The following is a 43064-nucleotide window of genomic DNA, read 5'->3' as shown; positions in this document are numbered from 1 at the left end:
GATGCCTTTCGCCAGTTCGGCAGCGAGTGCCTTAAGTTTCTTTTCGTCCATAATTTGCCTGTCTCCTCAGTTGGAGTGAACATATCAAAAACAGGCAATTACACAATTTTAATTACAGGCTCTTTATAGTAAGGTCGATATACGCAGTTTTTTGCGCAATACACTATTTTGACATTCGCCAGATGTTTTGATAATGATCCCTTCTTTACGAAGGGATCATATTTTCCATTTAAAGGACTCAAGTTAAAAAGCTTAAATCAGTTCCAATTCTGCCAGTCTTCAAAAAATACCTCCTGGGCTTTCTCTTCATCGTATAGAAGCGGTTCCACACCTGTCCGAATAACACAATCGCTTTGGGGATACGCTGAACATGTTGATATGAATTTTATTTTTTGCTTATCGTCTAGAAATGAGCTGTCATCTTCAACTTGGCCAGTAATTAGTAGCGCAATACATGAAGAACATGCTCCTGCACGACATGAGTAAGGTAAATCAACACCAGCCTCCTCGAATGCATCTAAAATGCATTCGTCATCAGAAACTAAAAGTTCTACACCAGAGGTTAAATCTCTAATTTTATAGTTATAAGTTGCCATTATTATATCCTTTTATTTTAACAATTTAATTGTGTTTCATCGTGCACAAAAACACTTCGCACGATTGCACCCAAACCGTCTTTTATTTGAGTCATCGGCGCGATTCTCTTTATCAACGACCTCCTCTTTTTTATTAATACCTTCTAAATCATGTTCATTTTTCAAACGTTCATTGCTTTCTTTTTCCATTTTTCCCTCTTTATTAAGTTTATTCATGATCATGGTGGGAATTTCCGCTCAGCCGATGACAGCAGGCACAGCACGAGAGATATATTACGTTTAATGTCTATTTAATTATTTTAAATTACTTTACTAACCAGTTTATTTCTGGTCAGTACTGAATACGACTCAGCTTGCATTACCGGGCGAGTAAGCGGCAGCAGAAATGAACGATAGCCTTCAATGGCAAGGCCAAGGCAACAGCGTTTAGAACGTAGCGTGGTTAGTCGATGGCTTGTTGCATAGATTTTTTATATTCATATCAAAACAAATAATTTCACATATAATTATTTTAATGATTAGAGATAGAGCTTTTAAATATATCAATCACTGACAAAACACATAAAATCCATTATTTTGTTTTTTGATATACTTTCACTTTATTCATATAAAGAGAATAGTATTCTGTCTTGCCAAATAAAATTAAATAACCTAGTCTCATTTTACTGCCTGTAAATATATTAACAGGGCAACACAGCGATATATTATCAATCAAATTAAATGAGGTGAAATAATGTCAGATCAACTTGCTGGTGGATGGACTGCTTTCCGTGATTTGAATGATGCTGATAAATCACTTTTTAAATCTACCGTACATTTACTGGGTGTAGCTTATACGCCGCTATTTGTTGCAACACAGGTGGTATCGGGCACGAACTACTCGTTCCTGACCAAAGGTACGGTAACGACACCAGAGGCACCACTAAAAATTGTCAAAATTCATATTTATAAGCCGCTGAGCGGCGATGCGCACATTACTAAAATTGAAGAAGTCCTGCCGCAATAGCGCAATAAATAACGCTACAGCTAGTGGATTTAACTCACAAGCTGTAGCGTGGTTATATATCTCCTACTTCCCTGCTTTGCCAGAGCCACCTCCTGCCTTACCTGAATTGCCACCTGAAGATGAAGGAGCGTTACCTCTATTGCCACCCGATGGATTTCCGGTTGTGCTAGGCCAGTTCCCTCCCTGTTGAGGGTGACTTGACGATGCTCCTCTTGATGCACCTTTACTCATGATATCTTCCTCTCTTGTTTGAACACTCCTCTATCAGGATAGTAATAAGCGACACCGTTGCCAAAAATGGCTTCATGTCACGATTACAGCCAAACAGCATGCAGGTTGTGCTTTTCTGTTATCCCTGTGAAAAAGTGAGTAAAAGTAGCAACGTCCCTTCACCTACGGGGTAATTCTGGAACACCGCTGTAAAACGATCTGGCATTCGTCGCCGTAATCCGTACCATACACGCCATGATCGTGCAGACCGTGTTAGCGTCTGCGCTGAACCGTTTTCCATCCGCAACGCCTTTTGCAACGAGCACAGATAAAAATGTCAGAAAATCAACAAATTAATCAGAAACAACAATACAATTTGAACAAATTGCAAAAGCGCCTGCGGCGTAACGTCGGCGAAGCTATCGCTGATTTCAATATGATCGAAGATGGCGACCGCATTATGGTGTGCCTGTCCGGCGGGAAAGATAGCTTCACCATGCTGGAAATTCTGCGCAATCTGCAACAGAGCGCGCCGATTAACTTTTCTCTGGTTGCGGTGAATCTGGATCAGAAGCAGCCGGGGTTCCCGGAGCACGTTCTGCCGCAATACCTCGATAGCATCGGCGTGGAGTACAAGATCGTCGAAGAAAATACCTACGGAATTGTGAAAGACAAGATTCCAGAAGGGAAAACCACCTGCTCACTATGTTCACGTCTGCGCCGCGGGATTCTGTATCGTACCGCGACGGAGCTCGGCGCAACAAAAATCGCCCTTGGTCACCACCGCGACGATATCCTGCAAACGCTGTTCCTGAACATGTTCTACGGCGGGAAGCTGAAAGGCATGCCGCCGAAGCTGATGAGCGACGACGGTAAGCATATCGTCATCCGCCCTCTCGCCTACTGCCGTGAAAAAGATATCGAACGCTTTGCTGAAGCCCGTCAATATCCGATTATTCCGTGCAACCTATGCGGGTCGCAGCCAAATCTGCAACGTCAGGTGATTAAAGACATGCTGCGTGACTGGGACAAACGCTATCCTGGCCGTATTGAGACCATGTTCAGCGCCATGCAGAACGTTGTGCCTTCTCATCTTGCCGATCATGCGCTGTTCGATTTTAAAGGCATTCGTCACGGTAGCGACGTGGTGGATGGTGGCGATCTGGCTTTTGACCGTGAAGAACTGCCGTTGCAGCCCGTTGGCTGGCAGCCGGAAGATGACGATGACGCGCCATCCGTGACCCGCCTTGACGTGCTGGAAATAAAATAAGCGCGACATTCCGGTGCAGGAATGGCATTACCCTAAAGAATAGAGACACGGTGGCAAGAAGTAGTGGTTGCTGTTTCACCACCGTGTTTTTTATTGCCATTTTCTGCCGCGTAGAGCGCCGCTATCGGGCTTGCGATGGTTCAGTGACAGGTTCGTGTTCCGGCCCTGTTGGCGGCGGATCAGGAATGGGCGGTAGATCGGGAAGCGGACGAGGTGTCGGATCGTTCGGTATAATGGGAATCGGTTCAACCGGAACTGTGTCAGCTTGCAGATAATCCGTCGCGTCTTGAGCGAGCATATTTTCCTCCTCGGTGTTGGATAATGTTAAGGCAAATCCAGCTACTGAAGCAGTACAGACATGCGTTACGGCTGGTCAAACAACGCCAGCGCGTCCCTTTAAGCGTAGTAAGCTAATGAATAAAATGCCAAAGGCATTTTACAACGTCGCTTGCGACGGCCCGAAGGGTGTGGCGCGTTAGCCCACTATAATAAAATGCCAAAGGCATTTTACAACGTCGCTTGCGACGGCCCGAAGGGTGTGGCGCGTTAGCCCACTATAATAAAATGCCAAAGGCATTTTACAACGTCGCTTGCGACGGCCCGAAGGGTGTGGCGCGTAGCCCACCATAATAAAATGCCAAAGGCATTTTATAACGTCGCTTGAAGGGTGACGGAAAAGGTCAGGATCGAGGGGCAAAAAAAAGCCGACAAAACTGTCGGCATGGTGTGAATCAATTGTGCTATGCAGTAATTCAAAAAAGGAAGTAAGACAATATGGAGCGCAACGCCCATCGCTTGACGTTGCATTCACCTGCGGGAATGATAGTGCCGCACAACAGGGTAAAAAATGTTGATATTGCTCAATTTACGCGTGGTTTTTTAGCCGTTCGCCACAGTTTGTGATTATCTGTGCATCCACTCGCCGCAAGTCGTTATAGCCATTTACTGCGTTTTAACCACCATGCAACGCCACCCACCAATATCACCAACATCAGGCAGAACGTGAAAAAACCAAACGGTGCATCACCGCCGGGAATTCCCCCCAAGTTGACGCCAAATAAGCCGGTTAAGAACGTCGTCGGCAGGAAAACCATCGCCAAAAGCGACATCGTATAGGTACGGCGGTTCATCGCTTCGGTCATCAGCGCAGTGATTTCATCTGACAGCACCGTGGTGCGCGCAATACTGGCATCCAAATCCTCCAGTCCACGCCCTAATCGATCGGCAATTTCCTGCATTCTGCGGCGATCGTCATCCTGCATCCAAGGCAGTTTCTCGCCGGAAATACGCGAAAATACATCACGCTGTGGCGTCATATAGCGGCGTAACACGATAAGCTGTTTGCGAATCAGCGCCAGCTCACCGCGCGGCGGAATTTTTTGCTCCAGCAAATCCTCTTCCAGATCGATGATTTTCTCATGCAAATCATCAATAAACTCGCTGGTATGATCGGTCAACGATTCCGCAATGGAGACCAGCCAGTTGCCGCTGTCCGTCGGGCCGTTACCTTCCTTCAGGTCGGTGAGAATCTCGTCGATAGCCAGAACTTTACGGCGTCGGGTAGAAATAATCAGTTTGTCGGTAATGAATACCCGAACGGCCACCAGTTGATCAGGCCGCGCATTGGCATTTAGATTAATGCTGCGTAGCGTGATCAGTGTACCTTCACCCAAACGCGTCACTCTTGGACGGGCGCTTTCCCCCGCCAGCGCATTGCGTACGCTATCTGGCACCAGCATCGTTTTATTCAACCAGCGCACGCTGGCAGGCAAGGTTGAATCCAGGTGTAGCCAGCAGGGTTTCTCGCTGTTAACCACATCCTGCTCGCCAATCGGAGTCACGCCCCCCTTTCCATCCAACTGATACGCATGAACCGCACCGCTGTGTTGCAACTCTTTTCCTGCCAAGGATTCCACGTCTTGCCTCCAACGGTTTTTGCTATCAGTTCTTTTGCTATCAGTGTTGTACTCTGCCAGCCGGAGCGACCATCACGATCGCTCCGGCTTTATTACTACATCATTCAATGTATGACTACGGTACTTAATGCTTTTCGATGTAAAGCATGTGGCTGTATGCCACGTCTTCCGGGTTAGTAATCGGATAGCCCTTCACCCATGGTTTGATCAAGCGTCCGTTGGTGTATTGATAGATCGGCGCAATCGGTGCTTCATCCATCAAAATCTGCTCTGCCCGGTTGTAGTCCGCATTCAACGCCTGCGGGTTAGTCTGATTACCCGCTTCATCCAGGACGCGATCGTAATTCGCATTTTTAAAGCGCGCGATATTCCCGCTGTGGTGTGAGGCAAGCAACGAAAGGAATGTCGATGGTTCGTTGTAGTCGCCAACCCAGGACGCTCGCACGACATCAAAATTACCGCTATTACGGCTGTCGATATAGGTTTGCCACTCTTGGTTGGACAAACGCACGTCTACCCCCAGCGTTTTCTTCCACATCGATGCCACGGCAATCGCGATCTTCTGGTGGCTTTCCGACGTGTTGTACAGCAGCGATAACTTCAGAGGATTGTTTGGACCATAGCCCGCCGCTGCCATCAGCGCTTTGGCCTGCGCGTCCAGCTCATCCTGAGAATACTGCTGCAACAGACTTTCCGTCGGTTTGAAGCCCGCGGTAACGTCCGGCGTAAAGTGCCAGGCCGGCTTTTCCCCCGTGCCCAATACTTTTTCCGCAATCACTTTACGATCGATGGCGTAAGACAGCGCTTTTCGCACTCGTACGTCATTGGTCGGCGCACGCTGCGTGTTAAACGCGTAATAATAGGTGCCAAGCTGATCTGGCGTATAAACCTGGCCGGGCAAGTCTTTCAGCAGTTTCTGATACAAATTTTTAGGAAACGACTCGGTGATATCGATATCACCGGACAGATAGCGCTTCGTCGCGTTCGATTCCTGATTGATCGGAACAAAGGTCACCTTTGTCAGGCGCGTGTGGGCGTTATCCCAATAATATGGATTCTGCGTGAGCACCAGCTTCTCATTGACGACGCGCTGATCCAGCTTAAACGCGCCATTGCCAATCAGATTGTCCGGTTTCGTCCAGTCGTTCCCGAATTTTTCTATCGTGGCCTGGTGCACCGGAAACAGGCTGAAATTCGCCGTTAAGCTGACAAAGTAAGGCACAGGCTTGCTGAGCTGCACTTTCAGCGTGTGATCATTGACGGCCGTCACGCCAAGCTGATCGACGGGCAGTTTGCCCGCGAGAATCTGCTCGGCGTTCTGAATTCCCGCCAGTCGAGCAAACCAGGCGAACGGCGAGCTGTTTTCAGGGGTGACCAGACGACGCCAGCTGTAAACAAAATCCTTTGCCGTAACGGGTTCACCGTTAGACCAGCGGGCATTATCACGCAGGGTAAAGATAAACGTGCGGTTATCGGTCGTCTGCCAGCGCAGCGCTACACCCGGGACCAGGTTCCCTTTCGCATCCTGATTAACCAGCCCTTCAAACAGATCGCGCGCCACCTGAGCTTCGGGCAACCCCACCGCTTTTATCGGATCGAGAGATGCGGGCTCATCTTTAATATGGCGGACGATTTCTTGCTTCTCAGCCAGAACCGTTCCCGCCGGAACCTGCGCCGCGACGGCATTGCCCGTCATGGCCGCCATCAACGCGGCATAAAATGCAGAATATCCATAGTGCATGATGATTTGACCTGAAAGCGTAATGAATTGATTGAAGAATATAATAGTCAGAAATCAGCGCTATCATCCAGCGATACCCCCGCAATTTGTCAGCCCGCATCGCCGTTTGCGTCTCTGGGCCGATTTTTTTATGATGAAACGCATAGGTAACCACAGGGCAACAACATGGAAAATCCGATCATTCCTCTTCAGGCGCGCCAGCAACGAGGCAATTTACCTTCGCTGGGCGAACCGTATGGGAAATCGCTGCTGGGCGCGCCGCTGCTGTATTTCCCCGCCGAATTAGCCCCCTCAGAGAGCGGGCTGATTATTGCCGGAACACACGGCGATGAAACCGCAGCAGTCGTGGCGCTTTCCTGCGCGCTGCGCACCCTCTTTTCAGGCCAGCGCCGCCATCACGTGATTCTTGCGGTGAACCCGGATGGCTGTCAGTTGGGCCTGCGAGCCAACGCTAACGGTGTCGATCTCAATCGCAATTTTCCGGCCAGTAACTGGCAACCGGGGAAGACGGTCTACCGCTGGAATAGCACCGCAGATGAACGCGATGTCGAGCTATCCACGGGCGAAACGGCAGGTTCAGAGCCAGAAACAAAAGCCCTTTGCACGCTGATTGAGAAACTTAATCCTCACTGGGTTGTCTCTTTTCATGAGCCACTCGCGTGTATTGAAGATCCACATCATTCCGAACTCGGTCGCTGGTTGGCACTGCGGTGCGAACTGCCATTAGTATCGAGTATCGGTTACGACACACCAGGCTCTTTTGGAAGTTGGTGCGCCGACCGTTCGCTTCATTGCATTACCGCTGAGCTTCCGCCAATCTCGGCAGATGCCGCCAGCGAATGCTACCTGAAAGCGATGGTCGCGCTGCTAAGCCAGCAATTTTAATCGTAATTTTTATACCAATGTTGCTAATGTTGCCCTAAACTGAGCAGCGTGTTAATCACCTGTAATTAAGGACGCAAACATGTCACAGAACGTACATTTTCAAGGCAATCCTGTGCCAGTAGCAGGGTCATTCCCAGCCAAAGGAAGCAAAGCCCCGGCATTTACTCTGGTGGCTAAAGATCTGTCCGATACCCCGCTGAGCAACTATGCTGGCAAGCGCAAAATCCTGAACATTTTCCCAAGCATCGATACCGGTGTTTGTGCCACGTCCGTGCGCAAATTCAACCAACTGGGTTCTGAGCTGGATAACACCGTTGTTCTGTGTATCTCTTCCGATCTGCCGTTCGCGCAGTCCCGTTTTTGCGGCGCGGAAGGTCTGAACAACGTCGTTGTACTGTCTACCCTGCGTGGCGGTGAGTTCAAAGAAAGCTATGGCGTTGCTATCGCCGATGGCGCGCTGAAAGGTCTGACTGCTCGTGCGGTTGTTGTACTGGATGAAAACGACAACGTGCTGCACAGCGAACTGGTGAACGAAATCACCACTGAACCAGACTACGACGCAGCACTGGCTGTTCTGAAATAAGCTAAGCTACGCTGAAATTACGTAAAAACGGTTGCTCGCGCAGCCGTTTTTTTAATTTATATCCATCTATTAACCATAACTATAATTGGGTTATTCTGTTAATTATTCTATCTCATTCAATGATGAATTTTTATTAATGTTTCTTGCATCATTATCATGATATGAATATATCGATTATGCGATAGCCCTTCTATTTCATATAGACTTCCTCGTCAAACTTTAATGTCTCGCACCACCGCTATCGCGCTACCAATAATAGACACTGTATTTTGTATGGAATAATGATTAGTGAAGACAGAATGCAGTGCTGACATGGCTGACACTGACATGTGATGACTATTCAAAGGAGTGATGACTGTTGAGAATATTATTACTTCCCCTTCAAATAACCATTTTATTTTCTGGACTGGCTTTTAGCCAGAGCAGTGAAGCGTCATTCACGTTTGATCCACAAAAGTGCCACGTCCCCGACCCTGAGGGCAAAGCCTATGTAGCCCTACGTGATACGGTATTCCATATCTCTATCGATCAACTCAGTATCCTGCACGACCCTGTTTTACGCGATGGAGAAACCCTGCCACTCCCACCCGATCCTAGCGAACCTCTCGGGTGTAAAGGCAATCCGCTAAGCCAACAAAGTTTATTGTTCAGTCGCAATTTCAACGGAAAGCTGGGAGACCGTCCTGACTGGCCCAAAGCCTGGCCGTTACGAAAATTTCAGCTATTCAGTTCAACGCCGAGTCATTGGGGACTTCATCTAGACGAGCGCCATGACAAGATGTGTGAAAATCGCTTAAAACAGACAGGTCTGGTTCCCAACATGACGGCCTGTTTATTTGAGAAGAACCCTGCACGCCCGGATCGATATGACGTGGAGGAGGCAGGAAGTTGGCTGATTGATCCTGAGGTATATTCTGCTCCGTTTAATAAGAGACTCGCTATTTTTTGTATGTTTGCCATTTCAGGAGGAACCGACTGCGAAGTCGGCTATAAAATTTTCCCTACGGTGAACCTTAGTTATGAATTTAACCCCAAGGAATTTCCGCTGACTGAGATTATTAACTTTGATAAATATCTGAGAACCGAACTAGAACAGGCCGTGGTTAAAGATTACCCCTGGAAGAAGATGTGAATAAACCGTTCTACCATCAATGACACTGACATGTGATGACAATTCAAAGGAGTGATGACTATTGAGAATATTATTATTTCCCCTACAAATAGCTATTTTATTTTCAGGCCTTGTTTTTAACCAGAGCAGCGAAGCGTCATTCACGTTTGATCCACAAAAGTGCCACGTCCCCGACCCTGAGGGCAAAGCCTATGTAGCCCTACGTGATACGGTATTCCATATCTCTATCGATCAACTCAGTATCCTGCACGACCCTGTTTTACGCGATGGAGAAACCCTGCCACTCCCGCCCGACCCTAGCGAGCCTCTCGGGTGTAAAGGTAATCCGCTAAGCCAGCAAAGTTTATTGTTCAGCCGCAATTTCAACGGAAAGCTGGGAGACCGTCCTGACTGGCCCAAAGCCTGGCCGTTACGGAAATTTCAGCTATTCAGCTCAACGCCGGATCATTGGGGGGTTCAGCTAGATAATCGCCATGACAAGATGTGTGAAATACGACCAAAACAAACAGGTCTAGTACCCCACATGACAGCCTGTTTATATGAGAAAAACCCTGCACGCCCGGATCGATATGACGTGGAGGAGGCTGGAAGCTGGCTGATTGATCCTGAGGTATATTCCGCCCCTTTTAATCAGAGACTCGCTATTTTTTGTATGTTTTCCATTTCTGGAGGAACCGACTGCAAAGTAGGCTATAAAATTTTTCCGACGGTGAACCTTCGTTATGAATTTAAACCCAAGGAATTTCCGCTTACAGAGGTTATTAACTTTGATAAACATCTGAGAGCAGAACTAGAACAGGCCGTGGTTAAAGATTACCCCTGGAAGAAAAGCCCCCCTAATTGAACCTTATATAATATGGAGATGGATATATGGCAATTACCTATGAATATCATTACGGAAATGGCGGATTTATTCTATCTGATCCACAACAGAAAGAGCTTAGAACATTACTTGATAAACAGCTAACTCAATCTGGCACAGGAGCGACATCGCTCGCTGTTCCGCTATATGATAAAATCCTCAGTTATCTTCCTGTACCTAGCATAAATGTAGGTGAATATTTCAAAGTCTATACGTGGTTACAGGGCGCGCGTGAAGTCAATAACGACTCAAGCGTATATTCCATTTTCATTAGGAATTATACCAAGATACAGTATGAATTACGTTATGGAGAACTGAACGAACTCGAATTAAGCATACTTAACAATAAAATTAATGAGGCATCAAACAATATAGGGTTTGAATTGGTTAGAAATATACTTAACCACAATGGCTTACTTCCCGGATTAGAAGGGCTAGGTGTCTTAGACGGTGGTGAAGCAGCCAGAAAAGTATTTCAAGGTGACATTTATCCAGAAGGTGACTTTACAGGCTGGGCCGGTACAATGCTTTTCCCTTTCTTAGGCTATGATCGATTTTATGAAGAGTGGTTATTAACCACAGAAGAAATTAACGCAGAAATCCGCACGGGGAGCGGTATTGTCGATCGCATAATAAAAGAGCATAGTGGGACTTATGATTTGATTGCAGCATTACAAGCGAACCAGCAGACCATTGATAGTTATAACTTGTTAGAGTCTATTTACGCTGTTATTCGCAGCTTTGAAAACGCCGATAAATCACAGCAAGAAATTATTGAACAAACCAATAGTTTTATTAGCACAACCTACGCGCTGCCAGCCGATCATCCGTTTTTAGCTGGCAATAAATTACCTTATGATAAAGTCTTATTTCAAACTACAAATTTAGGATTCTCGTCTGGTAGTCAAGGCGACGATGATTATAAGGACTTTTGGATAGGTGACAGAGCAAACTATCTTAATTACATCGTGCATGCAGGTATAGGAAATGACAATATCCTTGGCGTCCCTACAACCTATTTGGGCCTTATCCCTGGCAGTGCGCTTATTGATGGTGGGCCTGGCTACGATTCGTTATCCTATCACACTACTCGGGATGGCGGTGATAACGTAGTCCCCCTTAAACTCAGCATTAGTTTTGAAAAAATAGATAGCCCTTTGTATAACTGGAGATTCTCTATCGATAAATCGCCATCTGAAGGATATAGTGTTTATAAAGGGCATGATTATGCTTATAGCATAGAGAAGCTCGAAGGGACAAATAACTCTGACACCTTTATTATAAAGGAACTCCCTATATCTAATGAAAACATCATCGTGGACTTATTAGACTCTAAGACTGGATATGGCGATACGATTGATCTTTCCCATCTTAACTATGGCGTAGAACTTTCATTAGTCGGTAATGAAGTTGTCTTTCCCTTTGAAGATGAAGGTTCTCTGACAATCAGAAATATGGAGAACATCATTGGCACATCATTTGATGATATATTATACGGAAACAGTAAAGATAATATTATCATTGGAGGAAGAGGCGATAATACTATTTACGGGAATGGGGGTGCAGATAAATTCGTTATCACCCAAGGTGTAAATACCATCAAAGATGCCGATAGTAATGATAAACTGTACATCAATCTCTCTTCTGTAAATCAGTTAACTAATCAAAGAGACCTCGGTATAGAATTAAAAGGTGGATTTATTATTCGTAGTAGCTCCCCCAATCCAGGAGGTGATGTTTTACTTCAAGACGGTGATACCGCTGTGTTTTATCCTGCGATCCCTAATCCGATGAATTTTTCACCGGCGCTTGGAGGAAGTAGAAATATGATTGATGACACGTTGGGCGATCAATTCATTGTCCGCTATACGTTGTCAGGAACGACACTCTTCGTATCGGCTTCTTTTGCTAAGTTGGATCCCGCAGAAGCCATTATCGAAAACTATGATGCTGGCGATCTGGGACTGAAATTTAAATCGCTTGTTGTTCCTAACTATTCTAATGCGGCAGCTTCACATGCCGGTAATATGGATCAGTTAGTTGACCAATACGTTCAATTACACTCAGAGATGATTACAGATCGTTTCACTCTCCCTACATCTTCTGATTTGTGGTACGCCTGAGACTACTATCCTCATCATCATGCCAAAACGGCTGCGCAAGCAGCCGTTTTGTTATTTACTCTTCGTCGTCCCCCGCCGATTTGCGTTGGCTGAGTCCATACTCCCGCAGTTTGTTGGCTATCGCCGTGTGCGATACGCCTAACCGTTTCGCCAGTTTGCGTGTGCTTGGATAAGATTGATAAAGGCGGGTCAGCACGGAACGCTCGAAACGTTTGTTGATGTCATCCAGCGAACCATCAAGCAAGGTTTCATCTTGCGGCGCATCAATCGAAAACGCTGGGAGATCGATGTCCTGCATATGCAGTTCGTTGCCTTCCAACTGCGTCAGTGCGCGATAAATAGTATTTCGCAACTGCCTAACGTTACCCGGCCAGCCATACTGCGGCAAGAAATGCTCCACATCTGCGGCCAGTTTAGGGCGAGGAATCCCCTGTTCGTCGGCAAAGCGCGCCACGAACAGCTCGGCCAGCGGCATAATATCCGCTGGGCGCTCACGCAGCGGCGGTAACGTCAGCGAGAGTACATTGAGGCGATAATAAAGATCCTCCCGGAACTCACCGCGCTGCACCAGCTCCAACAGGTTTTTCTTAGTCGCGCAAATCACCCGCACGTCGACATGGACTTCATGATCTTCACCGACGCGGCGGAATGTCCCGTCATTCAGGAAACGCAGCAATTTGGTCTGCATCTGCGCCGACATTTCACCGACTTCATCCAGCAGAACCGAACCGCCGTTTGCCTGTTCGAAGAAACCTTTTTTGCCTTCCTGCGCGTTGAGATACGCGCCGGGCGCATGGCCGAACAGCTCGCTCTCCATCACATCATCGGGTAAGGCCGCACAGTTCAGCGCCAGGAAAGGGTTCTTGCCGCGCGGCCCGCGCAGGTGGCAGGCTCGCGCCAGCATATCCTTACCCGTCCCTGTATCGCCCACGATCAGCAATGGCGCGTCCAGCATCGCTAATTTGCGCGCCTGCTCCACCACCTGACGCATTTTCGGGCTAACAGCCACGATATGATCGAACTCATTTTCATCATTCACGGCGAGGTTCTGCAACTGGCGACCCATGCGAGCGGCCGATTTCAGCATCACCAGCGCGCCCGCCGTTGCCACTTTACCCGCATCATCTTCCAGACGGACGGGCGTCATTTCCAGCAGGAAATCCTGACCACGGATCACCACACGCTCCGCCACGACGGCGCTGCTCTTCTCCAGCCAACTGGCGAAATTGAAACCGGGGATCATGCTGCCAATCGTCAAGTCGCTGATGGTCTCTGCCGATTGTTCAAACAGCACCAGCGCCGCGGGGTTAAACAACTCCAGCTTTCCTTTCATATCCAGCGAGAAGACGGGTTCAGGCATCGACTCCAACAGCGCATTCAATGCCCGATGTTCACGTTCAGACGGCATGAACGCCACGGTACGCACATCGCTGACACTGTCAATACGGCGGATTTCCGTCATCAGCAGACGGAAATCATCAAAATCGAGGGTGGCAAAATTGAGGTAGATACGACCAATAGACGCAATTTCAATGCCGCGTAAATCAATATTGCGTGACGCAAGTAGATCTAACAATTCACGGACCATACCAATGCGGTCTTCACAAATCACTTCCAGATGCATCAACGGCTACCTTCTTCAAGAGACACGATATGGCTATTGCTACTGATAATACCCTTTCGTTTGCACCGGATGAAGTAAGGTGGCAGCAAAAGTTGACACATCTGTACGTTTTTTCCACGTCAATGACGAAACGGGGTTAAGACAGCGGCGTCGTCGCCATCGCCACAATGGTTCGAATACCTTCCAGATAGTTACCGAGGCGTAAATTCTCATCAAAACTATGCTGATTATTGTCGGCATTCACCAGAGGAACGATGACGTAAGGCACTTTCAATACGCTGACCGCGCCGCTCATCGGCAGCGTCCCGCCCATCATACGATTCTTCTCCGGTGCGATGCCGCGCGGTGCGGTTGTAGTCGCAACCGCCCAGTGCCCCAGCGGGGAATCGATCTCGGTTCTGGCCGCATAGGCGCTGCTCGGATAGGCCGTCAGGCTAAGGGAAATCAGATGCGGATACTGTTCGCGTTCGGCCTGCGTAGGCGCTTCACCGGCAATGATATGAAAGCCTTTGCTGGCGATATACTGGCGTAACAGCGCATACATATCATCCGGCGGCGTCTCCGGCACGGTGCGAATATTCACGCTGGCCGTCGCGGTTGACGGAATGGCGTTCGAAGCCTTTTTGCCCGTGTCGCCCGCTTTAATGCCGAGAATATCCAGCGAAGGATATTGCACCGCTTCTGCCGCATTGCTGGCGACCTTCTCTAACTGAGCAACACCAAAGCGTTTCTCCAGCGAACCCTCGGGCGGCGCGGTCTCTGCGACTTGTTTTTTATCGCTCTCGCTAAGCGTGACGCGGTCATAGTAACCGGGGATCGTGACCTTACCGTCCGCATCTTTCATGCTAGCCAACAGCGTGGCCAAATTTTGCACCGGATTGGGAATGACATTGCCATAACCGCCGCTGTGCGCCGCCGCGTTCGCACCGAAAACCGTCATATCGATCTGGATTGACCCACGATTACCAAAGTTGATGCCAGGACGATTGCTGGACGGCATCGCCCCGTCATAAATCACCATACCGTCACTTTTCAGCAGCGTCAGATTGTCGGCCATGACCTTTGTCAGGCCGGGCGAACCTTTTTCCTCTTCAGAATCCAGCAGCACTTTGATGTTGACCGCAGGCTCAACGCCTTTATCTTTCATGGCGTCCATGGCGGCGAGAAACATCACGATCGGCCCTTTATCATCGGCCGATGCCCGGGCAAAGAGGCGCCATTCTGGATTGATATCCCCTTTCAGAAGACGTGACTCAGGCAGCGTCTGCCATTTGCCCGCAGCGTCTTTTTCTTTCAGCACGGGCTGCCACGGTGGCGTTTGCCACTCGGACGGATTAACGGGCTGTCCGTCAAAATGCATATAGAACAAGATGGTTTTACGATCGGCTTTTGGCGTTCCCAGCTCAGCATACACCAGCGGCTTATCACCATTTGTCAGCTGTTGCGTGGTGAAGCCACGCTTCTGAAAAGCCTTTTCCAGCCAGTCGGCATTACGCTGGATATCCGCAGGCACGGCAGCATCATTTGGCAACGTGAGTAATTCAAGATATTCAGGGAAGCTGTGTTGCGCGTAACGTTCCGCATCGGCGGGTGCCAGTACCAGCTGTGCGCTGGCAGGTAAACAGAGAATGGCTGCCGACAGCGACAGTGCTGCCAGCGTCAATTTTTTACCGGGAATCATAAAAACGTCCTGTTATACAGAAATGAGGAGTTTTTATCCTACACACGATTTTGTAACAAGGGTACTGTCTGCCAAAATAGCACGCGGCTTGTACTGCATTTCATTGTTAAGCCACGATAAAACAACGATGGCACATTGCCTGTACCATCGTCTTCACCCCTAACGCCCTTTTTGCAGCGTTTCTTTTACCTGACCAATCAGTTCGCGGCGGAAATCGCCGAGGCGCGGTTTGTCATCCAGCCACGGCAGTGGACGGCATAATTCCATCGCTTTGATACCCAGGCGCGCGGTCAGCAGCCCTGCGCCAATGCCCTGTGCAGCGCGAGTTGATAGCCGCGCGGCCAGATCCTGTGACATCCAATCCATGCCAATTTCCCGCACCAGCTCCGAAGCACCGGCAAACGCAATATTGACCAGCACCAGCCGGAACAGGCGAATGCGGCTGAAATAGCCGAGTTCGATGCCGTACAGCGCAGCAATACGGTTAATCAGGCGCAGGTTGCGCCAGGCGATAAAGGCCATATCCACCAGCGCCAGCGGGCTGACGGCGATCATCAAGGTGGATTCCGCCGCCGAGCGGCTGATTTCACGCCGCGCCTGCGTATCCAGTACGGGCTGAACCAGACGCGCATAAAGCTCCAGCACTTCGCGGTCATTGTGGGTTTCATGGAGCGAAGCCTGCCAGCGCTGTATCGCCGGATGGCCGCTATCCAGCCCTGCCTGACGTGCCAACTTTTCACAGAATTCGCGCCCGCGCCCCACGCCGTGGCTATGTAACAGATCGCGAGCCACGTCGCGCTCTTCCGCCCGTTCCCGCAAGCGGTAGAGCCGTCGCCACTCGACGGCCAGCGAACCGACGCCCGCCGCCACAATCAGACTACCCGCGGTAATGCCACCCAATGCGATCCAATCCTGTTGCACCCAGGCGTTATGTAGCGACTGCACGCCCTGCGCCAGCGCGCTGACGCCAAACAGCCCTATTCCCGCCATCACCATACGCCGCCACAGGCTGCGCTTCGGCCGCAGCGCCGCGCTGATCGCCTCTTCCGCAGCCCCTTCTTCCGGCACTTCCTCTTCGCGACTGATGGGGGAAAATGGCGTACCGCTCTGCTCGTCAAATGCTAACCCGGCACGCAACTGCGGTTGCGGCTCTTGCGGTAAAGCATCATCGAACGTGACACGGGGTTTCAGTGGCTCGTTCATCGCAATTTATCCTTTAACAAAAAGTCCATGACCGTATCCAGCCGGATATGCGGCAACGGCGTGTCTACCGTCATTTCTCGCGGACGAAATTGATCGAAGTGGAAGCCCTGCGTTTGCCAGAATGCCGCTCCCGGTAAACGCGCAGGCACTTCACCGGGATAGACCGTCAACGGCTGACCGTCACTGAGCCGATGCCCTTTCAGCGCCGGAATTTTCTGTCCCTGATGATCGACCACCCCGCTCTGCGTTGACTGGATCGACGCAATGCCTTCGCAGCGCATGTCGATGCCTTCAAACGCCGCGTTCTGCCACGCTTCCTGCACCAGTTGCTGAAGCAACGACACCAGATTGGCGTGCTGGTCGGCAGTAATGTGATCCGCTTTACTCGCCGCAAACATCAGTTTGTCGATGCAGGGTGAGAACAAACGCCGGAACAGCGTACGCTTCCCGTAATGAAAACTTTGCATCAGTTGGGTGAGCGCCAGCCGCATATCGTTAAACGCATGAATGCCGCTATTGAGCGGTTGCAGGCAATCGACCAGAACAATCTGCCGGTCGAAGCGTACGAAGTGATCCTTATAAAATCCTTTGACGACCGACTGACAGTAATAGTCAAAACGCTTGCGCAGCATGCCGATGTTGGTTTTCTCATCCGCCTGCGCCAGCTTAGCTTCACCGATCTGATTCACCTGCGGCCACGGGAAGAATTGCAGCACCGGCGCACCCGCCAGATCGCCCGGCAATACAAATCGTCCCGGTTGAATAAAGTGCAGTCCTTCCTGTTTGCAGCGATGCAGATAGTCGGTGTAAGCCTGCGCCACCTCGGCAAGCTGGTTCTCATCCGCCGGGGCCAGCGGATCAACTTTCTCACACAGCGCCAGCCAGGGTTTCGCCCACTCGGTGCGTCCCCCTTGCAGCAAACCGCCCATCTGCTGCGACCAGCTCAAATAGGTTTGCTCCAGCAGCGGCAGATCCAGCAACCATTCGCCGGGGTAATCGACAATTTCCAGATAGAGCGTCGAGGTGTCTTTGAAATGACGCAGCAACGAATCCTTAGAGCGATAGCGCAGCGCCAGACGAATCTCACTCACTCCGCGCGTCGGCGTTGGCCAAGCCGGCGGCGAGCCATACAGCGCAGCCATGCCTTCATCATAAGCAAAACGCGGCACGCCCAAATCGCGCTGCGGCACACGTTTCACCCCCAGCAAACGCTCTTCGCGCACGGGAGAAAACATCGGCAAATGCGCACCGCTGTGGGTATTCAATAATTGATTGACGAACGCGGTGATAAACGCGGTTTTGCCACTGCGGCTCAACCCAGTGACGGCAATCCGCAGGTGGCGATCCACGCCGCGATTGACCAGAGAGTTAATTTCGTTCTGTAGTCGACTCATCGAATGAACCATTACTCCTTTGGTTGAGAGATATATCGTATCAATATAATAAAATCAGACAAACGCCTCACGCTCACGCCGATATAAGTTCAACTCCGCTCACCTATCTCATACCGTATTTTTACCGCCAAAATGTAAAGAAACGATATTTTTAAGACAACTCTTAGCAAGCAATAAGACAACTCTTAGCCAACAAATTGTTAACGTATATAACCTGAAATTGTACCAAGTAACCAATTGTTTCTTGAAACGAATAGTGTCCCAATAACAATTAATAATTCAGGTTAATTAATTATGCTACGGAATGCGTCATTCACTGACGGGTATCAACCTGCGCGTCTCAGCCCGCTTGCGCTATTTATTTTATTGACCACCTCAGCAAGCAGCTGGGCGGCAGATAATAATTTTACGCCTCTTGCCGCACCGAACTGGGTGGATGAACAGCTAAATATCAACCAGCAGGATCGCCAGCGTGCGATGCAGCAGCAATTAGCGCCGCAAACGCCTGATGTGCGTTTGCAGCCCCCTTCTTCATTCTTTACTAAATTGCAATTTCCGCAGGAGCAACAGTGCTTTACGCTGTATCACATCATACTGACCGGCAAAGACGATTTCCCCTCCTGGCTGCGTATCCCGCTGCAACAGCTGGCCGATCAGGGTAAAGGTCAGTGCCTGGGCGCTCAGGGTGTCAACCTGCTGATGAGCGCACTGCAAAACCGTTTGATCGACCATGGCTACGTCACCGCGCGCGTAATGGCGCCGCCGCAAAACCTGAAAACTGGCACCCTGCATATCACCCTGATTCCGGGCAAAACGCGCCAAATCAAACTGACCAAAGAGAGCGATCGCTACGTGAGCCTCTGGAGCGCCCTGCCGGCGCGTGAAGGCGAACTGCTGGATTTGCGTGACATTGAGCAGGGACTGGAAAACCTGCAGCGCGTGCCCACCGTACAGGCAGAGATGGCGATTGTGCCGGGCGAACAGCCCGGTGAAAGCGACATTGACGTCACCTGGAAACAGGAAAAAATGTGGCGTCTCGGCGCGACACTCGATGATTCAGGCACCGAAACCACCGGTCGTTATCAGGGCGGCCTGACGCTGTATATCGATAATCCCTTCGCACTCAGCGACCTGTTCTACATTTCTGGCAACCATGACCTTGAATCCGGCAGCGAAAAAGGCAGCAAGAACTACATGCTGCACTATTCCGTACCGTTCGGTTACTGGATGGCGGGCGTCACCGCAAGCGGCTACGACTACAACCAGAATGTGGCGGGCGCGTATGAAGACTACAACTACAGCGGCAACAGCAAAAACCTTAACTTCCAACTGAGCCGGGTGCTGCACCGCAGCGGCAGTCAGAAAACTTCAATGAGCTATGAAATTCTGACGCGCGAATCGCAGAACTTCGTCAACGATACCGAAGTGGATGTGCAGCGGCGTAAAACCAGCGCCTGGCGTCTGGGTCTGCAGCATCGCCACTACTTCGGCGCTACCACCCTTGATGCCGCAGTGAGCTACCAGCGCGGCACCCGCTGGTTCGGCGCTATTCCGGCGCAGGAAGAGTATTTCGATGAAGGCACCGCGCTGGCGAAAATTATCCAGTTGAATGCACAACTCGATATGCCGTTTACGCTGGGCAATCAGACCTTCCGCTACAACGTGCAGTATCTGCGCCAGATCAACCATACCAAACTGACGCCACAGGATCAGCTGTCGATTGGTAACCGCTGGACCGTGCGCGGCTTTGATGGTGAACGCACCCTGACGGCCGACAACGGCTGGTTCGTGCGCAACGATCTGGCCTGGCGCACCCCGCTCCCTAATCAGGAACTGTATCTCGGCGCTGACTACGGCGAAGTAGACGGCACGCGTGATTACCTCGCCGGAAAACATCTGGCGGGCGGCGTGCTTGGTCTGCGCGGTAACGCCTTTAACACCGGCTACGACCTGTTTGTCGGTGTGCCGTTCTCCAAACCGGAAGGTTTCCACACCAGCCCGGTCACCCTCGGTTTCAACCTCAGTTGGCAGTACTAAGGAGGCGCGTGATGAAGATTCCTGTTAATGGCTATCAGTTAACCGCCCCGCTGCTCGGCGGTCAGTTCAGCGAAGCGGAAGCGCTTGGCGCGGCAGTCTGGCTGTGGATGCATTCGGAACAGCACCGAGATATTCCGCTCAGTGTGCTGCCGACGCTGCTGCTGCCTGCCATCAAACATCAGCAGTTTGTTATTGCCAGCCGCGATGACAAACCCCTGTTTTTCCTCAGTTGGGCGTGGATGGACGAAGAAGCGGAACAGCGCTACCTCACCGGCCCCGGCATCCTGGTGCAGCCGCAGGACTGGACCAGCGGCAACCGCCTGTGGTTCCGCGACTGGGTCGCGCCCTTCGGCGATCAGCAGGCATTTCGTCGCATCGTTGGCGGCACGCTGTTTCCCCACTTATGTGGCCGTGCGCTGTACCACAAAGGGGCGGAACGCGGACAGCGGGTACTGCAATTCCGTGGCGATGACGTCACCCAACAACAATTCAGACTCTGGCAGCAGAACACGCCGCTGGTTGCTTAACATCACTTTTAGCAGGGATAACTTTTCGTGAATAAGAACCTCTATCGCATCATTTTCAATAAGGCTCGCGGCCTGTTAATGGTGGTATCAGAAATCAACCGCGGCCAGGGTAAAAGCGGTGCCAACGGCGTCGGCCATACGCTGAGCCAGCTGATTGGCCGCATGAAGCCCACCGCCTTCCTGACCATGACCGCACTCGGTCTGGTCACGCTCGCGCCACAGGCGCTGGCGGCCGGAATTGTCGCCGACAAGAGCGCCCCGGGCGGCCAGCAGCCGAATGTGATGCAGAGCGCCAACGGCACGCCGCAGGTCAATATCCAGACGCCGAGCGCCGGTGGTGTTTCGCATAACAAATACACCCAGTTTGACGTCGATAACAAAGGCGCGATTCTTAATAACTCGCACAAACAAGTGCAGACTCAGATGGGCGGCTGGGTGGCGGGTAACCCATGGCTGGCGAAAGGCGAAGCCAAAATTATTCTTAACGAGGTCAACTCGCGCGACCCGAGCAAGCTGAACGGCTATGTAGAAGTGGCAGGCCGTAAGGCGCAGGTGGTCATCGCCAACCCGGCGGGTATCAGCTGCGACGGCTGTGGCTTTATTAACGCCAACCGCGCCACACTGACCACCGGCACGCCGCAGATGGCCAACGGTGAACTGCGCGGTTACCGCGTGGGCAAGGGTGAAATCGTGGTGGAAGGCGCTGGCATGGACAGCAGCCGTCAGGATTACACAGACCTGATTGCCCGCACCGTGAAGGTCAATGCCGGTATCTGGGCGAAAGATGTGACCGTCACCACCGGTAAAAACGAGGTGACAGCCGATAACAGCACGGTCACAGCCAGCAGCGCGACGGACAGCGACAGTAGCGACGTCAAACCGACGCTGGCGATCGACGTCGCCCAGTTGGGCGGCATGTATGCCGGTAAAATCCGTCTGGTGGCGACCGAGCAAGGGGTCGGCGTCAGCAACAAAGGGACGCTTGGCAGTCAGGCGGGTGACATCACCATTAACGCCAATGGCGATATCGTCAACAGCGGTACGGTCAATGCAGGTCAGGATCTGCTGCTGGGCGGTAAAAAAGTTGACAACAGCGGCACCCTGTTTGCCCAGCGCGATCAGAGCACGACCGCCAGCGACGAGGTGACGAATACCGGCCTTATCGCCGCCAAAGGCAATACCCATGTGCGCAGCGCCAGCATCCGCAACAGCAAAGGCGCGGCCATTGCCGCTGGGATGAAGACCGATGGCACCCTGGCCGACAGCGGCAATCTGACGCTCGCCAGCGACGGTAAACTGACCAGCCAGGGTCAAGCGCTGGCCGGTGGCAATCTGAACGCTAACGCCAGCCAGATTGATCTCAGCGGCAGCGATACCGCCGCACATCACACCACGCTGACCAGCAGCAGCGATATCATCACCGACGACGCGCAGCTGCTGGCGAGCGGCGATTTGAAACTCTCCGCCGCCGGTAAACTCAGCAACGATCGCGGCGTGATTAACGCCAATGCGCTGCAGGTCAGCACCCCGGTTATCAGTAACCGCGGTGGTCAGTTACTGCAGAGCGGCGACAGCGATCTGCAACTCAGCAGCGACAGCATTGATAACCAGAATGGCCGCATCGCCGCCAATGCCAAAAAACTCAGCGTACAGAGCGCCAGCCTGAATAACCAGGGCGGCACCATTATGGCGGCTGGTTCCGGCTCACTGGATGTTGCGGCCAGCAGTGAACTGAATAACCAGAACGGTACACTGGCCGCAGCCAGCGATCTGGCGATCGCCACGCCGGTGCTGAATAACAATCAGGGACAGATCTCCGCCAATAAGCAGCTGACGCTCGATCAGCAAAACAGCAGCGCCCTCGCCCGCACCGCAGCAACCAGCAGCGATCTGCGTATTAGCAATGAAGGTGGCCGTCTGGTGGCGGGTCAGCAACTGATCTTCCGCGGTCGCGAGATTAATGGCAGCGGTGAAATTCTGTCGCTTGGCGATATGGATCTCAGCTTCGCGGACGGCTTCAGTAACAACAATAAAACGCTGGCAAATGGCGATCTGACGCTGAACGTCAATAACAGCCTGATCAACACGGCACTGCTTGGCGCAGGCGGTAAGCTGAATGTGCAGGCCAGCAACATCGACAACCAGACCACTGGCGAACTAAGTTCCCAACAGACCACGCTGAACGCCAGCGATACGTTGAGCAACCGTGGCCTGATCGACGGCGTGCTGACCCGCATCAACGCCAGCACCGTGAATAATATCGGCATCGGCCGTATTTATGGCGACGGCCTGGCGATCGGCGCAGCGACGCTAAATAATCTGGCGGAAAATAACAGCAGCGCTACCATCGCGGCGCGCCAGCGTCTGGATCTGGGCATCGGTACGCTGAATAACCGCGACCACTCCCTGATCTACAGCAATGGTGATATAGCCATCGGCGGCGCGCTGGATGCGGACATGCTGGCGACCGGCAAGGCAGGCGAAATTAACAACCACAGCTCGACTATCGAATCTGTGGGCAATATGGCGCTGAGCTTCACCGCGCTGAACAATATCAATGACAACTTCGCCACCAGTATGGTGCAGTTGTCGCAGCGGCAGAAAGATGAGTACATGGTGGTCGACCTGAATAATGGCGTCCACTACAGCCCTGACGACTACAACATCAGCTTCTACAAAAATGAAGTGCGCCATATCTGTATCGAAGGCGTGGTGTGTGGTCGCGACCATTACTATCAGTACAGCTATACCGAGACCATTCGCGAAGAGCAGATCGCCCAGAGCGACCCAGCGAAAATCATCGCAGGCGGTCAGATTTCGCTCTCCGGCGATAAGCTGCTGAACGACAAGAGCCAGATTATTGCCGGTGGCACCCTGCTGACGGCAGTGAAGGAACTGGTGAATACCGAAGTCACTGGCCAGAAACTGACGGAGAAAGTCGGTCAGGTCATCGAATGGGATCGTATCCATAAAAAAGGCAAAGACAGCCAGAAAGCACGCGCTTCGGCCTATACACCGCCAACGGAAATTCAGTCCATCAGCCTCAGCCCGACCGTGATGAAGGAGAATACTCAGGCGACCAGCAGCGCACCATCGCTGGCTGAGTATGCCGCGCAGCGCGTGGAAGTAGCCGGACAGAACACTGACGTCATTCGTTCGATGACACCGGATGCTTCCCTGCCAACCGGCAGCCTGTTCACCTCCCTGCCAGATGCCACCAGCAGCTATCTGATCGAAACCGATCCGCGCTTCACCAATCAGAGAATCTGGCTGAGCTCCGACTATATGCTGCGCCAGTTGCAGACCGACCCGTCGATCACGCAAAAACGCCTCGGCGATGGTTTCTATGAGCAACGTCTGGTGCGCGAGCAGATCGTTGAGCTGGTCGGCCAGCGCTATCTCGCCGACTACACCAGCGATGAAGAGCAGTATAAGGGCCTGATGGAAGCGGGCGTCAGCTTCGCGAAGCAATTCAATCTGGTGCCGGGCGTGGCGCTCACCGCCGAACAGATGAAGCAGATCACTCAGGATATGGTGTGGCTGGTGGCGCAGGATGTGAAGATGCCGGATGGCACCACCCAGAACGTGCTGGTACCGCAGGTGTATGCACAGGTGCAGCAAGGCGATATGGACGGCAGCGGTGCGCTGCTGGCCGGTAAGAACGTCAGCATTGGCGTCAGCGGCGGCATGCTGAACAGCGGACGCATCAGCGCCACACAGCTGGTCAGCGTTTCCGGCGACGATATCGTTAACGTCGGCGGCATCATTGCGGGTAAATCCGTGTCGCTGCAGGCGACCAACGATCTCACTAACATCGGCGGCACGGTGCGTGCCACCGATACCCTGCTGGCGCAAGCCGGACGCGATATCACCGTTGCCAGCGAGACCAACCACGCGGAAAGTCAAAACGGCAGTAACCACTTCAGCCGCGACAATATCGACCGTGTGGCAGGCATGTATGTGCAGGGTGACGATGGCAAACTGCTGCTGCAGGCAGGCCGTGATGTCAATCTGCAGGCCGCACAGGTGGCCAGCTCCGGTGAAAACAGCCAGACGCAGATCGCGGCTAATCGCGATATAAATATGACCACCGTCACCACCGGCAGCCGCGACAAAGTCGTGTGGGATAAAGATAACCACGTCACGCAGACGCTGACTCAGGTACAAGGCAGTGAAGTCACCAGCGACGGCAATATTTCGCTGAATGCCGGCAATAATATTAACGCCCAGGCGGCGAAGCTGAATGCCGATCGGCAGCTTGCGCTGACCGCCACCAATGATATCAACCTCGGCAGCGCCAGCAGCCAGGAATATCTGGATATGAATTCGAAGGTGAAAGGTTCCGGCTTCCTGTCGAAACGCACCACGACCACCCGCGCCGGCTACGATGCCACGCTGGCGAACGGCAGCAGTCTGGGCGGGGAAAATATCTCCATCAGCGCGGGTAACAATCTGAATATCACCGGCAGCGATGTGGCGGCTGATCGGGATCTGGCACTGCGTACCGGTAACGACCTCAACGTCACGGCGGCAGAAGAAAGCCGCGACAGCTGGTCGATGAAGAAAACCACCAAGTCGGGCCTGATGAGCAGCGGCGGCATTGGCTTCTTTGTCGGTTCAATCAAAGAGAGTTCGACCTCCGATACTGCGGCGCTGACCCACAACAACAGCACGCTGGGCAGCGTCAATGGCGATACCAGTCTGGTAGCGGGCAATAATATCGCCGTGCAGGGCTCCGATGTGATCGCCGGTAACGACATCAATATGGTGGCGAACAATATCACCATTGATGCCGCGAATAATCAGAGCACCACCGACACCACCTATGAACGTAAACAGACGGGTCTGACGCTGGCGCTGTCCGGCGCGATCGGCAGCGCGATTAATGCCGCTTACACCAGCGCGAAAGCCGCCGATGAGCAGCAGGATGGCCGTATGGCGTCACTGCAAAAGCTGAAATCAGGTCTGGCAGGCGTACAGGCTGCTCAGGCCGCGGTACTGGCTTCGCAGAATACCGCGGATCAGAATGCCATTGGCGTCAGCCTGTCGCTGAGCACCTCAAAGTCGAAGAGCGAGAGCCACAGCGAAGCGGTTAACGCTTCCGGTAGTACCGTGCAGGCGGGCAACAATATCAACCTGGTGGCGACCGGTTCAGAGAATGGCAACGATGGCGATCTGACCATCGGCGGCAGCCAGTTGAAAGCGGGCAACGATGTGCTGCTGTCGGCGAACCGCGATATCAACCTGCTGTCGGCGCAGAATACCCAACTGCAGACCGGCAAGAACAGCAGCAGCGGCGGCGGCGTGGGCGTCAGCATCGGCGCTGGCCAGGGCGGCGCGGGAATCAGTGTGTTTGCTAACGCCAGTAAAGGTTCCGGCAACGAAAATGGCGATGGCCTGACCCACACCGAAACCACTGTCGATGCCGGGAATAAGCTGACGGTTAACAGCGGACGTGATACTACCCTGCGCGGCGCACAGCTGAGTGCCGATCAGGTGGTGGCGAATGTCGGACGTGACCTGACGCTGCAGAGCGAACAGGACGTCAATAACTATGATTCTAAGCAGAAGAACAGCTCGGCAGGCGCCAGCTTTACCTTTGGCAGCATGACCGGTAGCGTCAGCGCCAGCGTCGCCAAAGATAAGATCCACAGTACCTATAACAGCGTGCAGGAGCAGACCGGTATCTTCGCCGGTGACGGCGGCTTCGATATCACCGTCGGCAACCACACGCAGTTGGATGGCGCAGTGATTGGCAGCACCGCCAGCGAAGATAAAAACCGTCTCAATACCGGCACGCTGGGCTTCAGCAATATCGACAATAGTGCCGAGTTTGAAGTATCGCACAGCAGCGTCGGTATCAGCACTGGCGGGCTGGGCGCGCAGGATCTGCTGAAAAATGCCGTTCAGAATCTGGCGGCTAATGGTCTGGGTGCGGGTGGCAGCGATGGGAATGCCTCCGGCACCACCTATGCCGCCGTTTCACCGGGATCGCTGGTTATCCGTGACCAGGCGAACCAGCAGCAGGATGTCAGCGAGCTGAGCCGCGATGTTGAGCATGCGAATCAAAGTATCAGCCCAATCTTTGATAAGGCGAAGGAACAGCAGCGTCTGAGCCAGTTGCGGTTGATTAGCGATATCGCGAATCAGGCCGTCGATATTACTCTCAAGCAGGGTGAAATTCTGGCTAACAGTGCCGGCATTGAAGAAGCTGGTGAGTGGGATGGTAAAGAAAAGCGTGATGTTTACTGGAATCGTGTCAAAAATACAGACGCTTATAAAAGCGTGAGTGACCAGTATAAGGCTGGAGGCGATCTTGACCGCGGAGTTCGCGCTGCTGCTGCTGCAATTACTGCTCTGGCTGGTGGCGACCCAGCGAAAGCGCTGGCTGCCGGAGCTGCGCCTTATATGGCTGGAGTAGTAAAAGGCATGACAGTAGGCTTTGATGAAGACCCGACAGCCGGTCAAATTGCGGCAAATGCCATTGGACATGCTGTATTAGGTGGTGTTGTTGCTGAATTGTCGGGAACAAATGCTGCTGCAGGCGCCATCGGCGCGGCGAGTGGAGAACTCGCTGCACGTGCTATTCGTGAATATTTATACCCTGGTGTTAAAACGGAAGATCTCAAACCAGAACAGCGTACTAAGATTAGCAATCTGGCATCGCTGGCAGGGGCCCTTGCTGGCGGACTCAGCACGGATACTTCTGCTGGCGCTGTCACTGCGCATGATTCCAGTAAAAATGCGGTGGACAACAATGATCTGTTAAGCCCTGGCATGATGTCTTGGGGCTCTGGTGCGGTGTCACTCGCCAAATATGAGATTGAGCATGGCAAAACGCCCGAGCAGGTCAGTGAATCATTACGCATCTACAACAGAGGCACCCTTTCCGAGAATCAGGATCCGGTAAGAGGATTACTGCAAGCCTGGGGCTTCTTTATGGTTAATGCCCTGACACTCGGTGGAGGGAGCACAGTGACGGGTGGAGCAATCACCGTCAATGGACTCATCGGTGGCGCAGCCAATATCAATAACCAGGTAATCACCATGAAACCGGGTGAAAGCATAAGTTACACTGATGCTTTAATTGCTACAGGCGTCAGCGCCGTCACCACAGGGAAGAGTTTCCTGGCAACCCAGGTTTGGGGGATGAGCGGAGCCTATGTTGGCAGTAAAATTAAGGGTGACCAAGATTCCACCGGCGCGGTTACCGGCGCTGGGGTCGGTAACGTTGCCGGTGCCACTACGTCGACCATTATCAGTGGTGCAGCGGGTACGAAATTGCCGAAACCTGCAGCGGACATGCTGGGGAGTACTTTTGGAGCCGCTGTTTCTGAAGGTACAGGGACGGTAATCCAGAAAGCGATTGATAAGAAGCCGCAGGATCAACAAGGAAAATAAGCAGTGAGTACAAAAAAACCTGGTTTTAGTACGCTTTTCTATCTAATGGCAGGCTGCTTCCTGGCGCTCTCCAGCACGGTGGCACTCGTCTATTTTGGGGTATGGCTCTACTATCAGTTTATCCTGCAAATGCCATCAGGTATGTATTGGCAACCTTTACTGACTAAGGCTCTGCGAATTGGCATCGCTTCAGGGCCAGTCATTGGCCTGGGTGTCTGGATACATATGCGCATGGAATACAGTAAAGGAGATAAACGGTGAAACGGTTGCTGCGTTCTGCGAACGCAGCGGTCATTCTGACCGCTGCGGGATGTGCCTTTATTCCAGACCATACTTTTTTCGTCCCCCCACCTCAACGTGCTCATGCCCCATGGCTGAGGATTGTCGATAACACTGAGCAAACCAGTCTTTATCAAATGCTCAATGGTGAAAGCAAAGGTGGACTGATACGCTCCAGTGAGTGGGTATTACAGAATACAGTGGATCGGGGGATGCCAAAAGTTGCCGGAGAGAAATACAATATTGACTACTACGAAACGCAACTCATTGCAGGTGCAGAAACCGAAGTAGTCAATGTTTACGTTGAAGGTAAGCATACCTGCCTTGTGGATACTTATTTCACGCCGGAAGAAGGGAAGCTTTATCAGTTCCAGTTGGAAACCGATACATTGCGGTTCCGCTGTCGCGTTCATGCCAGTGAAATCGTGAAAGACAGTAATGGTATGTGGCAGTTGAAGCCATTAAATACGGTACGTTACACAGCTAAGGCAGGCAGTAGCTGGCATCCGATGCACAGTGGCATGTAATTTTTAAATATCAAAGCATAGTTGTACTGGATAAAAACTGGGTGCCTGAATTTGGCACCGTTTTCACCTGGTTTGCGATGGACAAACACGGCAGAATCGCCGTTATGGTAAATAACTGCTTTGGCAATTTACCTGATGCCCTTCTTGCAATCGCTGATGCTGAATCATTACTCGATCAACTAAATGATTACTTATGGGAAGAATCACAGATGAACTGCGTGACAGCCCTGTTCTGATGAAGTTTGTTTATCTCCTTTCAACCGAGCTTAAATCTAACCCTGAGTATGTCATGCAGGTGCAACGATTAACGCTGGATCAATCGAAACCGTTTATGGGACTCAAAGGGACACATGGTCTTTTTGGTTCCAAAGAGTGGTGGGAAAATATCACTCAGGGAAAAATGCGTTTACTGCACAGATCTGGCACGATCACAAGAACCTATGTGGCAGGACAAGATCCCTCTCCGGTAGATAACTGTTTCAGTTTGCTGCTGGATGATGGTTCTGCCATTGAAGAAAGCATTTATAGCCATATCGATGACGAAGATAAAAAGCTGTTCCGCCCGGGAGCCAGGGTGGATATCGTTTATGCACTTGATGAACTTAAGATAACATCAGCCAATGGCGATAAATGTTATTCTGATACCGTGCTGGAAATAGCGATTTCTTTACAACCCATTAAATGATAACGAAATACGCTAATTAAAATAATGACGCCTTTATAATATTGCACTCCCCACCTCTGGTGGGGAGCTTTTAGTCTTAAAATCTGAGCGCAGCGTTACTGTAAAATATCCATTACCTTTCAAACCCATTAGGAATGAAACAAGTGAAAAAGTTACTGCGAAATAATCTGGCAATGATAGCACTCCTCTCTTCAGGCGGTTCTATTATGCCAAACAACTCTTTTTTCATTCCGCCCCATGAAACCAATAACTCTCCGTGGGTACGTATCGTAGATAATACCGAACAGACGAGTATCTACAGGTGACGAAAGCGGTTCTGAACGCCAAACGTATCCGAGGTGACATAGCGCTCGATGCTACGCAGGCGCTGTTCGCTGGCCTGCAAGGTCGCATCCGCCTCATTCAGCAGTTGGCTGGGTGTGCGAGCCGTCTTTTCATCCTCAAATCCCATTCCCGATGGAGCCGGATCGAGCATAAAGGTCAGAATGATGTAAGCCACCATGGTGAAAAAGAACAGGCCGAAAAACATCGACAGCACCACGATTATCCGCAGGAGCTTCACCGGCACGTCAAAATAACGCGCTAAACCAGCACAAACCCCTTTCAGCATGCCTTCTTCCGGTATGCGATATAACGTTTTACCTGACCACGTATTTTTCATTACGATTTTCTCCAGTCCGGGTGTTCTGCATCCAGAATGTCTTCCAGCGCCCTGATACGCTCACGCATACGGTTGGACTCTTCCGTTAAACGTGTCAGACGTTGCATATCGTTTTGTCCCAGTTGAGCACTGTTTTTACGCTGACTGTAATGTAGCCAAAGCCATATCGGTGCCACAAACAACATGAAAATGGTCAGCGGAATGGCAAGAAACAACGCACTCATTGTGTCTCCTTAGTTATTATTCATACGCCGGTGGCTGCCGTTTTCTAACGACAGCCCATCCGATGGCGTTTACGCTCTTATTACTCTGCTGGCTTAACTTTAGCCTTAAGTGCTGCCAACTGCGCGCTGATTTCATCGTCCGCTTTCAGTTCGGCAAACTGCTGATCCAGCGATTTTTGTTTCCCCAATCCGTGGCTTTCAGCTTCGGCTTCCATCGTATCGATACGGCGTTCGAACTGATCGAAACGCGCCATCGCTTCATCCAGCTTACCGCTGTCCAACTGGCGGCGCACATCACGCGACGATGCCGCAGCCTGGTGGCGCAACGTCAGCGCCTGCTGGCGAGCGCGGGTTTCGCTCAATTTGTTTTCCAACTCGCCGATTTCACGCTTCATGCGCTCCAGCGTTTCATCCACGCTTTCGGCTTCATGCTGCAACACCGCGATCAGCTCGGTCAGCTTCTGCTTTTCAATCAGCGCCGCACGGGCCAGATCGTCTTTATCTTTACGCAGCGCCAGCTCGGCTTTTTCCTGCCACTGATCCTGCTGACCGTGCGCTTGTTCAATACGACGGGCAATCTGTTTCTTTTCTGCCAACGCCCGCGCCGAGGTTGAACGCACTTCGACCAGCGTATCTTCCATTTCCTGAATCATCAGCCGCACCAATTTCTGCGGATCTTCAGCTTTATCCAGCAATGAATTGATGTTGGCGTTCACGATGTCGGCAAAACGAGAAAAAATACCCATAATTACATCCTCTTCATGATTTCCAGCGTCTGATTACGCCTGATTTATCACCGTGACCAGCCGAGCCAGTCGCGATCTCCCTATAGGTATATCAATAAGCATGCCAACTTTTAATTCAATTTAACTAACTGAAAATTAAAGAATAGATAATTTTGACTATTTTCCCCTTTCCGCTAGATTAGTCAAATACGCTAACAGTTAGTAAAAATAACACGGTGAAACATCATGCTTCAGGAAAAAGAGAACCTGCTGGGCGAAGCCAACAGCTTTCTGGAGGTTCTGGAACAGGTGTCGCAGTTGGCACAGCTGAATAAGCCCGTGCTGGTGATTGGCGAACGCGGTACCGGTAAAGAGCTGATCGCCAGCCGCCTGCATTACCTTTCCCCGCGTTGGCAAGGGCCGTTCGTTTCCCTCAACTGTGCGGCGCTCAACGAAAATCTGCTCGACTCCGAGCTATTTGGTCATGAAGCCGGGGCTTTTACTGGGGCACAAAAACGCCATCTGGGACGCTTCGAACGCGCCGACGGCGGAACGCTGTTTTTGGATGAGCTGGCCACCGCGCCGATGCTGGTACAGGAAAAATTACTGCGGGTGATCGAATACGGCATGCTGGAGCGCGTCGGCGGCAGAGATCAGCTACAGGTTGACGTGCGTCTGGTGTGCGCGACCAACGACGATCTGCCTGCGCTTGCCGCCAGCGGTAAATTCCGGGCAGACCTGCTCGATCGTCTGGCTTTTGACGTTGTGCAGCTCCCACCGCTGCGTGAACGCCAGCAGGATATCATGCTGCTGGCGGATAATTTCGCGATTCAGATGTGCCGCGAATTGCATCTGCCGCTGTTTCCCGGTTTTACGCCTGCTGCGCGCGAAACGCTGCTGAATTACGATTGGCCGGGCAATATCCGTGAGCTAAAAAACGTGGTTGAACGTTCAGTGTACCGTCACGGCGACAGCGAACAGCCTCTTGATGCCATCATTCTGAATCCTTTCCGCCGAACGCCCGCCGTTCAGGAAACGCCACCGCGTGCGACAACCGGCCAGCCGGATTTACCACTGGAGATGAAACCGTGGCTATTGGAACAAGAGAAAGGCTTGATCGATCGGGCATTAACTCAGGCAAAATTTAACCAGCGTAAAGCCGCTGAGCTGCTGGGATTAACCTATCACCAACTGCGTGGATTGCTAAAGAAACACGACATTGTGGTAAATGAGTGACGGTCTGGAAAGAAAATGCGGGCGAATTAACGCCCGCAGAGTAAATGGGTTAATAGGTTAACAGCACGCGATTACGGCTCTACACCCCATACCAGCGTGCCTTTATCGTGCACGGTGATCTTATCCCAGTTGGCATAACTCGTGACGTTAGCGCCATATGAATAGTCATTCGTTTCATTCACGTTGCTCCAGTCACCCGCGTGGATACGCACCTGCACTTCACCGGTTTCCGCGCCCGGCTGAAGGGAACCGGCTCCGCTGCTGAAGGTCACCAGAACGTAGCGATTGGCTTTGTCGGTGCTGGCGGCTGGCGTCCCTGTGCTGGTCACGATGTTGTGAGGGCCAACGTTCGCCCAGTCAACAAAGAGGTTCGCGCCGGGTTTGCCATCATCGTGGAAGTAGTAACGCACTTGCAGATCGCTCAGTTTGATCGGCGTACTTCCGGTATTTTTGATGTTGACGGCCATACGAATGGCATCATCGGACGGGTTGTTATCCACATTGCGATATTGCAGCACGACGTCACCCGTTGTTCCATTACCTGGGTTAGTCGGTTCCGTTGGCGGAGTCGGCGTATCGCCACCGTTATCGCCATTGCTCAGATCCGCACCCGCGCGAATCTGCTCTCTGACAAATTTGCCCGACGTCGACAGATTCCGCTCTGTCCAGCCACCTGATTTGCTCGCTCCCGGTGCCAGCGCGGCGGATGCCTCAGCTTTGTCGGTGAGCGACCAGTTCACCCAGCTTACGCCGCGGTTATTCAGGAAATCGATCCAGGTCTGCGATTCAGGCAGGAACGGTCCGCCGTTGCCGGACGCATCGCTGGTGCCCCACTCGCTGACGAAAATCGCGGCGCCACGGCTTTGTGCATAGTCAATGCGGTCGCGCAGGAACTGCCCGTGCGTGCCGGCATAGAAATGCAGCGCGTACATCGTATTCGGATCGGGCAGCTGATTATCCGCCGCGTCGTGAATATCCTGACTCCAGGTGCCCGTACCGACGATAATGAGGTTATCGGGATCTTTGCTACGGATGGTGTCAGTCACTTCCAGCGCATAAGGACGAATCTGCCCGTTCCATGTCACGCCACCGTTTGGCTCATTGGCGATTTCATAAATCACGTTCGGCGAGCTGCCATACAGCCCAGCCATTTCGGCAAAGAAGGTTTTTGCCTGTGCTTTATAAATATTGGGATCGTTATCCGACAAGATATGCCAGTCGATGATGATGTAAACGCCGAGGCTTTGCGCCGCTGCAACGGCCTCTTTTACCTTATTGGCGAGGGAGGGATTGGTAATATAACCATCCGCCGCCGTGTACATGGCGACGCGGAATACGTTAATCCCCCAGTCATCACGCAGCCACTTCATCGAATCTTTGTTGACATAGTCGCCAAACCACTGCAAACCGTGCGAACTGATCCCTCTCAGCTGTACCCTTTTCCCCTGTTCATCCACCAGTCGTCCGTTTTCGATGGACAGCTGACCATGCGTTTCTACCGGCGTAGCGGATAATGCTGAAAAGCTGAGCGACATCCCCAGCACCGTTGTTACCACCCCTAACGTCAATTTCCTGACGATTTGATTCCTTCTCATCCACATATTCCTTATCTCCATTGTGAACACCCATGATCTTGGGTGTAGGCATGATAAGGGAGATTTTTGTTCCCGCAAACAATTTAGGAAATATCCCAAACATATTGATTTTATTAATTATTTACAGAGAAATAGAAAGCAAGGTAAGTATCTGGTGAGGTCATTTTGCAGGCAAAAAAAAAGCCAGCACGTCGGCTGGCTAAAATAATACTGGAAGCAATGTGAGCAATGTCGTGCTCTCCTTCAGTGCCTGCGAGAAGCCACCGTCGAAGTGCGAAAATGATGATAATAGTTATCAGTATCATCTGTAAAGCACTTTGTTGAGAATTTTTCTCATTACCATACTGACTATGGGGTTCCTGCCGATGGCAAACCTAGTGTCCTACCGGATTAAACAGCCTATGACTGTAGAAATCCGGGATCGCCTCAATCAGACGTAGCTGGCTTAACGCGGGATGTAGCGGGTTAATCAGCGCATTACGCATGCTGCCAAATGGCTTAACCGCGCTGGTCGGTACCCAAATCACCAGCGATTGCCCTGCGTTCAGGCAGCGCGATCCCAGTGCTTGCACGTCCGGCATAAACGGATAGCGATGCCAGTCTTCAGGCAGCATGTCCAGCGTGATGGATTCTTGCGGAACGTCATCCGGCAGTTCATACACGCCCAAACGATAGCTGGCGGGCAGCAACTGCGGCGAAGGAAGATAATTCCCCATTTCCAGCATCGCGACGGCGGGCGTTTCACTGAAATAGAGCACTGGGGTGTTGGGCTGATTGAAACGCGCACCGTGCTGGAAGCTTACGCCCGTTTGTCCTGAAAACGACTCCAGCCAGACCGCTTTAGTAATGCGGTAAAGCCTCATATAAATTCGCCGTATTCAATACGATTCAGCGCGTTATCAACCAACTGACGCCCTTTGTGCGTATCCAGCATTTCCGCCGGCGTTTTTCCGCCAAAGGCCGGAATGCCGCTCTCCATCCACAGTTGCGCCTTCGCTTCATCTTCAAACGTTGTCATGGCTTTCAGCCACAAACGGAACGTCTCCAGCGCCGCTTCGCCCTGCTCCAGCGTTAAATGCTTACGACGGAATAAGCGGGAGATATTAGACGGGTCGACGGACAGTGCCGAGCCAATCAGCTTACGGCTTAGCCCGCTGGCATCCGCACCGCGCTTCAGCATCGCGCCGGAGATCCCACCGCGCACGACATTAACGAACATCAACGGGTCATGGAAAACGCCATCAGGCAACTCGGCTTCACGAGCAAAGTTTTCAACTCTAAGACTGATTTCTGCATTCATAGTTATTTCCTCGTCATTGTGACTTAACTATAGCATTCATTATGACGTTTTCAATCATTCGTCTGGTGGCTCAAACGGTTGGAAAGTCGCCAGACGCGCATAACAAGAGTGGGGAGGATGCCAAGAGTGCGATACACTCTGTGTATAACCGTCTTGACTGAAAAATCCCGTATGTTCGGAAAAACCTGTTTTGCACTGGCACTCACCTGGCTGACGTTGCCTGCACTGGCCGCACTGCCGTCCGTGCTAACGCCGCCTGCTCCGCTGGAAAATATTCGCCAGAGCGGTTTTGTCTATTGCGTCAATGATGTCCTGAACACATTTAATCCGCAGATGGCGCGCAGCGGTGTCACCATTGATACGCTGGCGGCGCAGCTTTACGATCGCCTGCTGGATGTCGATCCTTATACCTATCGTCTGATGCCAGAACTGGCTCAGCGCTGGGAAGTCTCGGACAACGGTTCGACATACCGTTTCTACCTGCGCCGCGATGTGCCGTTTCAGCACACCGCCTGGTTCAGCCCAACCCGCAATATGAACGCCGACGACGTGATATTCAGCTTCCAGCGCATGCTGGACGAAAAGCACCCGTATCATGATGTCAACGGCGGCGAATATCCCTATTTCGACAGCCTGCAATTCGCCGATTCGGTGCAAAGCATCCGCAAGCTGGGCGAGTACAGTATTGAAATCCGGCTCAACAGCCCGGATGCGTCTTTCCTCTGGCATCTGGCCACGCACTACGCACCGATTCTGTCCGCGGAATACGCGCAGCGTCTGGCAAAAGAGGACAAAAAGGAACTGCTGGATCGCGAACCGGTCGGCACCGGTCCTTATCTGCTCGATGAATACCGCAACGGGCAATACATTCGCCTGACGCGCAACGGCGACTATTGGCGCGGCCTGCCACGCATGCGGCAGGTCGTTGTCGATCTCGGCTCCGGCGGGACAGGCCGTTTATCCAAGCTGCTGACGGGTGAATGTGATGTCCTCGCCTATCCGGCGGCCAGCCAGTTGACGATCCTGCGTAACGACCCCCGTCTGCGTCTCTCGCTGCGTCCCGGCATGAACGTCGCCTACCTGGCCTTCAACGTGCGTAAGCCACCGCTGGACGACCGCCGCGTGCGGGAAGCCATCGCACTGGCGATCAATAACGACAGGCTGATGCAGTCGATTTATTACGGCACGGCGGAAACCGCGGCGTCTATTCTGCCCCGTGCATCGTGGGCGTACGACAATGAATCGCAGATTACGGAATATAACCCGCAAAAAGCGCGACAAATCTTGCAGGAACTGGGGCTGACTAACCTCAACCTGCGCCTGTGGGTGCCCAGCGCTTCACAGTCCTACAACCCTAGCCCGCTGAAAACGGCAGAACTGATACAGGCCGATCTGGCGCAAATTGGCGTCACCGTGACCATCGTTCCGGTAGAAGGCCGTTTTCAGGAAGCGCGACTGATGGAGCTTAGCCACGATTTAACGCTGGCAGGCTGGGCAACGGACAGTAACGACCCGGACAGTTTTTTCCGACCGCTGTTAAGCTGCGCGGCGATTCGCTCCCAGAGCAACTACGCGCACTGGTGCGATCCCACGTTTGATGAAGTGCTGCAAAACGCGCTCTCTTCACAGCAGCTTTCTAAGCGGATTGACTATTATCAGCAGGCACAGCGCATTCTGGCGGAACAGTTACCCGTTCTGCCGCTGGCATCGTCATTACGACTGCTGGCTTACCGCTATGACATGAAAGGGCTGGTATTGAGTCCCTTCGGCAATGCCTCGTTCGCGGGCGTCTTCCGCGAAGATCAACAGGCGCAGCAGAAGCCTTCTGCACCGGAAACCGTGGAGGAAGCACAGCCGTGATTATCTTTACCTTGCGACGTCTGGTGTTACTGATAGTGACCTTGTCACTGCTGACGCTGGTTGGCTTTAGCCTCAGCTACTACACGCCCAACGCCCCGCTCAACGGCGCAGCGCTGTTTGATGCCTATCACTTTTACCTCACCAGCCTGCTTCAGGGAGATTTCGGTCGCTCCAGCATTAACGGACAGGCCATCAGCGAGCTGCTGAAAGAAGTGTTCCCAGCCACGATCGAGCTTTGCCTTTTGGCATTTGCGCTCTCGCTGCTGGTCGGTATTCCGCTGGGGATTACCGCTGGCGTGATGCAGAATCGCGGCGCGGACATTGTGATCAGCACGCTGGCGCTCATCGGCTTCTCTCTTCCGGTGTTCTGGCTAGCGCTGCTGCTGACGCTCTTCTTCTCGCTGCACCTCGGCTGGCTGCCGGTTTCAGGCCGCTTCGACCTGCTCTATCAGGTGAAAACCGTCACCGGATTTGCATTGATTGACGCCTGGCTGTCAGATTCGCCACATCGCGGTGAAATGATCGTCAGCGCCATTCGCCACCTGATTTTACCGATTACCGTGCTGGCCGTCGGGCCGACCACCGAAGTGATCCGCCTGATGCGCGTCAGCACCACGGAAATTATTAGCAAAAACTACATTAAAGCGGCAGCGACTCGCGGGCTGTCGCGCTTTACGATCATTCGTCGTCACCTGATTCACAACGCGCTGCCGCCGATTATTCCCAAGCTAGGGTTACAATTTTCCACCATGTTGACGCTGACGATGATTACCGAAGTGGTCTTTAACTGGCCGGGTATAGGTCGCTGGCTGGTGAACGCCATTCGCCAGCAGGACTTCGCGGCAATTTCTGCGGGCGTAATGGTGGTTGGTGCGATGGTCATCACGGTCAACATTCTGTCCGATATTTGGGGCGCCATGGCGAATCCGTTGAAACATAAGGAATGGTATGCCCTACGATAATGTTTATAGCGAAAAGCGGCTGCCTAGCCGACTAGGCGATACCTGGCGGGTATTCCATCAGGACATGCTGGCGATGATTGGGCTATACGGCTTTCTGATCCTGATTGGCCTGTGTCTGTTCGGTAAATTTCTCGCGCCTTATGAAGTTGACCAGCAATTTTTGGGCTATCAATTGCTCCCCCCTTCCTGGTCGCACTACGGTGAAGTGTCGTTCTTTCTCGGCACCGACGATTTAGGCCGCGACCAGCTAAGTCGCCTGCTGAGCGGTGCAGCGCCGACCGTCGGCGCATCGCTCATCGTCACCTACGCGGCAGCGCTGTGCGGCATCGTGCTGGGCGTCTTTGCGGGCGTCACGCGCGGGCTGCGCTCTGCGATGCTCAACCATATTCTGGATACGCTGCTGTCCATTCCGTCGCTGCTGCTGGCGATTGTGGTGATCGCTTTTATCGGCCCCAAGCTAGAACACGCGATGCTCGCCGTCTGGTTGGCGCTCTTGCCACGTATGGTGCGAACTATTTACAGCGCCGTACACGATGAAATGGATAAAGAGTACGTGATCGCCGCGCGTCTTGACGGCGCGTCCACATTTTATCTGGTGTGGTACGTCGTGCTGCCCAATATCGCCGCGCTGCTGGTTTCTGAGTTTACCCGCGCGCTGTCGATTGCCATTCTGGATATTGCCGCGCTGGGCTTTCTCGATTTGGGCGCGCAGCTGCCGACGACCGAATGGGGCGCCCTGCTTGGCAACTCGCTGGAGCTGGTTTATGCCGCTCCCTGGACCGTCATGCTGCCCGGCGCGGCTATCGCGCTGAGCGTGTTAATCGTCAACCTGCTGGGCGACGGCATCCACCGCGCGCTCGTCGCGGAAACGGAATAAGAGGCGACAACTCCCTATGCCATTACTTGATATCCGTAACCTGACGATTGAATTTCTGACCGCCGAGGGCGCGGTAAAAGCCGTCGACCGCGTCAGTATGACGCTGAGTGAAGGTGAAATTCGCGGGCTGGTCGGCGAATCCGGTTCCGGTAAAAGCCTGATCGCTAAAGCCATTTGCGGGATCACCAAAGAAAACTGGCGCGTGACAGCCGATCGCTTCCGCTTCAATGATATCGACCTGCTGCAACTGTCGTCACACGAGCGGCGTAAGCTGGTCGGCCATAACGTCTCCATGATTTTCCAAGAGCCGCAATCCTGTCTCGATCCGTCCGAAAGCGTCGGTAAGCAACTGGTACAGGCGATTCCGGGCTGGACGTACAAAGGCCGCTGGTGGCAGCGGTTTAACTGGCGCAAACGCCGTGCAATTGAACTGCTGCACCGCGTCGGGATTAAAGATCACAAAGATATTATGGGCAGCTATCCCTATGAGCTGAGCGACGGCGAGTGTCAGAAGGTGATGATTGCTATCGCGCTGGCGAACCAACCGCGCCTGTTGATTGCCGATGAACCGACCAACGCGATGGAATCCACCACGCAGGCGCAGATTTTCCGCCTGCTGTCGCGCCTGAACCAGAACAATAACACGACGATTCTGCTCATTAGCCATGACCTGCAAACCATGAGCAAATGGGCCGACCGGATCAACGTGCTCTATTGTGGGCAGACGGTGGAGAGCGCCACCTGTGAAGATTTGATCACCGCGCCACGCCATCCTTATACGCAAGCGCTGATTCGCGCAATGCCCGATTTCGGTCGTTCTCTGCCGCACAAAAGCCGACTGAACACCCTGAACGGAGCGATCCCCTCGCTGGAGCACCTGCCGATTGGCTGCCGGCTTGGCCCACGCTGCCCGTATTCGCAAAAGCAGTGTATGCAAACGCCGCCGCTGCTTTCCGTTAAGAACCACTTATATGCCTGCCACTTCCCGCTCAACATGGAGGAACCGTAATGGTTGAGATGCTGCTTGAAGCCCGCAACCTGACCAAGACGTTCCGCTATCGGACCGGGCTATTCCGCCGTCAGCATGTTGAGGCGGTGAAATCCGTCAGCTTTACGCTGCGTGAACGGCAAACACTCGCCATCATCGGTGAGAACGGATCGGGAAAATCAACGCTGGCTAAAATGCTGTCGGGCATGATCGCGCCGACGTCTGGCGAGCTGGTTATCGACGATCATCCGCTGCACTACGGCGATTACCGCTACCGCAGCCAGCGCATCCGCATGATCTTTCAGGATGCGAGCAATGCCCTCAATCCGCGCCAGCGCATCGGTCAACTGCTGGATGTCCCGCTGCGGCTGAATACCGATCTCAGCGCCGAAGCGCGTGAAAGAGCGATTAATCAGGCGCTGCATCAGGTCGGGCTACGTCCCGATCACGCTTATTACTATCCACATGCACTTGCGCCGGGGCAAAAACAACGTGTCGGTCTGGCGCGGGCGCTGATCCTGCAACCGAAAGTGATTGTCGCCGATGAGGCACTGGCATCACTGGATATGTCTATGCGGTCACAGATTATCAATCTGATGCTGGAGTTACAGGAAAAGCACGGTATCTCTTATATTTACGTGACGCAGCATCTGGGCATGATGAAACACATCAGCGACCAGATTCTGGTGATGCAGGCTGGCGAAGTGGTCGAACGCGGCAGTACCGCCGATGTGTTGTCCGCCCCGCTCCATGACCTGACGAAACGTTTGATTGCCAGCCACTTCGGTGAAGCGCTCAGCGCCGACGCCTGGCGACGCGACGGCGCACAACGTTAATCTCCGCGCACTACGGCAGCATCCCCGAGACAGCCACAGGGCTGTGGAAAAAGGCGGATACTGCTCGGAGTACCCCTACCGTCCCCAACATGGTAGAATTGCGCGGTTTATTCATCTCGGTCGTCACTTGCCACGTAGGTTTACGGGTACAAAGGTGGCGATCGCAGCAACAATGATCACAAGGATTACTGCTATGGGTTTTCTTACCGGTAAGCGCATTCTGGTAACAGGTGTTGCCAGCAACCGTTCTATTGCCTACGGTATTGCACAAGCAATGCAGCGCGAAGGTGCCGAACTGGCCTTCACGTATCAGAACGACAAATTGAAAGCACGCGTTGAAGGCTTTGCCAGCGAACTGGGTTCCAGCATCGTTCTGCCGTGTGATGTCGCTGAAGATGCCAGCATCGAAGCACTGTTTACCGAACTGGCTAACGTATGGCCGAACTTTGATGGCTTCGTGCACTCCATTGCTTACGCACCGGGCGACCAACTGGACGGTGACTACGTGGATGCCGTTACCCGTGAAGGTTTCAGCATTTCTCACGATATCAGTTCTTACAGCTTCGTCGCGATGGCGAAAGCCTGCCGTAAAATGCTGAACCCGAACTCTGCGCTGGTTACCCTGTCCTACCTGGGTGCTGAGCGTGCCATCCCTAACTACAACGTCATGGGTTTGGCAAAAGCGTCTCTGGAAGCGAACGTTCGTTACATGGCGAATGCAATGGGTGCTCAGGGCGTGCGCGTTAACGCCATCTCTGCGGGCCCGATTCGTACACTGGCTGCCTCCGGCATCAAAGACTTCAAGAAAATGCTGTCGCATTGCGAAGCCGTTACGCCAATCCGCCGTGTCGTTACCATTGAAGACGTGGGCAACTCTGCTGCGTTCCTGTGTTCCGATCTGGCCGCCGGTATCTCCGGTGAAGTTCTGCACGTTGACGGCGGCTTCAGCATCGCTGCCATGAACGAGCTGGAACTGAAGTAAGTCATCAAAAGTAGCCTATCTCGGATAGGCTACTTCTCCCCTACAAAGCACATCTATTCACTATCCTCTTCTTTCCTTAATTGCCGTTATTCAAAAAACATCTCCTGTCACTCAAGCTATTGATGACATTCTCAATTTCACCCATTACATTTAATATAACCATTTCAAGTAAAATAATTAAATAATAAATCAAGAAATTAAAAACGATTTATTTAAAAATTAATTTCATTGCTAGTTAATTATTTTTGGTAATACAATCACTTCGTACTTGTAAAAATAAAGTAAAATAAATATTATGAAATCCGAGTAAGTTAAATTCCTTCCTCAACCAAATTAAATCGCCTGCTATGCAATTCCTATTGTGTATATTATTAAAATAAGGACGTTCCATGAGTAATAGTAATGAGTTGAATTCAACTAATAATGTCATTAACGTTATTGTTATTATCGACACAGATCGTGTTATGAGCGACTTTTCATTCAGTGCTGCCAGCAAGGATCAAGCCCATCCAACGCCAATTGGTCATCAGTATTCCTATATGGTTGCCCCTAACCAGTCTGTCGTCTCAGGGGAAGGGACTGGCGATCTCAACATTAAAGCAAATCGTGATGATGTTATTCGCTGGACAGGCCTTTCAGAATCTGCCAATTCAGACTCAAGCGTATTGATTTATGGGTTACCGCGATATGCAGGCGACACGGTTTTTACTGGAGTTGAATTTGTTAATAGCGGACGTTTAGAGGCAGAACCTCGGGAAACCAATAATACCTCACCGCTTCCTGTTACGTTCACTGAACAAAAACACTGGTACGCTCAGGCAACAATAAGTAAATTAGGGACAGAACAGTATCAGGTACAATTCGCCTTGTATTATCGTCCACATGGCGGAAATCAAGAACTCTATGGTTATTTCCAATGGGATCCAACCATCACGGTAAAAAATTAAAAACACATCGCCAGTAATAGCATTATAAAATGGATGGCCGGTTTTTATTGGTCATCCATTTATTTTTTGGTCACGTATTCAACTCGGTGATCGTCAGGTAGAATGTTCATCTGTTTTCCTAAATATTTAGAAGAAGAGCCTGATGGCAACGGTTGAGGTAAAATGCCCGTTTTGTGAGCAAACAGACCC

Annotated in this window: 36 protein-coding genes; 21 read left to right on the top strand and 15 right to left on the bottom strand. The window is 52.0% G+C overall.

What is annotated here, in order from left to right; translation table 11 throughout:
• Positions 1-257: 257 nt before the first annotated feature.
• Together Q3A88_RS17700 and Q3A88_RS17695 are read right to left on the bottom strand one after the other, a co-directional pair.
• Positions 258-596, bottom strand: a complete 339-nt coding sequence (locus tag Q3A88_RS17700) for a 2Fe-2S iron-sulfur cluster-binding protein (RefSeq protein WP_110164347.1) — start codon at positions 594-596, stop codon at positions 258-260.
• Between the two features lie 36 nt (positions 597-632).
• Positions 633-818, bottom strand: a complete 186-nt coding sequence (locus tag Q3A88_RS17695; protein WP_110164348.1) for a hypothetical protein — start codon at positions 816-818, stop codon at positions 633-635.
• A 511-nt stretch (positions 819-1329) separates the two neighbouring features.
• Between Q3A88_RS17695 and Q3A88_RS17690 the strand changes: the two genes are divergently transcribed.
• Positions 1330-1602, top strand: coding sequence for a hypothetical protein (locus Q3A88_RS17690; protein WP_052900920.1), 273 nt, complete (start codon positions 1330-1332; stop codon positions 1600-1602).
• 544 nt (positions 1603-2146) lie between these two features.
• A complete protein-coding gene (gene ttcA, locus Q3A88_RS17685; protein WP_039496602.1) occupies positions 2147-3082 on the top strand; it encodes a tRNA 2-thiocytidine(32) synthetase TtcA in 936 nt (311 codons plus the stop codon).
• A 121-nt stretch (positions 3083-3203) separates the two neighbouring features.
• Here ttcA and Q3A88_RS17680 read toward each other — a convergent pair whose 3' ends face one another.
• The 3 genes from Q3A88_RS17680 to Q3A88_RS17670 all read right to left on the bottom strand — a co-directional run bounded on the left by Q3A88_RS17680 (position 3204) and on the right by Q3A88_RS17670 (position 6739).
• Complete coding sequence (locus Q3A88_RS17680; protein ID WP_317178367.1) at positions 3204-3380, bottom strand: hypothetical protein; 177 nt, start codon at positions 3378-3380, stop codon at positions 3204-3206.
• Between the two features lie 634 nt (positions 3381-4014).
• Positions 4015-4998 carry a zinc transporter ZntB gene (zntB, locus tag Q3A88_RS17675; RefSeq protein WP_110164351.1) on the bottom strand — a complete coding sequence of 328 codons (984 nt, stop codon included), beginning with the start codon at positions 4996-4998 and terminating at the stop codon, positions 4015-4017.
• Between the two features lie 124 nt (positions 4999-5122).
• Positions 5123-6739, bottom strand: a complete 1617-nt coding sequence (locus Q3A88_RS17670; protein ID WP_104212225.1) for an ABC transporter substrate-binding protein — start codon at positions 6737-6739, stop codon at positions 5123-5125.
• A gap of 165 nt (positions 6740-6904) precedes the next feature.
• Here Q3A88_RS17670 and mpaA point away from each other — a divergent pair, with 165 nt between their 5' ends.
• From mpaA to Q3A88_RS17645, 5 genes are all read left to right on the top strand, one after another.
• Positions 6905-7624 carry a murein tripeptide amidase MpaA gene (mpaA, locus tag Q3A88_RS17665; RefSeq protein ID WP_110164352.1) on the top strand — a complete coding sequence of 240 codons (720 nt, stop codon included), beginning with the start codon at positions 6905-6907 and terminating at the stop codon, positions 7622-7624.
• Positions 7625-7703: 79 nt separating this feature from the next.
• On the top strand, positions 7704-8207 hold the full coding sequence (tpx, locus tag Q3A88_RS17660) for a thiol peroxidase (RefSeq protein ID WP_039496609.1): 504 nt from the start codon (positions 7704-7706) through the stop codon (positions 8205-8207).
• 358 nt (positions 8208-8565) lie between these two features.
• Positions 8566-9339 (top strand): hypothetical protein, encoded by a 774-nt coding sequence (locus Q3A88_RS17655; RefSeq protein WP_317178366.1) that lies wholly within the window; start codon positions 8566-8568, stop codon positions 9337-9339.
• A gap of 61 nt (positions 9340-9400) precedes the next feature.
• On the top strand, positions 9401-10183 hold the full coding sequence (locus Q3A88_RS17650) for a hypothetical protein (protein WP_317178365.1): 783 nt from the start codon (positions 9401-9403) through the stop codon (positions 10181-10183).
• A gap of 26 nt (positions 10184-10209) precedes the next feature.
• Positions 10210-12324, top strand: coding sequence for a hypothetical protein (locus tag Q3A88_RS17645; protein WP_317178364.1), 2115 nt, complete (start codon positions 10210-10212; stop codon positions 12322-12324).
• Between the two features lie 55 nt (positions 12325-12379).
• Here the strand turns inward: Q3A88_RS17645 and tyrR are convergent, their stop codons facing one another.
• The 4 genes from tyrR to Q3A88_RS17625 form a co-directional block, all read right to left on the bottom strand.
• A complete protein-coding gene (tyrR, locus tag Q3A88_RS17640) occupies positions 12380-13948 on the bottom strand; it encodes a transcriptional regulator TyrR (RefSeq protein WP_317178363.1) in 1569 nt (522 codons plus the stop codon).
• A gap of 136 nt (positions 13949-14084) precedes the next feature.
• Positions 14085-15629 (bottom strand): M20/M25/M40 family metallo-hydrolase, encoded by a 1545-nt coding sequence (locus Q3A88_RS17635; protein WP_317178362.1) that lies wholly within the window; start codon positions 15627-15629, stop codon positions 14085-14087.
• 159 nt (positions 15630-15788) lie between these two features.
• On the bottom strand, positions 15789-16832 hold the full coding sequence (locus Q3A88_RS17630) for a YcjF family protein (protein ID WP_233991128.1): 1044 nt from the start codon (positions 16830-16832) through the stop codon (positions 15789-15791).
• Positions 16829-18226 carry a YcjX family protein gene (locus tag Q3A88_RS17625; protein WP_014915688.1) on the bottom strand — a complete coding sequence of 466 codons (1398 nt, stop codon included), beginning with the start codon at positions 18224-18226 and terminating at the stop codon, positions 16829-16831. Before Q3A88_RS17625 ends, Q3A88_RS17630 begins: the two co-directional genes overlap by 4 nt.
• 294 nt (positions 18227-18520) lie before the next feature.
• On the opposite strand from Q3A88_RS17625, the gene Q3A88_RS17620 reads away from it, so the two are divergent.
• From Q3A88_RS17620 to Q3A88_RS17595, 6 genes are all read left to right on the top strand, one after another.
• Positions 18521-20263, top strand: a complete 1743-nt coding sequence (locus Q3A88_RS17620) for a ShlB/FhaC/HecB family hemolysin secretion/activation protein (protein WP_317178361.1) — start codon at positions 18521-18523, stop codon at positions 20261-20263.
• Positions 20264-20274: 11 nt separating this feature from the next.
• Positions 20275-20790, top strand: a complete 516-nt coding sequence (locus Q3A88_RS17615; RefSeq protein ID WP_010276778.1) for a toxin-activating lysine-acyltransferase — start codon at positions 20275-20277, stop codon at positions 20788-20790.
• 27 nt (positions 20791-20817) lie between these two features.
• On the top strand, positions 20818-28191 hold the full coding sequence (locus tag Q3A88_RS17610) for a hemagglutinin repeat-containing protein (protein WP_317178360.1): 7374 nt from the start codon (positions 20818-20820) through the stop codon (positions 28189-28191).
• Between the two features lie 3 nt (positions 28192-28194).
• Positions 28195-28452 (top strand): hypothetical protein, encoded by a 258-nt coding sequence (locus tag Q3A88_RS17605; protein WP_317178359.1) that lies wholly within the window; start codon positions 28195-28197, stop codon positions 28450-28452.
• The gene (locus Q3A88_RS17600; RefSeq protein WP_317178358.1) at positions 28449-28997 is read left to right on the top strand and encodes a hypothetical protein; all 549 of its coding nucleotides are present in this window, start codon (positions 28449-28451) and stop codon (positions 28995-28997) included. The genes Q3A88_RS17605 and Q3A88_RS17600 overlap by 4 nt, the downstream gene beginning before the upstream one ends.
• Positions 28998-29190: 193 nt before the next feature.
• A complete protein-coding gene (locus Q3A88_RS17595) occupies positions 29191-29682 on the top strand; it encodes a hypothetical protein (RefSeq protein WP_317178357.1) in 492 nt (163 codons plus the stop codon).
• Between the two features lie 295 nt (positions 29683-29977).
• Here the strand turns inward: Q3A88_RS17595 and pspC are convergent, their stop codons facing one another.
• The 3 genes from pspC to pspA all read right to left on the bottom strand — a co-directional run bounded on the left by pspC (position 29978) and on the right by pspA (position 31313).
• Positions 29978-30343: an envelope stress response membrane protein PspC gene (gene pspC / locus Q3A88_RS17590; RefSeq protein ID WP_039496625.1), complete on the bottom strand. Its 366-nt coding sequence runs from the start codon at positions 30341-30343 to the stop codon at positions 29978-29980.
• Entirely contained in the window at positions 30343-30567 is a 225-nt protein-coding gene (pspB, locus tag Q3A88_RS17585; protein WP_010276759.1) for an envelope stress response membrane protein PspB, read from the bottom strand. Before pspB ends, pspC begins: the two co-directional genes overlap by 1 nt.
• Before the next feature lie 80 nt (positions 30568-30647).
• Positions 30648-31313 carry a phage shock protein PspA gene (gene pspA / locus Q3A88_RS17580; RefSeq protein WP_110163937.1) on the bottom strand — a complete coding sequence of 222 codons (666 nt, stop codon included), beginning with the start codon at positions 31311-31313 and terminating at the stop codon, positions 30648-30650.
• A 225-nt stretch (positions 31314-31538) separates the two neighbouring features.
• Between pspA and pspF the strand changes: the two genes are divergently transcribed.
• Positions 31539-32528: a phage shock protein operon transcriptional activator gene (gene pspF, locus Q3A88_RS17575; RefSeq protein ID WP_110163938.1), complete on the top strand. Its 990-nt coding sequence runs from the start codon at positions 31539-31541 to the stop codon at positions 32526-32528.
• A gap of 71 nt (positions 32529-32599) precedes the next feature.
• Here the strand turns inward: pspF and Q3A88_RS17570 are convergent, their stop codons facing one another.
• The 3 genes from Q3A88_RS17570 to Q3A88_RS17560 all read right to left on the bottom strand — a co-directional run bounded on the left by Q3A88_RS17570 (position 32600) and on the right by Q3A88_RS17560 (position 35423).
• Entirely contained in the window at positions 32600-34129 is a 1530-nt protein-coding gene (locus tag Q3A88_RS17570) for a cellulase family glycosylhydrolase (protein ID WP_317178356.1), read from the bottom strand.
• A 368-nt stretch (positions 34130-34497) separates the two neighbouring features.
• Positions 34498-34986, bottom strand: a complete 489-nt coding sequence (locus tag Q3A88_RS17565) for an RES family NAD+ phosphorylase (RefSeq protein ID WP_317178355.1) — start codon at positions 34984-34986, stop codon at positions 34498-34500.
• Positions 34983-35423, bottom strand: a complete 441-nt coding sequence (locus Q3A88_RS17560; protein WP_317178354.1) for an antitoxin Xre/MbcA/ParS toxin-binding domain-containing protein — start codon at positions 35421-35423, stop codon at positions 34983-34985. Before Q3A88_RS17560 ends, Q3A88_RS17565 begins: the two co-directional genes overlap by 4 nt.
• Positions 35424-35594: 171 nt before the next feature.
• On the opposite strand from Q3A88_RS17560, the gene sapA reads away from it, so the two are divergent.
• From sapA to Q3A88_RS17525, 7 genes are all read left to right on the top strand, one after another.
• The gene (gene sapA / locus Q3A88_RS17555) at positions 35595-37283 is read left to right on the top strand and encodes an ABC transporter substrate-binding protein SapA (protein ID WP_317178353.1); all 1689 of its coding nucleotides are present in this window, start codon (positions 35595-35597) and stop codon (positions 37281-37283) included.
• A complete protein-coding gene (gene sapB / locus Q3A88_RS17550; protein ID WP_014915699.1) occupies positions 37280-38245 on the top strand; it encodes a putrescine export ABC transporter permease SapB in 966 nt (321 codons plus the stop codon). Before sapA ends, sapB begins: the two co-directional genes overlap by 4 nt.
• Positions 38232-39122 (top strand): putrescine export ABC transporter permease SapC, encoded by an 891-nt coding sequence (sapC, locus tag Q3A88_RS17545; protein ID WP_317178352.1) that lies wholly within the window; start codon positions 38232-38234, stop codon positions 39120-39122. The genes sapB and sapC overlap by 14 nt, the downstream gene beginning before the upstream one ends.
• A 16-nt stretch (positions 39123-39138) precedes the next feature.
• Complete coding sequence (gene sapD, locus Q3A88_RS17540; RefSeq protein ID WP_233991119.1) at positions 39139-40131, top strand: putrescine export ABC transporter ATP-binding protein SapD; 993 nt, start codon at positions 39139-39141, stop codon at positions 40129-40131.
• A complete protein-coding gene (sapF, locus tag Q3A88_RS17535) occupies positions 40131-40946 on the top strand; it encodes a putrescine export ABC transporter ATP-binding protein SapF (protein ID WP_010276730.1) in 816 nt (271 codons plus the stop codon). Before sapD ends, sapF begins: the two co-directional genes overlap by 1 nt.
• Positions 40947-41139: 193 nt before the next feature.
• The gene (gene fabI / locus Q3A88_RS17530; RefSeq protein WP_010276729.1) at positions 41140-41928 is read left to right on the top strand and encodes an enoyl-ACP reductase FabI; all 789 of its coding nucleotides are present in this window, start codon (positions 41140-41142) and stop codon (positions 41926-41928) included.
• Positions 41929-42317: 389 nt separating this feature from the next.
• A complete protein-coding gene (locus Q3A88_RS17525; RefSeq protein WP_317178351.1) occupies positions 42318-42875 on the top strand; it encodes an inclusion body family protein in 558 nt (185 codons plus the stop codon).
• The last annotated feature ends 189 nt before the right edge of the window (positions 42876-43064 follow it).

It is taken from the genome of Pectobacterium sp. HCp5_1, from assembly GCF_032905925.1.
Classification (GTDB): Bacteria; Pseudomonadota; Gammaproteobacteria; order Enterobacterales; family Enterobacteriaceae; genus Pectobacterium; species Pectobacterium brasiliense_A.
Note: the sequence above shows the minus strand (reverse complement) of the source record. Positions and strands in the feature narration are given on the sequence as shown.

Coding starts and splice junctions, on each gene's coding strand:
- Q3A88_RS17700 (WP_110164347.1), bottom strand. CDS start 596: ATGGCAACTTATAACTATAAAATTAGAGATTTAACCTCTGGTGTAGAA.
- Q3A88_RS17695 (WP_110164348.1), bottom strand. CDS start 818: ATGATCATGAATAAACTTAATAAAGAGGGAAAAATGGAAAAAGAAAGC.
- Q3A88_RS17690 (WP_052900920.1), top strand. CDS start 1,330: ATGTCAGATCAACTTGCTGGTGGATGGACTGCTTTCCGTGATTTGAAT.
- ttcA (WP_039496602.1), top strand. CDS start 2,147: ATGTCAGAAAATCAACAAATTAATCAGAAACAACAATACAATTTGAAC.
- Q3A88_RS17680 (WP_317178367.1), bottom strand. CDS start 3,380: ATGCTCGCTCAAGACGCGACGGATTATCTGCAAGCTGACACAGTTCCG.
- Q3A88_RS17670 (WP_104212225.1), bottom strand. CDS start 6,739: ATGCACTATGGATATTCTGCATTTTATGCCGCGTTGATGGCGGCCATG.
- mpaA (WP_110164352.1), top strand. CDS start 6,905: ATGGAAAATCCGATCATTCCTCTTCAGGCGCGCCAGCAACGAGGCAAT.
- tpx (WP_039496609.1), top strand. CDS start 7,704: ATGTCACAGAACGTACATTTTCAAGGCAATCCTGTGCCAGTAGCAGGG.
- Q3A88_RS17645 (WP_317178364.1), top strand. CDS start 10,210: ATGGCAATTACCTATGAATATCATTACGGAAATGGCGGATTTATTCTA.
- tyrR (WP_317178363.1), bottom strand. CDS start 13,948: ATGCATCTGGAAGTGATTTGTGAAGACCGCATTGGTATGGTCCGTGAA.
- Q3A88_RS17635 (WP_317178362.1), bottom strand. CDS start 15,629: ATGATTCCCGGTAAAAAATTGACGCTGGCAGCACTGTCGCTGTCGGCA.
- Q3A88_RS17630 (WP_233991128.1), bottom strand. CDS start 16,832: ATGAACGAGCCACTGAAACCCCGTGTCACGTTCGATGATGCTTTACCG.
- Q3A88_RS17625 (WP_014915688.1), bottom strand. CDS start 18,226: ATGAGTCGACTACAGAACGAAATTAACTCTCTGGTCAATCGCGGCGTG.
- Q3A88_RS17620 (WP_317178361.1), top strand. CDS start 18,521: ATGCTACGGAATGCGTCATTCACTGACGGGTATCAACCTGCGCGTCTC.
- Q3A88_RS17615 (WP_010276778.1), top strand. CDS start 20,275: ATGAAGATTCCTGTTAATGGCTATCAGTTAACCGCCCCGCTGCTCGGC.
- Q3A88_RS17595 (WP_317178357.1), top strand. CDS start 29,191: ATGGGAAGAATCACAGATGAACTGCGTGACAGCCCTGTTCTGATGAAG.
- pspC (WP_039496625.1), bottom strand. CDS start 30,343: ATGAAAAATACGTGGTCAGGTAAAACGTTATATCGCATACCGGAAGAA.
- pspB (WP_010276759.1), bottom strand. CDS start 30,567: ATGAGTGCGTTGTTTCTTGCCATTCCGCTGACCATTTTCATGTTGTTT.
- pspA (WP_110163937.1), bottom strand. CDS start 31,313: ATGGGTATTTTTTCTCGTTTTGCCGACATCGTGAACGCCAACATCAAT.
- pspF (WP_110163938.1), top strand. CDS start 31,539: ATGCTTCAGGAAAAAGAGAACCTGCTGGGCGAAGCCAACAGCTTTCTG.
- Q3A88_RS17570 (WP_317178356.1), bottom strand. CDS start 34,129: ATGTGGATGAGAAGGAATCAAATCGTCAGGAAATTGACGTTAGGGGTG.
- Q3A88_RS17565 (WP_317178355.1), bottom strand. CDS start 34,986: ATGAGGCTTTACCGCATTACTAAAGCGGTCTGGCTGGAGTCGTTTTCA.
- Q3A88_RS17560 (WP_317178354.1), bottom strand. CDS start 35,423: ATGAATGCAGAAATCAGTCTTAGAGTTGAAAACTTTGCTCGTGAAGCC.
- sapA (WP_317178353.1), top strand. CDS start 35,595: ATGTTCGGAAAAACCTGTTTTGCACTGGCACTCACCTGGCTGACGTTG.
- sapC (WP_317178352.1), top strand. CDS start 38,232: ATGCCCTACGATAATGTTTATAGCGAAAAGCGGCTGCCTAGCCGACTA.
- sapD (WP_233991119.1), top strand. CDS start 39,139: ATGCCATTACTTGATATCCGTAACCTGACGATTGAATTTCTGACCGCC.
- sapF (WP_010276730.1), top strand. CDS start 40,131: ATGGTTGAGATGCTGCTTGAAGCCCGCAACCTGACCAAGACGTTCCGC.
- fabI (WP_010276729.1), top strand. CDS start 41,140: ATGGGTTTTCTTACCGGTAAGCGCATTCTGGTAACAGGTGTTGCCAGC.
- Q3A88_RS17525 (WP_317178351.1), top strand. CDS start 42,318: ATGAGTAATAGTAATGAGTTGAATTCAACTAATAATGTCATTAACGTT.